This is a genomic window from Aphanizomenon sp. UHCC 0183 (assembly GCF_009712065.1).
Taxonomy (GTDB): domain Bacteria; phylum Cyanobacteriota; class Cyanobacteriia; order Cyanobacteriales; family Nostocaceae; genus Dolichospermum; species Dolichospermum heterosporum.
Map to the genome: position 1 here is coordinate 73,061 of NZ_VILC01000018.1, position 57,671 is coordinate 130,731.

At 38.2% G+C, this 57,671-nt stretch carries 54 protein-coding genes, 1 tRNA gene and 1 pseudogene (1 of these 56 cut by a window edge); 21 read left to right on the forward strand and 35 right to left on the reverse strand.

Annotated elements, in window-relative coordinates; genetic code table 11:
- Positions 1–38: 38 nt before the first annotated feature.
- The gene (locus tag FJR37_RS08670) at positions 39–779 is read left to right on the forward strand and encodes an amino acid ABC transporter ATP-binding protein (RefSeq protein ID WP_039202420.1); all 741 of its coding nucleotides are present in this window, start codon (positions 39–41) and stop codon (positions 777–779) included.
- Between the two features lie 275 nt (positions 780–1,054).
- On the opposite strand, the gene FJR37_RS08675 is transcribed toward FJR37_RS08670, so the two are convergent.
- From FJR37_RS08675 to FJR37_RS08720, 10 genes and pseudogenes are all read right to left on the reverse strand, one after another.
- Complete coding sequence (locus FJR37_RS08675; protein WP_039202436.1) at positions 1,055–1,351, reverse strand: type II toxin-antitoxin system HigA family antitoxin; 297 nt, start codon at positions 1,349–1,351, stop codon at positions 1,055–1,057.
- Between the two features lie 377 nt (positions 1,352–1,728).
- Positions 1,729–1,833, reverse strand: a complete 105-nt coding sequence (locus FJR37_RS08680; RefSeq protein ID WP_152540522.1) for a DUF4351 domain-containing protein — start codon at positions 1,831–1,833, stop codon at positions 1,729–1,731.
- A gap of 96 nt (positions 1,834–1,929) precedes the next feature.
- Entirely contained in the window at positions 1,930–2,271 is a 342-nt protein-coding gene (locus FJR37_RS08685; RefSeq protein WP_027404955.1) for a type II toxin-antitoxin system PemK/MazF family toxin, read from the reverse strand.
- Entirely contained in the window at positions 2,268–2,501 is a 234-nt protein-coding gene (locus FJR37_RS08690; RefSeq protein ID WP_027404956.1) for a hypothetical protein, read from the reverse strand. Before FJR37_RS08690 ends, FJR37_RS08685 begins: the two co-directional genes overlap by 4 nt.
- Positions 2,502–2,634: 133 nt before the next feature.
- Positions 2,635–2,721 (reverse strand): annotated as a pseudogene (locus tag FJR37_RS27670) (hypothetical protein); the annotation flags it as partial.
- Between the two features lie 23 nt (positions 2,722–2,744).
- On the reverse strand, positions 2,745–3,173 hold the full coding sequence (mutT, locus tag FJR37_RS08700; protein WP_039202419.1) for an 8-oxo-dGTP diphosphatase MutT: 429 nt from the start codon (positions 3,171–3,173) through the stop codon (positions 2,745–2,747).
- A 98-nt stretch (positions 3,174–3,271) separates the two neighbouring features.
- The gene (locus tag FJR37_RS08705; RefSeq protein WP_039202418.1) at positions 3,272–3,616 is read right to left on the reverse strand and encodes a DUF760 domain-containing protein; all 345 of its coding nucleotides are present in this window, start codon (positions 3,614–3,616) and stop codon (positions 3,272–3,274) included.
- Positions 3,617–3,866: 250 nt separating this feature from the next.
- Complete coding sequence (locus FJR37_RS08710) at positions 3,867–4,823, reverse strand: RNA polymerase sigma factor, RpoD/SigA family (RefSeq protein ID WP_039203234.1); 957 nt, start codon at positions 4,821–4,823, stop codon at positions 3,867–3,869.
- 688 nt (positions 4,824–5,511) lie between these two features.
- Positions 5,512–8,766, reverse strand: coding sequence for a carbamoyl-phosphate synthase large subunit (carB, locus tag FJR37_RS08715; RefSeq protein ID WP_168465799.1), 3,255 nt, complete (start codon positions 8,764–8,766; stop codon positions 5,512–5,514).
- 537 nt (positions 8,767–9,303) lie between these two features.
- Positions 9,304–9,858 (reverse strand): Dps family protein, encoded by a 555-nt coding sequence (locus tag FJR37_RS08720; protein WP_027404961.1) that lies wholly within the window; start codon positions 9,856–9,858, stop codon positions 9,304–9,306.
- Positions 9,859–10,219: 361 nt separating this feature from the next.
- Here FJR37_RS08720 and FJR37_RS08725 point away from each other — a divergent pair, with 361 nt between their 5' ends.
- Positions 10,220–10,477, forward strand: a complete 258-nt coding sequence (locus FJR37_RS08725) for an Asr1405/Asl0597 family protein (RefSeq protein WP_039202434.1) — start codon at positions 10,220–10,222, stop codon at positions 10,475–10,477.
- Positions 10,478–10,497: 20 nt separating this feature from the next.
- Positions 10,498–11,118 carry a (2Fe-2S) ferredoxin domain-containing protein gene (locus FJR37_RS08730; RefSeq protein WP_039202417.1) on the forward strand — a complete coding sequence of 207 codons (621 nt, stop codon included), beginning with the start codon at positions 10,498–10,500 and terminating at the stop codon, positions 11,116–11,118.
- Positions 11,119–11,208: 90 nt separating this feature from the next.
- On the opposite strand, the gene FJR37_RS08735 is transcribed toward FJR37_RS08730, so the two are convergent.
- The 5 genes from FJR37_RS08735 to FJR37_RS08755 form a co-directional block, all read right to left on the reverse strand.
- Complete coding sequence (locus FJR37_RS08735; RefSeq protein WP_039202416.1) at positions 11,209–11,916, reverse strand: precorrin-2 C(20)-methyltransferase; 708 nt, start codon at positions 11,914–11,916, stop codon at positions 11,209–11,211.
- Positions 11,916–12,542, reverse strand: coding sequence for a precorrin-8X methylmutase (locus FJR37_RS08740; RefSeq protein WP_039202415.1), 627 nt, complete (start codon positions 12,540–12,542; stop codon positions 11,916–11,918). The genes FJR37_RS08735 and FJR37_RS08740 overlap by 1 nt, the downstream gene beginning before the upstream one ends.
- A gap of 7 nt (positions 12,543–12,549) precedes the next feature.
- Positions 12,550–14,007 (reverse strand): precorrin-3B synthase, encoded by a 1,458-nt coding sequence (gene cobG / locus FJR37_RS08745; RefSeq protein ID WP_254434540.1) that lies wholly within the window; start codon positions 14,005–14,007, stop codon positions 12,550–12,552.
- 325 nt (positions 14,008–14,332) lie between these two features.
- Positions 14,333–15,688 carry a bifunctional UDP-N-acetylglucosamine diphosphorylase/glucosamine-1-phosphate N-acetyltransferase GlmU gene (gene glmU / locus FJR37_RS08750; protein WP_039202414.1) on the reverse strand — a complete coding sequence of 452 codons (1,356 nt, stop codon included), beginning with the start codon at positions 15,686–15,688 and terminating at the stop codon, positions 14,333–14,335.
- Between the two features lie 69 nt (positions 15,689–15,757).
- The gene (locus FJR37_RS08755) at positions 15,758–16,681 is read right to left on the reverse strand and encodes a tRNA (5-methylaminomethyl-2-thiouridine)(34)-methyltransferase MnmD (RefSeq protein WP_039202413.1); all 924 of its coding nucleotides are present in this window, start codon (positions 16,679–16,681) and stop codon (positions 15,758–15,760) included.
- 111 nt (positions 16,682–16,792) lie between these two features.
- Between FJR37_RS08755 and FJR37_RS08760 the strand changes: the two genes are divergently transcribed.
- Positions 16,793–17,608 carry a sulfurtransferase gene (locus FJR37_RS08760; RefSeq protein WP_039202411.1) on the forward strand — a complete coding sequence of 272 codons (816 nt, stop codon included), beginning with the start codon at positions 16,793–16,795 and terminating at the stop codon, positions 17,606–17,608.
- A gap of 173 nt (positions 17,609–17,781) precedes the next feature.
- Positions 17,782–19,161, forward strand: a complete 1,380-nt coding sequence (gene gor / locus FJR37_RS08765; RefSeq protein WP_039202410.1) for a glutathione-disulfide reductase — start codon at positions 17,782–17,784, stop codon at positions 19,159–19,161.
- An 82-nt stretch (positions 19,162–19,243) separates the two neighbouring features.
- On the opposite strand, the gene FJR37_RS08770 is transcribed toward gor, so the two are convergent.
- Both FJR37_RS08770 and FJR37_RS08775 read right to left on the reverse strand, forming a co-directional pair.
- Positions 19,244–19,468: a hypothetical protein gene (locus FJR37_RS08770; protein ID WP_217355219.1), complete on the reverse strand. Its 225-nt coding sequence runs from the start codon at positions 19,466–19,468 to the stop codon at positions 19,244–19,246.
- A complete protein-coding gene (locus tag FJR37_RS08775) occupies positions 19,453–19,626 on the reverse strand; it encodes a hypothetical protein (protein ID WP_168465800.1) in 174 nt (57 codons plus the stop codon). The genes FJR37_RS08770 and FJR37_RS08775 overlap by 16 nt, the downstream gene beginning before the upstream one ends.
- A gap of 107 nt (positions 19,627–19,733) precedes the next feature.
- Here FJR37_RS08775 and dcm point away from each other — a divergent pair, with 107 nt between their 5' ends.
- The gene (dcm, locus tag FJR37_RS08780) at positions 19,734–20,720 is read left to right on the forward strand and encodes a DNA (cytosine-5-)-methyltransferase (RefSeq protein WP_168465801.1); all 987 of its coding nucleotides are present in this window, start codon (positions 19,734–19,736) and stop codon (positions 20,718–20,720) included.
- Between the two features lie 173 nt (positions 20,721–20,893).
- Positions 20,894–22,027 (forward strand): histidinol-phosphate transaminase, encoded by a 1,134-nt coding sequence (locus FJR37_RS08785; RefSeq protein WP_039202409.1) that lies wholly within the window; start codon positions 20,894–20,896, stop codon positions 22,025–22,027.
- Positions 22,028–22,047: 20 nt separating this feature from the next.
- Here the strand turns inward: FJR37_RS08785 and FJR37_RS08790 are convergent, their stop codons facing one another.
- Positions 22,048–22,569, reverse strand: a complete 522-nt coding sequence (locus FJR37_RS08790; RefSeq protein ID WP_371416109.1) for a hypothetical protein — start codon at positions 22,567–22,569, stop codon at positions 22,048–22,050.
- A gap of 616 nt (positions 22,570–23,185) precedes the next feature.
- Positions 23,186–23,782, reverse strand: a complete 597-nt coding sequence (locus tag FJR37_RS08795; protein WP_039202406.1) for a GNAT family N-acetyltransferase — start codon at positions 23,780–23,782, stop codon at positions 23,186–23,188.
- Positions 23,783–24,636: 854 nt separating this feature from the next.
- On the opposite strand from FJR37_RS08795, the gene FJR37_RS08800 reads away from it, so the two are divergent.
- A complete protein-coding gene (locus FJR37_RS08800; RefSeq protein WP_168465802.1) occupies positions 24,637–25,758 on the forward strand; it encodes a hypothetical protein in 1,122 nt (373 codons plus the stop codon).
- A gap of 50 nt (positions 25,759–25,808) precedes the next feature.
- Positions 25,809–25,879, forward strand: a tRNA-Gly gene (locus FJR37_RS08805).
- Between the two features lie 489 nt (positions 25,880–26,368).
- On the opposite strand, the gene cobJ is transcribed toward FJR37_RS08805, so the two are convergent.
- From cobJ to FJR37_RS08860, 11 genes are all read right to left on the reverse strand, one after another.
- Positions 26,369–28,069 (reverse strand): precorrin-3B C(17)-methyltransferase, encoded by a 1,701-nt coding sequence (gene cobJ / locus FJR37_RS08810; protein ID WP_168465803.1) that lies wholly within the window; start codon positions 28,067–28,069, stop codon positions 26,369–26,371.
- Between the two features lie 615 nt (positions 28,070–28,684).
- A complete protein-coding gene (locus FJR37_RS08815) occupies positions 28,685–28,996 on the reverse strand; it encodes a hypothetical protein (RefSeq protein WP_168465804.1) in 312 nt (103 codons plus the stop codon).
- A 46-nt stretch (positions 28,997–29,042) separates the two neighbouring features.
- On the reverse strand, positions 29,043–29,459 hold the full coding sequence (locus tag FJR37_RS08820; RefSeq protein WP_168465805.1) for a PIN domain-containing protein: 417 nt from the start codon (positions 29,457–29,459) through the stop codon (positions 29,043–29,045).
- Positions 29,456–29,731: a hypothetical protein gene (locus FJR37_RS08825; protein ID WP_168465806.1), complete on the reverse strand. Its 276-nt coding sequence runs from the start codon at positions 29,729–29,731 to the stop codon at positions 29,456–29,458. Before FJR37_RS08825 ends, FJR37_RS08820 begins: the two co-directional genes overlap by 4 nt.
- 159 nt (positions 29,732–29,890) lie before the next feature.
- Positions 29,891–30,199, reverse strand: coding sequence for a HigA family addiction module antitoxin (locus FJR37_RS08830; RefSeq protein ID WP_168465807.1), 309 nt, complete (start codon positions 30,197–30,199; stop codon positions 29,891–29,893).
- 184 nt (positions 30,200–30,383) lie between these two features.
- Positions 30,384–30,935: a hypothetical protein gene (locus tag FJR37_RS08835; protein ID WP_168465808.1), complete on the reverse strand. Its 552-nt coding sequence runs from the start codon at positions 30,933–30,935 to the stop codon at positions 30,384–30,386.
- 374 nt (positions 30,936–31,309) lie between these two features.
- On the reverse strand, positions 31,310–31,480 hold the full coding sequence (locus tag FJR37_RS26925) for a hypothetical protein (RefSeq protein WP_228044029.1): 171 nt from the start codon (positions 31,478–31,480) through the stop codon (positions 31,310–31,312).
- A 114-nt stretch (positions 31,481–31,594) separates the two neighbouring features.
- Positions 31,595–32,311 (reverse strand): hypothetical protein, encoded by a 717-nt coding sequence (locus FJR37_RS08845; protein WP_039201126.1) that lies wholly within the window; start codon positions 32,309–32,311, stop codon positions 31,595–31,597.
- Between the two features lie 1,770 nt (positions 32,312–34,081).
- Complete coding sequence (locus FJR37_RS08850) at positions 34,082–36,349, reverse strand: transglycosylase domain-containing protein (RefSeq protein WP_168465809.1); 2,268 nt, start codon at positions 36,347–36,349, stop codon at positions 34,082–34,084.
- Between the two features lie 71 nt (positions 36,350–36,420).
- Positions 36,421–36,882: a signal peptidase II gene (gene lspA, locus FJR37_RS08855; RefSeq protein WP_027400649.1), complete on the reverse strand. Its 462-nt coding sequence runs from the start codon at positions 36,880–36,882 to the stop codon at positions 36,421–36,423.
- 182 nt (positions 36,883–37,064) lie between these two features.
- Positions 37,065–37,652 (reverse strand): biotin transporter BioY, encoded by a 588-nt coding sequence (locus tag FJR37_RS08860; RefSeq protein ID WP_168465810.1) that lies wholly within the window; start codon positions 37,650–37,652, stop codon positions 37,065–37,067.
- A 63-nt stretch (positions 37,653–37,715) separates the two neighbouring features.
- Here FJR37_RS08860 and FJR37_RS08865 point away from each other — a divergent pair, with 63 nt between their 5' ends.
- The 6 genes from FJR37_RS08865 to ndhD1 all read left to right on the forward strand — a co-directional run bounded on the left by FJR37_RS08865 (position 37,716) and on the right by ndhD1 (position 44,094).
- Positions 37,716–37,868, forward strand: coding sequence for a type II toxin-antitoxin system HicB family antitoxin (locus FJR37_RS08865; RefSeq protein WP_168465821.1), 153 nt, complete (start codon positions 37,716–37,718; stop codon positions 37,866–37,868).
- 492 nt (positions 37,869–38,360) lie between these two features.
- Positions 38,361–39,515 (forward strand): phosphate ABC transporter substrate-binding protein PstS, encoded by a 1,155-nt coding sequence (pstS, locus tag FJR37_RS08870; protein WP_168465811.1) that lies wholly within the window; start codon positions 38,361–38,363, stop codon positions 39,513–39,515.
- A gap of 52 nt (positions 39,516–39,567) precedes the next feature.
- Positions 39,568–40,518, forward strand: coding sequence for a phosphate ABC transporter permease subunit PstC (gene pstC, locus FJR37_RS08875; RefSeq protein ID WP_039201131.1), 951 nt, complete (start codon positions 39,568–39,570; stop codon positions 40,516–40,518).
- Positions 40,519–40,653: 135 nt separating this feature from the next.
- Entirely contained in the window at positions 40,654–41,535 is an 882-nt protein-coding gene (pstA, locus tag FJR37_RS08880; RefSeq protein ID WP_168465812.1) for a phosphate ABC transporter permease PstA, read from the forward strand.
- Between the two features lie 43 nt (positions 41,536–41,578).
- Positions 41,579–42,385, forward strand: coding sequence for a phosphate ABC transporter ATP-binding protein PstB (gene pstB / locus FJR37_RS08885; protein WP_039201133.1), 807 nt, complete (start codon positions 41,579–41,581; stop codon positions 42,383–42,385).
- A gap of 134 nt (positions 42,386–42,519) precedes the next feature.
- Positions 42,520–44,094 (forward strand): photosynthetic/respiratory NAD(P)H-quinone oxidoreductase subunit D1, encoded by a 1,575-nt coding sequence (gene ndhD1 / locus FJR37_RS08890; protein ID WP_027400655.1) that lies wholly within the window; start codon positions 42,520–42,522, stop codon positions 44,092–44,094.
- 351 nt (positions 44,095–44,445) lie between these two features.
- On the opposite strand, the gene FJR37_RS08895 is transcribed toward ndhD1, so the two are convergent.
- The 5 genes from FJR37_RS08895 to FJR37_RS08915 all read right to left on the reverse strand — a co-directional run bounded on the left by FJR37_RS08895 (position 44,446) and on the right by FJR37_RS08915 (position 49,113).
- Entirely contained in the window at positions 44,446–45,489 is a 1,044-nt protein-coding gene (locus FJR37_RS08895; protein ID WP_168465813.1) for a WD40 repeat domain-containing protein, read from the reverse strand.
- A gap of 166 nt (positions 45,490–45,655) precedes the next feature.
- On the reverse strand, positions 45,656–46,627 hold the full coding sequence (locus tag FJR37_RS08900) for a GTP-binding protein (protein ID WP_027400657.1): 972 nt from the start codon (positions 46,625–46,627) through the stop codon (positions 45,656–45,658).
- Between the two features lie 645 nt (positions 46,628–47,272).
- Positions 47,273–47,449: a hypothetical protein gene (locus tag FJR37_RS08905; RefSeq protein WP_197705515.1), complete on the reverse strand. Its 177-nt coding sequence runs from the start codon at positions 47,447–47,449 to the stop codon at positions 47,273–47,275.
- A complete protein-coding gene (locus FJR37_RS08910; RefSeq protein WP_039201138.1) occupies positions 47,433–47,822 on the reverse strand; it encodes an RloB domain-containing protein in 390 nt (129 codons plus the stop codon). The genes FJR37_RS08905 and FJR37_RS08910 overlap by 17 nt, the downstream gene beginning before the upstream one ends.
- Before the next feature lies 1 nt (position 47,823).
- Entirely contained in the window at positions 47,824–49,113 is a 1,290-nt protein-coding gene (locus FJR37_RS08915) for an ATP/GTP-binding protein (protein WP_160289954.1), read from the reverse strand.
- A 621-nt stretch (positions 49,114–49,734) separates the two neighbouring features.
- On the opposite strand from FJR37_RS08915, the gene FJR37_RS08920 reads away from it, so the two are divergent.
- The 6 genes from FJR37_RS08920 to FJR37_RS08945 all read left to right on the forward strand — a co-directional run.
- Positions 49,735–51,282, forward strand: a complete 1,548-nt coding sequence (locus FJR37_RS08920; RefSeq protein ID WP_168465814.1) for a ferredoxin--nitrite reductase — start codon at positions 49,735–49,737, stop codon at positions 51,280–51,282.
- A gap of 87 nt (positions 51,283–51,369) precedes the next feature.
- Positions 51,370–52,692: a CmpA/NrtA family ABC transporter substrate-binding protein gene (locus FJR37_RS08925; RefSeq protein WP_168465815.1), complete on the forward strand. Its 1,323-nt coding sequence runs from the start codon at positions 51,370–51,372 to the stop codon at positions 52,690–52,692.
- Between the two features lie 137 nt (positions 52,693–52,829).
- Positions 52,830–53,672: a nitrate ABC transporter permease gene (ntrB, locus tag FJR37_RS08930; protein WP_039201140.1), complete on the forward strand. Its 843-nt coding sequence runs from the start codon at positions 52,830–52,832 to the stop codon at positions 53,670–53,672.
- A gap of 52 nt (positions 53,673–53,724) precedes the next feature.
- Positions 53,725–55,698, forward strand: a complete 1,974-nt coding sequence (locus tag FJR37_RS08935) for a nitrate ABC transporter ATP-binding protein (RefSeq protein ID WP_168465816.1) — start codon at positions 53,725–53,727, stop codon at positions 55,696–55,698.
- Between the two features lie 182 nt (positions 55,699–55,880).
- Positions 55,881–56,720: a nitrate ABC transporter ATP-binding protein gene (locus FJR37_RS08940; RefSeq protein WP_168465817.1), complete on the forward strand. Its 840-nt coding sequence runs from the start codon at positions 55,881–55,883 to the stop codon at positions 56,718–56,720.
- 261 nt (positions 56,721–56,981) lie between these two features.
- Positions 56,982–57,671 carry the start of a molybdopterin oxidoreductase family protein gene (locus tag FJR37_RS08945; RefSeq protein ID WP_027400668.1) on the forward strand. The gene runs 1,491 nt beyond the window's last position, so the window shows 690 of its 2,181 coding nt (coding positions 1–690); it begins with the start codon at positions 56,982–56,984; its stop codon lies beyond the right edge, outside the window.

The window sequence follows — 57,671 nt, forward strand, 5'->3', positions numbered from 1 at the left end:
AATATTTAAATATAAATTGTATGACACAAAAGGAATATATGACAGAATCAAACCCGATAATTATTGCTGAAGATGTTCACAAATGGTATGGTAAATTTCATGCACTCCAAGGTGTAAATTTAACTGTAGAACGGGGAGAAGTCGTTGTTTTAATGGGACCATCTGGTTCAGGAAAATCAACCTTTATTAGAACATTTAACGCTTTAGAAGAATATCAACAAGGAATTATTACCATTGACGGAATTACCCTCAGTCATGATTTAAGAAATATTGAAACAATTCGTCGAGAAGTGGGAATGGTATTTCAGCAATTTAACTTATTTCCCCATTTAACAGTTTTACAAAATATCACCTTAGCACCAATATATGTTCGCAAAATATCCAAAGTTAAAGCGGAAACATTAGCAATGCAATTATTAGAAAGAGTGGGAATTTTAGCACAAGCACAAAAATATCCCGGACAATTATCCGGTGGACAACAACAACGAGTAGCCATAGCGCGTGCATTAGCAATGCAACCGAAAATTATGTTATTTGATGAACCAACATCAGCTTTAGATCCAGAAATGGTGAGAGAAGTTTTAGACGTAATGCGAAATCTGGCTAATGACGGAATGACAATGATAGTTGTTACCCATGAAGTCGGATTTGCGCGAGAAGTTGCTGATAGAGTTGTGTTAATGGATAGCGGTTTATTAGTTGAATCTTCTACCCCCGACACCTTTTTTACTAATCCCAAAGAAGAAAGAACCAGGAAATTTTTATCCCAAATTCTCTAGGGTGATTCAATTCAGGCTAAAGATCCCCGACTTCTTAATTTAATCTTTTGTAAATAATGATAATTTATCAAAGAAGTCGGGGATCTAAATGCAGGTTTAACGATGTCCAAATATTGGGAAGATTTGATAATGTTCTTTATCTATTTCTGTCCAGCAATTTTCTAGTAATAATTTGGCTGTTTCTTCAAGCCAGATATTGAAGTCTATTTGATAAGTTATAGTATAAATTTAATTTACCTCTGACTACAATTATTTGATGACATGATAATCAATAATCAGTGAGTCATTTCATTTAAAGCTATATTAATTATTTCTTCACTAACTCCATGATGTTTTAAATTTTCAATAAAAGTAGAAACTCCTTGATTACGACTTTCTAAATAATATAATATAGCTGCGATAGGAGATGGAGGATCAATAGGATAATTTTGTTGTTCATAGACTTCTACTAAAGTCGTTAAAATATCTAATTTCTCATATTCTGGTGTATTAGGTTCAGCATCAAAAATTTGTTCGATTTCTTTTAATGCCTGTTGATAATCTGATTCTGTTCTAATGGGTTTTAAGTTCATAATATCAAACCTATAGGAAAATAAGGGTTTTGGAAAATGATACCTAACATAAATTAACTTGTGGTTTCTACTTGCCAATCTTCTATAGAAAGTTCTAACAAAATTAAACATCAAATATATCCAGGGAATAAATTCCCTGCCTAAAAGCAAAAGTCGGTTAAAACCGACTCATAAAAAATATCGGTTCTACCGCTCCCCTTATGGAGAAGAATATTAATTTTTGTAGGTTGGGTTGAGGGACGAAACCCAACACCCCTTGCTATCCTACCGCTAATGTTGGATTTCACTTCGTTCTACCCAACCTACAATAAATGTTGTTTTACATAAAGGGAACGGTAGAGCCAAAATATCTTTTCCTCTTTGCGTGAGAAAATATTTTAACTTTGATTCACCATCCAAATTACCAAATTATCAGGTTGTGAAAAATCCAAAATAGCTTCCGAAATCTCATCTAAATTTTCACCTGATAACTCTTGAGTCATATATCTATGCTTGCATACAAAAGGGAGAAAACTCGGTTCAATTCCGAGGCAGTCCATTTACATTTTGCGTATTTGCTTGGGAAAAACCCTAAACTTTCATAAACTATCTAACTTGGCCAAAGATATTTTCACACAATTACAAACACCAAGCCAATCACGCTCTGACAAATGACCAATTAAACTAAAATTAGCTGAAGGTGGCAGTGTCACAATATAACTGCGAAAAATAGACGCAACTCGTAAACCAGCCTCATTCCAATCTTGAAGTATATAGTCAGTAATACCTAATGCAGTTGTTTGAGAAGTAATTAATCCAATGATAACATCAGGACGATTTGCGTGATAAATTACAGATGATAAAACTACAGCCGGACGGCGTTTAATACCTGTAGCGCCAGGAAAATCAACCGTTACCACATCCCCAGGATTAAATTTCACTGTGTTATTTCCTCACTTTCTGGAAATATCGAAGCAGCATATTGTAAAGAAAAAGAGGTGATATCAAGTTGGTCTTCTTCTGTCCAAGTATGACTTTCATCAATAACAGACAAATTTTTCTCAGCTAAATTATTTTCTAAAGCGTTGAGAATGAGTCTAGCAATTATATCTTGTTCGGTTTCAGGAAGTTGCTTTATTTGTTTAATGGCTTCTTCAAGTAATTGAGTCATAGTTTTTACCGCTAATCATTATCTATTATACTAGATATAAGACAGCCAGGGAATAAATTCCCTGTCTAAAAGCAAAAGTCGGTTAAAACCGACTCATAAAAAATATCTTTTCCTCTTTGCGTGAGAAAACATTTTAACTTTGATTGGCTATCCAAATTACCAAATTATCAGGTTGTGAAAAATCCAAAAGTGCTTCCGAAAGCTCATCTAAATTTTCACCTGATAATTCTTGAGTTTATGACTCTAACTTTGCAGATTTTGATTGTGATATTTCCTCAAAGCCGCAATAATTTCCCCATTCGCTTCTGGAAAAGTAAAATTATCTAATTCATCCAAACTCACCCAACGAATTTCATCGCATTCTATCGCTTGAGGAACACCCACTAAATGCTGAGAATGATGGACTGTTAAAGTTACTCGTAAATGAGTATAAGTATGATCAATAGTAATTAGATGTTCTCCAACGGCAATTTCTATGCCTAATTCTTCAGAAATTTCTCGTTTAATACATTCTTGAATAGTTTCACCAATTTCAATTTTTCCCCCTGGAAATTCCCATAAACCACCCATTGCACCTGTAGGTAAGCGTCTATCAATTAATATCTGTTTTTGGTCATTCCAAATAACAGCAACACCAATAATTTTATGAGGGATAGAAATACTTTCATTCATATAATTACCAATTATCAATAAATAACAAAAAAAACTCGGTAGATTAATTATATCTCTACTGAGTTGATATTTATTTTGATAATTTTCCTACAAAAATACTATTCAACTTCGCTACTATTAGCTTCTGTTGTTTGCATGACCACATCAAAACCCATTCTTTGTTCTGCATTGCGTAAAAAATAGCCACTAATCATAGCTGATGCTAATAAGCGACCCAAGTTTTCCCGACTAGTAGAAATAGTAATCCCGAATTGTTCAGAAGGTAAATTTCCTAAAAGTCCAATGATGTTCCGTTCCATTACCTGTAAAACTTCCGTAGAAGTGGGTTTAGATAATTGATTAACTGTTTCTGGACTTAACGATTTAACATATTGCCATAATAAATTACTTGTTTCCGACTCACTATTAAAAAATTCTGATACTCGATTAGATTTGTTACTCACCTTTGACCTCCTGTACTGCCACTAGTAACGACGGTATTTGTGACTAGAATAACTTGTAGTTATTGCTTATTCGATCTAGTTGACTATTATATATATAATTCATGTCAACCAATCTAACAGTTTATTCCTTTCGAGGGAGTCGGTTTAACCGTACTCAAATGGGAGTGTTTTTCACCTATTGAGTGATTATGGGTGGGGAAACTCCACCCACAAAGCAAAAAATAACTGACCATTAACTAATAACAACTGACTAACTTGCAAGATACTCATTCATAGTTGCTTTAGATTTGCGAAGTTTGTTTAGTGCTTCCCGTTCAATTTGGCGGACTCGTTCCCGGCTAATATTCAGGATTTCACCAATTTTAGCCAAAGTTAAAGATTGTCCATCTACTAAACCAAAGCGGAGACTAATCACTTCCTTTTGCTGGGGTGTGAGTTCTGACATCATCCGTTCTAAGTCATAAGACAGGGAAGTTTGCATGACAAAATCTTCCGGTGTTGCCCCTGTGTCTTCTAGCATTTCTCCCAGTTCAGTGTCATAGTTATCTCCTAGACGTAAATCTAGAGATAATGGTAGACGGGCTTTTTCTAGGTACTCTCGCACCTGTTTGGGTGTTAAATCTAGTTCTTGGGATAATTCCGCTACTGTGGGCGCACGTCCTAGTCCTTGGGATAGTTGACGCTGGGCTTTTTTAATTTTGTTGAGTTTTTCCGTAATATGAATGGGCAAGCGAATTGTTCGGGCTTTTTCGGCGATCGCCCGAGTAATGGCTTGACGTATCCACCAATAGGCATACGTAGAAAATCTGTATCCTTTGGTAGGATCAAATTTCTCTACACCCCGTTGCATACCAATACTGCCTTCTTGAATGAGATCAAGTAAGTCAACATTACGTTTAATGTACTTTTTGGCAACGGAAACGACTAAGCGGAGATTGGCTTCTACCATTTTCCGTTTGGCTATTTCACCAACTGCGATCGCTTGATTTAATTCTGATACTTCTATATCAGAGGCTGCTGCCCATTGTTCTACAGTTGGTTCATGACCTAACTGGGTAGCCAGACCTTCCCGGATCTCATGCAAGGCAGTAGATCGTTGCACCTGTTTACCATAAAAAATCTCTTCTTCGTGGGTGAGGAGTGGCACACGGCCAATCTCACGCAGGTAAGTCCGCACGAGGTCGGTGGCTGATTGAGCGGTCTTCATGGCGCTACTCTTGGGTAATGGTGGGTTTGCTGATAGGGTCGTTAACGAAATAATGTTTTGAGATTTGTCGCACCCGATAAACTCAGGTTGCCCATATTTGGGTAAATTAGGTACTTCACTGCCAAACGTTACATCTGTCTCCTTGTTTCCACAAGTATCCATAGTTAGATACACAGTAGCAAGTCAAACATTTTTTGTGTTTTCGGGAATATTAATAATTGTAACATTTATGAGAATAATTTGACTATAGGGAAACCCGCACTTCGGCAGTAATTTGAGATCACCTCAGACTCTGAAATTACTGAACGGCATACATTTCCTTAAATAACGGCTAATCCTCTAGCGGAGAAATAGCTTCCTCATATTTGTTAAAATATCTCAATGATAACGATAATGATTTTTTTGTAACAATTGCTTAATAATGTCGGACTATGATTTTTAGGATTATTTTGATGAAGATGAGGAAAACGTCTGAACTATGATTTTTCTGATTATTTTGATTAATATGAGGGATTTTCCCGATAAATCCGCAGGATTCATCATAAAAATCATCAAAGGTCTGAACTATGATTCTTGTGATTCTTTTAATTAAGATGATATATCTGTCGTAAAAATCATAGATTTCTGCGAAAAACTAGCCAAATAATCATAAAAATCATCAAAATCACAAAAATCATAGTTTAGACAATTAACTTCTTGGACAGTATTCTTGGATCACCTTGACATCTAAAGTTGTATTTTGCAGAGAACAGATGGCTGCGGCTGTGGCTCTAGCACCTGCAATAGTAGTAATGATGGGGATTTTGTAGCCTAATGCGGTGCGACGAATTAACTTAGAATCGGCATGAGCTTCTTCTCCAGAAGGTGTGTTGATGATCAGTTGAATGTTGCCGTTTTTAATCGCATCCAGGACATGAGGACGACCTTCATGGAGTTTGAGAACTGATTTTACCTCTAACCCTTGTTCTTGCAAGACTTGGCGTGTCCCTTGGGTAGCCATGATTGTAAAGCCTAACTTAATAAACTCCTTAATGACATCTGCTGCGAGAGGTTTGTCTCTGTCACTCATGGAAACAAATACAGTTCCTTGAAGCGGTAATTTTTCCCCTGCGCCTAATTCTGCTTTGGCAAAGGCGCGACCGAAATCGCTGTCAATACCCATTACTTCGCCAGTTGAGCGCATTTCTGGACCCAAAATGGTATCTGTACCAGGGAACTTACTAAATGGTAAAACCGCTTCTTTGACGGCAATATGAGAGGGAATGACTTCTTTTGTAAATTTCACTTCCTCTAAGGTTTTCCCCGACATAATTAAGGATGCGAGTTTGGCTAATTGTACCCCTGTGGCTTTAGATACAAAGGGAACTGTCCGTGATGCTCTGGGGTTAGCTTCTAAAATATACACTTGGGGAGAATAGCCATTTGCACCGACTACGGCAAATTGAATATTCATCAACCCAACTACAGATAGAGCTTGTGCTAGTTGAACTGTCCATAAACGGATTTGGTTGAGAACGGCGGGAGAGAGGGAAATGGAAGGTAAGGAACAAGCTGAGTCACCAGAGTGAATCCCCGCTTGTTCGATGTGTTCCATTATGCCACCAATGACGACATTACCAGTATGATCGGCGATCGCATCTACATCCACTTCAATGGCGTTTTCTAAGAATTTATCAATTAAAATCGGGTGATCTGGTTCTACTTGCACAGCAAAGGTCATGTAACGTTCTAATTCAGTATCGGAATAAACGATTTCCATCGCCCTTCCCCCCAATACATAACTAGGACGGACTACTACAGGATAACCAATGCGCTTGGCAACAATTAAAGCATCTTCATAGCTTCTCGCCATACCATTAGGTGGTTGGGCGATATTTAATTCTTGCAGAATCTTTTCAAACCGTTCCCTGTTTTCCGCCATATCTATAGAATCGGGAGATGTTCCCCAAATCTTGGTGATACTATTAGCTTTTTGTAAATACTCTTGCAGAGGAACGGCTAATTTTAATGGTGTTTGTCCACCAAATTGGACAATTATCCCCACAGGGTTTTCGGCTTCGATGATGTTGAGAACGTCTTCTTTAGTTAATGGTTCAAAATACAGGCGATCGCTGGTATCGTAATCTGTAGAAACTGTTTCTGGGTTAGAATTGACCATAATTGTTTCATACCCGGCATCATGTAGAGAATATGCAGCATGACAACAACAATAATCAAACTCAATTCCTTGACCAATGCGGTTTGGACCACCACCCAAAATCATCACCTTGGGTTTATCTGTTGGTAATACTTCCGTTTCTTCTTCGTAGGTAGAATAGTAGTATGGAGTCAGGGCTTCAAATTCAGCAGCACAGGTATCAACGGTTTTGTAAACGGGGATAACTTCTAGCTGTTTGCGATATGTGCGAACTTCGTCTTCTTTGGTTTTTGTAGCATAAGCTATTTGGCGATCGCTAAATCCATTTCTTTTTACATCATACATTTGCGCTTTTGTCAACTGTTTTAAGGGCGTGCGCTTGAGAAATTTTTCTATTTCTAAAATTTCTTGCAATTTATCTAAAAACCAAGGGTCAATTGCTGTCAGTTCGTAGATTTCTTCATTACTCATTCCCAGCTGCATAGCATGACGTACAGAAAAGATGCGTTCTGGGTTAGGAGTCCGCAATTGGGCGCGAATTTGTTCACCACTGGGCAATTTTTCGGCTTTATCACAACCCCAACCAGCGCGTCCGGTTTCTAGGGAACGTAAGGCTTTTTGAAAGGATTCATTGAATGTCCGGCCAATGGCCATTGCTTCTCCCACAGACTTCATTTGTGTTGTGAGGACGGAATCAGAACCGGGAAACTTTTCAAACGCAAACCGGGGAATTTTCGTAACCACATAGTCAATTGTCGGTTCAAAGGAAGCGGGGGTTTTTTTGGTGATATCGTTTTGTAGTTCATTCAAAGTGTAACCCACCGCTAACTTCGCCGCGATTTTGGCAATGGGGAAACCTGTAGCCTTGGAAGACAAAGCCGAACTGCGGGAGACGCGGGGGTTCATTTCAATTACCACCACATCACCATTGACGGGATTTACGGCAAACTGAATATTAGAACCGCCGGTTTCCACACCAATTTCCCGGATAATTTTAATTGCCATATCCCGTAACCGTTGATATTCTTTATCAGTTAGGGTTTGGGCGGGGGCGACGGTGATAGAATCTCCTGTATGAATCCCCATAGGGTCGAGATTTTCGATAGAACAGATAATCACGACGTTATCAGCTAAATCCCGCATTACTTCTAATTCATACTCTTTCCAACCCAATAAAGATTGGTCAATGAGAATTTGGGAAACGGGACTAGCATCAATTCCTACTTGTGCCATTTCTTCAAATTCTTCTTGATTGTAGGCGATACCGCCACCAGTCCCCCCCATTGTAAAGGCTGGACGGATAATTAAAGGATATGTGCCAATTTGCAGAGCGATCGCTTTTGATTCGTCTAAAGTGGAAGCTGTACCACTGGGACATACTGCAACCCCAATTTTAGCCATTGCTTCATTAAACAGTTTCCGGTCTTCGGCTTTTTCAATTGCGGGTAATTTTGCACCAATTAACTCGACGTTGTATTTCTCCAAAACGCCATTTTTGGCTAACGCTACAGCCAAGTTGAGGGCGGTTTGTCCTCCCATTGTTGGCAATAAAGCATCTGGACGTTCTTTGGCAATGACTTTTTCCACTATTTCCGGTGTCAACGGTTCAATATAGGTGCGGTCGGCGGTTTCCGGGTCGGTCATGATTGTCGCTGGGTTGGAGTTTACCAGCACGACTTCATAGCCTTCTTCTCGCAAGGCTTTACAGGCTTGAGTTCCAGAGTAGTCAAATTCACAGGCTTGACCAATCACAATTGGTCCTGAACCTAACAGGAGAATTTTTTTGAGGTCTTGACGACGGGGCATAGTTTTTACCTTAGATGACAAAAATACAAATCTTGACTATTTTAAGGGTCTTTACGCCTCATCATGCCATTCATTATTAACTTTTCCGGGTTTTGATGACGGTAAGGGGAAGGATTTATAGATATGGGGGATTTTTGGTACTGGTTTTTACGTTTTTTCTCGGCGTTGCATAATTTAAGTATGAATTAAGCTCACGCAAAGGCGCAAAGGCGCAAAGGTAAGAGTTTGAAAAATTAAAGCAAGAGAATTTTATGTCTAAATTCTGAGTTTATTTAATTGTTATGGATTATAACAATAAGACTTCACAGATAATTAATTTATCTTTCTTTATCTGCGTTCATCTCCGTTCATCTGCGTTTGATAATTTATTGTTAGATATATAAAATATGTAATAAAAATAATTGGTTTTAAGTCCTAATATAAAGAATGGCAGAAAGGATAGGTTACACCTCTCTGCCAAAATTATTAATTTTGTAAAATTCTCAATTACTAAAATTTATTTAGTCTTGATTTAGTTGAATCGAGATTATCAAAAGTTTAATTTTCAGCCCGTTGCACAAAACCTAATGTTAAACTATCTTTAGCTAAAAAGTGAGCTAGATGATAAGCTCTCTCTTCAGTTTTTAAGAGAATTTTCTCGTATAAATAGCGTGTACCTCTATCGCCTAAACTTTCAGCCTGTGCAGCTTGGCGGCGAATTACACCAATTAATGCTTGTTCGGCAACTAGGTCATTTTCTACCATCTTTCGGGCAGAAAATACGCCATCTACTTCTGTTTCAAAACAGCATAATTCAGCTAATTTAGTGAAACTTGCTGCGGGGATGCCACCCAAACCATTTAAGCGCTCGCCAATTTCGTGGATGTGATCTTGTACTTCTTTGTAGCTGGCGTTAAAGAATTCATGCAGTGAATTGAATTCTGCACCTTCAACCACAAAATGATGTTTTTGGTATTGTAAATATAATGCCTGAAAACTAGCTAATACGACATTAAATCCTTCGACAACTGGCGCAGTGACACTGTGATCTAGTAAGACGGGATTGTCATAAACCTGACCAAAGTTGTGTAATATAGTTTGCGTATCAGACATGGTTCTCCTCTTTTTTTTACAGTTATGATTTTTAACTGCTTACTCCTCACATATTAGCATTTTCAAAATAAAATCAAGGCTACTAAATCTAAAAAACTTTGGCATTATTAGCAATCGTAAGTATCAATTTTTTTTCATATATCTGTGCTTAAAGATATATATTTGGTATTTATCTTGACTTCAATCTCAAAGTGTGCATATCTCTCAACAAAGAAAAAATGAGATTTTTTCTCAAAATTAATGACAATATTTTGCAGTTAGTGTATTCTAAAGAAAGAAGCTAAACTCCGACTAACTCGCAAATTTAGGCTGTGGGTTTCTAGTTTTACTGCAACTTTATGGCATTTTGAGGGCTACTCGCTTGAAATCTTTCAGTTCAGACACAGATAGAAAGCACGTTATTGATATAAATTGGGCAGACCGTTGGCAGGTTTATCAACGCTTACAAGAATTAGATATAATTTGTGTTTGTGAGACTAATCAGCCTTTAACCGTAGAAATAAATAACCCTGCCGCAGCTATTCAGCTTTGGAGTGTAATTCAACAATTCACTGCTTCTCGTCAAGACTTGATTGGGAATCTTGAAAATTGTTGGCGTTGTCGTTACCAAAAATTTTAGTGAGAAAAATAGGTTAAAAAATGAATATATCTACTAATTCAGCAGTCACAGAATTTTGTTTTGAAGGCAGATTTCTAGATTTTGTGATTAAGGATGGATATAAGCTGAAAGGATTGTTATTAGGGACTTCTGAGTGTGAATATTATATAAAATTAGCCAAGCATTTACGGAGTGCTTTTGATTTACGGTTAGCTAAAGGGACTTGGCTGCAAGTTGTGGGGACAAAACAATATAATCCGAAAAAAGATCAGGTAACTCTCGTAGCAGAAAGAGTTATGGCTGCAAGTTCTGATATGGGAATAGTTGCAGCACAGAATCAAATTAAGACGAAACCTGCTAAAACACAAACAATTTTAGTTTGTCAAAAATCTGATTGTATGAAACGTGGTGGTAAAGCTTTATGTCAAGCTTTGGAGTCGGAGTTAATAAACAGCGGGTTAGAAAATTCAGTCACGATTAAAGGTACTGGCTGTATGAAAAACTGTAAATCTGGTCCTAATTTAGTTATGCCCGATAAAACTCGTTATAGTAAAATTCAAGCTGCCCAAGTTCCCGCTTTAATAGATAAGCATTTTTCTGATAAAAGTCAGGACAAAGCAAAAAATATGCCAGAAAATATACACACTCTTGTTAAAGTTTAGTTATCTTGAGGATGCAATACGATTGAGGGCGCAGTCCCTGCGCCCCTACAGGCTTTACAATTTGCGCCTGACTCGGTGACTCCTTGACAACTACAACTTATTTTTAGTAGGGATAATAATCATCGAGAAATAAGGTACATCAAGAGGGTCAACTTCGTCAAGAGGTAATATGCGCTGTTGTGTAGTTGTAGCGCGTTCAATGTATCTAGCCCGTGAAGCTAGTCCTAATTCATGGAGAATATCCCTGACTTTGAGAAAATGGCGACCAAGTTTCATAATAGCCGCCGCGTCAGTGGCTAGGAGTTGGCTAATTAAGGCTTCTCTGGGTAATGGTGCAGGTAAAACTGTGAGGACATCATTGTAATAGGTAAATGGTAAACCTAAAGCCACGGGACAAGCCATGAGAGAGGAAACTCCGGGGACGACTTCTGTTTTATACTTATCAGCCAATCTAGTAAAAAGATACATAAAAGAACCATAGAAAAACGGATCTCCTTCACAGATAACCACTACATCCCGACCTGCTGCTAAATGGTCAGCAATGGGTTGAGTTTCTTGGTCATAGATAGATTTAGCCTTTTCTGGTTCTAAGGCGCGAGGAAGATGAAAGGCTACCTCAATCTGACTATGATCCAAGTATGGAGAGACAATTTTTCTGGCGATACTTTCTTTATTTGTTGCTGATTGATAAGCAATAACTGGGGCAGAACGGAGGAGACGCAAGGCTTTTAAGGTGATGAGTTCAGGGTCTCCAGGTCCCACACCAATTCCATAAAGACGACCTCCAGCGTTATTCATTATTCTTCCTCACTAGCTAAGGCGTTAACAGCAGCAGCAGCGATCGCACTTCCGCCCCGTCTTCCATGTAAAGTTAAAAATGGTACGTTGCGGCTATCTGCGGCTAATGCGGCTTTTGATTCGGCTGCACCCACGAAACCAACAGGAAAGCCCAAGATTAACGCCGGTCGAGGAACTCCCTCGTCTAGCATTTCTAATAACCTAAATAGGGCTGTAGGTGCATTCCCAATCACCACAATTGCCCCTTCTATGTGGAAACGCCAGAATTCTAAAGCTGCTGCTGACCTTGTATTTCTTAATCTTTTGGCTAGTTGTGGTACTTCTGGATCATTGAGGGTGCAAAGAACTTTATTATTTTTGGGTAATCTTTTTTTGGTAACACCTTCGGCTACCATGTAAGAATCACACAAAATCGGTGCGCCGGCAATTAGGGCTTTTTTCCCGGATGCTACCGCTGTAGATGAATATTCTAAGTCTTTGACAATATCCGTCATTCCACAGGCATGAATCATGCGAACAGCAACTTTTGCTACATCTTCAGGGAATCTTTCGAGATTGGACTCTGACCGAATAATTTCAAAGGAATTACGATATATTTCGCTACCATCACGGATGTAATCAAACATGATATTTTCAGGTTGTAAAGGTTAAATTGGGCGTTGTTTGGCTAAATAGTTGATTTAATTGATGGCTATGACGATCAATAAATTGTCCAAAAGTTTCGTGTAAACTTAGACGTTGTTTTTGATACACTGCCAGCATTTCTTGAATCAAAATCGGAATTTTCGCTATAGTCACATATTCATAAAGTAAATGACCAAGAACATACACTTGATAAGCGGGAAAAGTTGCTTTTACGGTTTCTGTAATAATACCAAGTAAGGTAATATCAGCTTGAGTGTGTTGAGCGCAAGATTTACTGCAACCACTAAAGTGAATATTCACAGGTGAGTCTAGAATCATCAGATTTTCTAGGTATTTTGCCAAGTTTATGGCATCATCTTTAGTTTCTGTGGCCGCAGCAGCACAACCCTTTTTACCGGAACAAGCTACTAGGAAACTTTTGATGTTGGTTGGTGATGAGTTTAAACCTAAATTGGCAATTTGTTGATCAACTTCGCTAATTTGATTTTGGGGAATATCGGTTAATAGTAAGTTTTGCCAAGGTGTTAACCTGATATTATCATCGCCATACCTTTTGGCAATATTAGCTAAACCCCTAATTTGCGAAGTTTCTAATCTTCCCAGGGGTAAGACTATGCCGATATAATATAATCCGGTTTGGCGTTGGGGATAAATACCAATATGAGTTTTTTCTCGCAGAGGCGCGGAGGCGCAGAGAGGAGTTTTTGTAAAGTTCAATATATCTGAGTTGAGGTTTTCTTGGATTTGATGAAGATATTCTTTGACTGTGATCTTATTGATTATTTCTCGTAAGCGTAGTTTACGGCGGTTTCTAGTATCTATGTGTTTGAGGTAAGTTTGCGCTAAGGCTGCTAAAGCTGTTGTTGTCTCTTCTGGTTTGAATAAGATTCCTGTATCCTGTGCTGGTTGTCCTTTTTCTCCATAACTGAGATATAACCGCAAATATACATTACGGTTAATTATTTCTGCTGCCAATATAATATCATTGGGTTGATATTTTACAGCAACTTTGCCTCCACCATCAAAGCAAACGCTAAATTTTGCCGATAATTCGGAAAGTTGAGAATGTGCGGTAATATATTGTTCCCAGGCTTTCACTAAGGGACGAGTATCTAGTAATTCTTCACCATCAATACCCGCTGTGGGATTGGTCATGATGTTGCGGATATGATCTATTTTGGCATTGGTAGAGGCTAAACCTAATGCTTGTAATTTTTTCAGAACCTCAACATTTATGCTGTTTTTAATTTCTCTAATTTGAATATTGGCGCGGTTAGTAATATCAATATAACCACTGCCATAATTATCAGCAATATCTGCGATCGCCTGAAATTGGTTATAATTGATGATTCCCCCTGGTATTCTCAACCGATAAAGAAGACCATCCTGGGCGGCTGTGTTGTAAAATAATCCTGGACAAGCGGTAAATGGAATTTGCAAAATCATGACTCCTTCTCTGTGTGACGCAGAGACAGAACGGAAGTGAACACTTGAGAGTTAGCATTCTGACTTACTCAATTTGGGATTCTGGATTTTTAGTTAAACTCCAATCATCTCTAAATTGCTTTACAGTTGCGGCACAGTCCCGGAATTGAACCGAAGTTTCCTAACTCTAAGATTTAGTAGCTTACCATGAGATGGTATTTTTGGCTATTGTCCATAAATTTTGTTTCGCGCAAAGGTGCAAATGCAAGAGTTTAATTCCATACTTTACAAATTTAATCAAACCTCTTTGTGAAGAGGTGCGTTGGTAAACGCACCCTAGAAAATATTAACTGTCAGTTTTCATTTTCCAATCTGGTTTGACTACCTGACGACTTCTAGCAATTACCAAAGAATCATCTGGGACATCTTCTGTCACCGTTGAACCTGCGGCTATGTAGACATCATTACCGACAGTAATAGGTGCAACTAACACAGTATTAGAACCGATTTTGCTGCGATCGCCTATAGTTGTTCTATGTTTCTTCACACCGTCATAATTAGCAGTGATTGTCCCCGCACCGACATTGACCTGAGTTCCGGTTGTGGTATCGCCTAAATACGATAAGTGTGCTACATTAGTGCGATCGCCTAATTGGGCATTTTTCAACTCCACAAAATTACCAATTCTGCAACCTACACCCACCTCAGCGTGACCACGTAAATGTGCGTAAGGTCCAATTCGAGTTTGAGATTGAATCACACTATCTGTAATTACAGAATAGAGAACCGTGACATTTTCACCCAATTCACTATTCTCAATTAAACTTCCCGGACCAATGCGACTACCAGCTTGAATCACCGTCCTTCCTCGCAAATGAGTTTGCGGTTCAAGAATCACATCCGGCTGTAATTCTACCGTTTCATCAATAGTAATACTTGCCGGATCAATTAACGTCACACCTGCTAACAACCATTTTTCCTTAATCCGTTTTTGTAAAATATCATTAGCAGTTGCTAATTGCAATCTATCATTAATTCCCAAAATTTCTTGATTATCTTTCACATCTACAGCCATTACCTTACCAACTTGAGTAACAGCATCAGTTAGGTAATATTCTTTTTGAGAATTATTAGCTTGCAAATCTGGTAAAATCTTAGCCAAATCAGGCCAATGAAAACAGTAAATACCAGCATTTACCCGATCATTTTCTCTTTGATTAGGAGTACAATCTTTATCTTCAACTATTTTTTGGACAATACCCTCACTATTCCGAAAAACCCTACCATAACCTTGAGGATTTGCTAGTTGTGCAGTCAGAATAGTACAGGAATTTTGATTTTCTTGGTGAGTTTGTAAGAGGTTTTTTAAAGTTTCTGTCCGTAACAAAGGTACATCACCATTTAAAATCAATAAATCCCCAGTATAACCCTCTAAATGGGGAAGTAATTGTTGGATAGCATGACCTGTGCCTAATTGTACAGCCTGTTCTACAAATTCCACACCATAAATAGAATCCATAGCTGTTTTTACTTCTGTGGACTGATAACCAACAATCACTAACTTACGGGCAGGTGAAAGAGGTTCAGCACTTTCAATAACGCGTTCAACTAAAGATCTTCCACCCAAGGAATGTAAAACCTTGGGTAGATTAGATTTCATTCTTGTGCCTTTTCCAGCGGCGAGAATTGCTACAACAACCATAATTAAATATCAGTGAATTGGTGATAAATACTTTTTTGATTAACTCCCTTCCACGCCAGATCATATCAGTTAATCATGGCTAACTGTTGACTGTTCAGGCAAAATCTCCTGCGGTGTTGACGATCTTAACCACCTTTTGCGCCATTGTGAACTTGATTCCAATGTAGAGACTTGAATTTCTTCTTGTCGTCGCTTGAGTATCATTGCCGCGGTATCACTCAAATTAGGATCTCGATAAGGAATAGCAGCACGAGTTCGTAAATGTTCTGCTTCAGTTTGGGAAAGAGGCGGCAAATAGGATATAGTTGATTCCTCTTCATGTTGAGGATGTCCCGCAATAGTCCCCGGAGTCCGTCTTCCTATCGGTGGAGTAGAACTGACAACCAAACCCGCAGCTAACAGCGCAGTCCGTACCGCCGCAGCACAGGAATAAGTAGCTAGTAACCCATTCTCATGCAAGCATTCGGATACTTTTTGTATAAATTCCAGAGTCCATAATTGTGGACATTGCGGAGGTGAAAAGGGGTCAAGAAAAATTGCATCTGCTTGAAAGCCTGATTCATGTACTTGGAGGATTAAGTTTCTAGCATCACCAATTAGTAAAGTAGCTTGCAAATAATCTATGTGGATTTGATGTTCAAACGCTATTTGAGTTAAAATTTTTATATATTTGTCGTCCCAACCATTAAATAACTGATGGTTAATTGCCGCTTGGGGGACAATGGGATTTAGTTCTAACCCAATCAATTCCACATGGCAACGAGGATTTACTTGCCAAATTGTCTGTAAAGCTGCCGCTGTGTTGTATCCTAGACCATAACAAATATCTAACAGCCGCACAAATCCCGTTTCGGCTAATATTGGTAATCGAGTCGGAATCGCAAATTTCAGTAAACTTTCCTGTTTTGCTCCATAGTGACTATGAAAGGCTTCATTAAACTCTGTGGAAAAAAAGGTAAAAGAACCATCTTGCGTTTGTTGGGGTGTAAACATTTTAGGAGTCAGGAGTGCAGGATGTAGGGGCGCAGGGCCTGCGCCCAGTCAGGAGAAAGAAGAAAGAAGAAAGAAGAATAGTTTTCACCAATTACCAATTACCAATTACCCATGAATAATCAATTTATTGTTTCTCCAGAATGGCTGTTTGAAAATCTCAATAATTCTCAAGTTATGATTGTTGATTGTCGGTTTTCTTTAGCTGATAACCAATTAGGAAAACAACAGTATCAAACTAATCATATCCCAGGCTCTTATTATTTAGACTTAAATCAAGATTTATCTAGTCCTGTGCAAGAACATGGGGGCAGACATCCTTTACCAAATATCACAGAATTAGCTGAAAAGTTATCAGCAATTGGGGTAAATTCCCAAAAAACTTTAGTAGTAGCTTATGATGATTCTCGCTTGGCTTTTGCCTCTCGTTTATGGTGGTTATTGCGGTATTTAGGACATGAACAAGTAGCTGTTTTAGATGGCGGTTTTGACCGTTGGCAAAAAGCGGGTTATGCCGTTACAGATGTCATTCCTACTGCGGAAAGAGGAATATTTATTCCCCAATTACAAGCAGATAAAGTTGTAGATTTTACTTATATTAAAAATCACCAAGATAGTCAAAATGTGGTTTTAATAGACTCTAGGGAAGGAGAACGTTATCGTGGAGAAAAAGAACCAATTGATAAAATTGCTGGACATATTCCCGGTGCTGTTAATTATCCTTGGCAAGAAGTAACGGACGCTTATGGGTGCCTAATTCCCCAGTTAGAACAATCTCAACGGTGGCAAAATATAGATACAAATAAAGAAATTTTAGTTTATTGTGGTTCTGGTGTCACAGCTTGTGTAAATTTACTTTCTTTAGCCATAGCTGGAATTCCCACCGCTAAACTTTACGCTGGTAGTTGGAGTGATTGGATTAGTTATTAGTCAATTCTCAGATCCCCGACTTCTTCTTTGATAATGTCAATAAATGATGAATCAATCCTAGAAGTCGGGGATCTGGTTTTATATTTTTAGTTGTCAGCTACGCTAGATTAAATCTAGGCAATCTGACTATATATAGTTCAACAGCCTATTTTTAGTTAAAAAAGTAGAAATTTATGACTTTTGATTACGACTTGTTTGTGATTGGTGCTGGTTCTGGGGGTTTGGCTGCTTCTAAACGGGCGGCTAGTTATGGTGCAAAAGTGGCGATCGCCGAATATGATTTAGTTGGTGGTACTTGCGTAATTCGTGGTTGTGTCCCCAAAAAACTCATGGTTTATGGTTCTCACTTCCCCGCCCAATTCCAAGAAGCCGCCGGTTATGGTTGGACAGTAGGAGATGTAAAATTTGACTGGGAACATTTCATCACATCCATAGATAAAGAAGTTAACAGACTATCAGCACTTCACATCAGCTTTTTAGAAAAAGCCGGAGTAGAATTAATTTCCGGTCGCGCTACCTTCATAGACCCCCACACAGTTGAAGTCAATGGAAAACAATATACAGCCGCGAAAATTTTAATTGCTGTCGGTGGTCGTCCCATTAAACCAGACATACCAGGTATAGAACATGGTATTACTTCCAATGAAATCTTCCACCTGAAAACTCAACCCAAACATATCGCTATTATTGGTTCTGGTTATATCGGTAGTGAATTTGCCTGTATCATGCGCGGTTTGGGTTCAGAAGTCACCCAGATTATCCGCAAAGAGCAAATTTTGAATGGTTTTGATCAGGATATTTGCACCAGTATCCAAGAGGGAATGAGTAATCATGGCATTCGCATTGTTGCAAATACTGAGGTGACAGCCATAGAAAAAGTGGACGCAGGACTGAAATTAACTTTATCTGGAGACAATCAAGAACCAATCATTGCTGATGTATTGTTAGTAGCAACCGGTCGCAGTCCTAATATTGAAGGATTAGGCTTAGAAAATGCCCAACTTGATTGTGTTCCCAGTTCTGAAGAAGAACCAGGATACAGCACCTCAAATGCAATTCCCGTCAATGAATATAGTCAAACTTGCCAACCCCATATTTATGCTGTTGGTGATGTCACAGACCGCCTAAATTTAACCCCCGTCGCCATTGGTGAAGGACGTGCCTTTGCTGATACTGAATTTGGCAACAACCGCCGCGAATTTAGTCACGAAACCGTTGCTACGGCCGTATTCACCACCCCAGAAGCGGCAACAGTCGGGTTAACAGAAGCCCAAGCTAGAGACAAATTCGGTGATGATAACATCAAAATTTATCGTACCAGCTTCCGCCCCATGTACTACACTTTGGCAGGTAAGCAAGAAAAAACCATGATGAAGCTAATAGTAGATACTAGCACTGATAAAATTCTAGGCGCTCACATGGTGGGAGATAGTGCCGCAGAAATTATTCAAGGTGTCGCTATTGCAGTAAAAATGGGTGCAACCAAAGCTGATTTTGATGCCACTGTAGGTATTCATCCCTCCGCAGCAGAGGAATTTGTCACTATGAGATAATTGTATTTGGTAGGGGTTTAGCAGTGCTAAACCCTGACAATTGTGATAGATTTAGTTTGCGTATATTTCATCAAAGTGAAAACTATTGGTATTTAGTTTCAGCCAATTTTTCTTTAATTAAGTTCTCCACTTGCTGCAACTCATGATTTGATTTTGGTATATCAAAAATCTCGCTGGGAGTTTCTGAAGCAAAACGATCAATAAATGCATGAAATGCTGCTTTATCATTGGGGTGAGCAATTATATAAGCTCTTAATTCAGTTTTAGTCATGCTAATAAAGTTAGGTATAATCACAAAAACCTCCATAAACCATTAGGATATATTTCTATTTCTATGTTATCTCCTGCCAAGATAAACAGATTACCTGTGCGCTCATCTAAACGGACGATGAAAATAGGTGTAAATGTATTTGTCAAGGTTTGACAGAGAATAACACATCTAATACTTTGTTCGGAAGTTGGCAAGATATATTTATCTCCTAATTATATAACTTAAATAATTATATTGCATCAAGGTTGATAACCGCTATAAAGGCGTGATATTATTTTCTTTGAATAAATGATGATAACAAATGATCAAATTTATAGACTTATTTAGTGGTACAGGTGGATTTAGATTAGCAATTGAAAAGATTTGTCATATTTATAAAATTGATTCTCAATGTGTTTTTTCCAGTGATATTGATATAAATGCCCAGAAAATCTATTCAGAAAACTTTGAAGAAACACCCATAGGAGATATTACAAAAATTGACGAAAATGATATTCCTGACCATGACATATTATTAGGTGGTTTTCCTTGTCAACCCTTTAGCATTTGTGGAGAACTAAAAGGATTTGAAGATACCAGAGGAACATTATTTTTTGATATTGCCAGAATTATTAAAAATAAACAACCGTCAGCCTTTATATTAGAAAATGTCAAACAATTACAAGGACATCAACAGGGGCAAACATTAAAAATAATTATTAATACCTTAAAAGAATTAGGCTATTATACAGATTATAAAATTCTCAATGCTCTTAATTTCGGTTTACCACAAAAACGAGAAAGAATTTTAATCGTCGGCTTAAAAAATAAAAATCATTATCATAACTTCAACTGGCCATTAATTAAAATGCCCATGCAGCCCTTATCAGAAATATTAGAAAAATCTGTTTCTGAATTTTATTATGCTTCCGAAAAAATTCGCCAAAATCGGTTACAAAAAGTCAAACCTGAACAAAAATATGATCAACCAACAATATGGCATGAAAATAAATCTGGTAATATTAGTATATATCCTTATTCTTGTGCATTGAGAGCAGGAGCATCTTATAATTATTTATTAGTCAATGGAGAAAGAAGATTAACCGAAAGAGAAATGTTGAGGTTGCAAGGTTTTCCAGAATCTTATAAAATAGTGGGCAGTTACCAAACTATGCGAAAATTAACTGGTAATGCGATCGCTATTCCTTGTGTTGCTACTGTGATTGATTCTGTAATTAATGCAATATTAGTAAATCTGAATGTTAAAAAAATTTCTCATTCCCATACTCTGTATGGGAATGAAGTCTAGAAAGCTCTGCCTTAATTTTCTCGTTTTTCTCGTTCCCATACTCTGTATGGGAATGAATTATAGAAGGCTCTGCCTTCATTCTCCATAACAGTAGAGGCAGAGCCTCTGTGATAGTATTCCCAGTCAGAGACTGGGAACAAGATATATAATCACCAATTATCAATCAATGACAAATGCTTAAATTTATTCGTTCCGATTTATCCCAACTTAACGCTTATAAAGCTCATCCTGGTAGTGATAGTGCTGAACCAGTCGCTATCCAATTTGACAGACTAGATACTAATGAAAGTCCCTTAGATTTACCATCGGAAATCAAAGAAAAATTAGCTTGGACTTATCAACAACTTATTGAAACTAATCGTTATCCCGATGGTGGACACGAATCTCTCAAAAATGCCATTTCCCAGTATGTAAATGAATCAGCGAATCTAGCAAATTCAGCTTTCACCGCTGCGAATATTTCCGTCGGTAATGGTTCAGATGAATTAATTAGATCCCTATTAATTGCTACTTGTTTAGGGGGAGAAGGCTCTATATTAGTCGCCAATCCTACCTTTTCCATGTATGGAATTTTAGCTCAGACTTTAGGCATTCCTGTAGTTACAGTAGGCAGAAATCACAGCAACTTTGAAACTGATTTAACAGCCGCAAAATCGGCAATTTCCCAAACACAAAATCCGCCCATTCGCGTCGTTTTTGTTGTTCACCCCAATTCCCCTACCGCTAATTCTTTAACAGCAGCGGAACTAGAATGGTTAAAAAGTTTACCAGAAGAAATTTTAGTAGTCGTTGATGAAGCTTACTTTGAATTTAGTCAAAGGACTTTAGCCGGTGAATTATTACAACATCCTAACTGGATTATATTACGCACCTTTTCTAAAGCCTTTCGTCTTGCCGCCATGCGTGTAGGTTATTGTATCGCTCATCCAGAGGCGATCGCAATTTTAGAAAAAGTTCGTCTTCCCTACAATCTTCCCAGTTTTTCCATCGCCGCCGCCCTCATGGCATTAGAAAATCGGCAACTTTTGCTAGAGTCAATCCCCCAAACCCTCAGCGAAAGAACGAAAATGATCACAGCCTTATCTGCACACCCAACCCTGGAAATTACACCCAGCAGCACCAACTTTATTTACTTGCGGATTAAAACCGATGACTCTCAATTATCAACCACCGTTTTAACAAATCTCAACCAAAAACTGAGAAATCAAGGGACTCTGATTAGACTTTTACCCAATGGCTTAAGAATCACTATCGGTACACCCGCAGAAAACACCCGCACCCTGGAGCGAATACAAGCATTATTGTAAAAGTAGCAACTAATTACCACTCATTTATATCCGGTATCAATGCCTACACGACGAACAATCGTTACAGTTTGTGTTAACACACCTACTAACATTGCAAAAGCCTCATCTGGGATACAAGCCACTATTTCAGACGGGAAAAATACCTCAAACTGATCAAGAATCTTTTGTACTCGTTCTTTAGCAATCGGACTCTCCGTAATTTGTTTAATTAAACGTATCCATTGTCGCCTAAGCAAATAAGCTTTCTGACGATCTTCATGGGATTCAGGAGTCAACAAAGAAAGATTGCCTATGGGTAAAATCCCTTGGCAATCACTATCATGATCTCCACCAATCGCTGCTCCAGGTCCGGCAAACTCCGCATGATATTCTTTAAAAAGTATTAACCCATTCCTTCTCCGACTATTAACCATAAAAACCTTGCCACCATGAATTAGTGTGAGGAGATTAGAGCCATTAAATTGCCCATTTCCATCTGGCATGATAATTTGGTTAATAACACTGTTTTGAATGTGATAGTTTGATATACTGTTCTCTGATATTACTTGAACAGTATCATTTATTTCAGAAATAAACACGCACTTTTAGTTATTTTAATTATCCTATTCTATGGGATTAATGCTGGATTTCAATCAATCCAGAGTCAATACTCCTCGGTTAAGCCTAAAAAGTCATTATCCGGTAGGTTGGGTTGTGGAACGTATCCCTGACGGGAGGCGTATCCCTGCGAACTGCTTGCAGCAGCGCTTCGCTATCGCCGGAGGCATCAGCCATAGCCCAACATTATCAAGGATTTGGTTGGGTCTTGCTGTCGCTCAACCCAACCTACATTTCCTTAACTTTACTTTCCGTTACTTAGAGGGTGTTTGAAAAAGTTGTCTGTGAGGGCTAGAAGTATGGCTAACGCCACGCTACGCTATCAGGAGGATTTAGAAGAAGTTATAAGTAATATCAAGTCTGGAAAATTGAGCGATTTTTGATGCTATGAGATATTTTTCTTGCACCTCATTTACCTTTTATACAGATGAAACTCTTCATGTGTCTGGGTTGTAGGTTTATATGGCTAACGCCACGCTACGCTATCAGCAAACCCTACTTAGGCACTTTCATGAAATCCAAAATGTGACTTTCTTCTGCCTTCCTTCTCTCCGACTTCTCCTATATACGTTTATGCAGTAATATCTCCCGTGAGCGATTAAGGAAAAGCGCATCCCAGGGAGATTCAACCTTATGTACGCGATATGCCAACTTAAAATAAAGCTGACGGGCATGATGATTATGTTCCAAAACGTGGAGATATAAATCTTGAAATCCCCATTCCTGGGAAATTTGCTCACAGCGAATCAATAAACTAGAGCCTACACCCAGTCTACGGCAACCCGGATCAACAGCTAAATTAGATATATAAGGGAAACCCGGATTTACACCAATCCAAGGATAATTACCCCTAACACTCATTTCTATAGTTCCCATAATTTTCTGATTTTCAGTGGCAGTATCAACAGCAACTAAACAAATATGATGGGGTGTGGGAGAATTGAGCCGATGCCTTAGATCCTCATAAATACCTATACGAAACAAAGGGAAAGCCCAACTCCACAAACCTTCTTGGGAGTGAAAGCTTTCAGCCACAATTTGGGCAATACTTATTAGATCATCAGGTGTAGCTACGCGAATTTGGAGTTTTCCAATAGTTAGAGTCGCAGTTTCTCGGTTTACTGGGGGTTGGGTAGGGTTAAAAAACCAGGATTTCAAAGCTAGTTAGGGATTAATTTGATTGATTGCAGGAATAAGGTTGAAAGCCTTTTGGTGGCTGTTAATCCACAATATACTAGTACAACACGGCATAAATAAACCAACCATTCTAAATCGTTAAAAAGCCTATACTGTCTTCGTTTTGACTTTTGACTTTTGACTTCCGCCCTGCGGTACTAGCCACTCAGCGGCTTGGCTCCCTGAGAGAGTGAAGGTTCATTACATATTTCAGTTTTTTCTGTTCACCTACCTAGTTAGGATAACTTATTAATAACGTAGTAAAATCTATCTAAACTAGATATTTTAGCGGATGAGAGCTAAAAATTTTCCTAATTGAGAACTGGAGAGGCTGATAAGATAAATACTGAGTAGTGGATATGGGAATAATAACCTATAATGATCGCCATGTTCACCAGCCTGAAAGTAAGAAACTTCCGATTAAAAAAATATCCGGCTCTTGCGTCTCTTTTATGGTGATTGAGGATTGATTGTTACAAAACCCTTATGGGACAAAGGTTATAAACAATTATCCCCATATTTTTAATGAAATGCTCACACAATGCGGCTGCCAATGATTTTGAACCAGGTTTGTAGTTATTCACTCCCCCCCTCTAAAATTATCGAAATCCTTGATCTCTCTTTAAAGATAGGGGGGAGTGTGAACAGTTACCCAGATTTTCTATAAAAAGAACCGAAGAACTAGTAGTCTGTCAACCCGAAAATGACGGGTGAAGGCAAGCAGAGGGAGAAGAGAGGCACCGGGGGCAGGGGAGGGAAGAACAGAAGTTTTTTCCGCTCATTACCCGTCAAAATAAATTTGACGAACTACTAGAATATTCAAGTTTTGAATTAACATGATGCCAACGTTGATCAATAATCATTTAAGCGATAGTTCGATTACATCTCAACCATTGAGACGACATAGTGATCCACCTTGGTTATGGACTGTTGTATGTATTGGTTCTGTCTCTATTCATTTGTTAGTATTTTGGTTAATGCGTTCATCTAATGAATTTCAAGCTTGGTTTCCTCGCTCTAACCAAAGTTCGATTCCCATTGATATTATTGAAATTGCTTCCGAACCAAAATCCACAATTAAACATCAATCAACAACTCCAAAGATTAAACCGCAATCTTCTTTTTCATCTTCACCAAAATCACCACCCACTACACCCAACAATCAAAATGATGGTGAGATAATTTCTAAAATTCATTTAACAGAACAAGATAAAACTCAAAAGCCTGAAGTTAAAAAGCCTGAAGTTAGAAAAATTGAAGTTAAAAAGCCTGAAGTTAGAAAAATTGAAGTTGAAAAACCTGAACCTGAAAAAACCGAAGTTGAAAAACCACGAGTTAGACAACAATTCTATCCCACAAACCCAATACCAGAAGCAACACCAGAAGCAACACCAATAATTCCAGATAGTGAACTTCCCTGGAATCGTCGTCAAGAAGTGAAACTAGGAAAGGGAACTCTCCTCCGTCAAGATATTCCTACTGATTCCCCAACTCCCACAGCAGAACCTTCCGTAAATCCTAACCGAGAACCAGAAGCGTCCCCAACCACCAATGGAGGGGGTGCTATAGCTACCGTCAGTCCTCTACTCAAAGAAGAAGTTAGTGAATTAATACAACAAAAACAACTCATAACCGATGCTTTACCAGATGTTCTAGCTGAATACAAAGGAAGTACAGAAAAAGATTTAGAGGCTAGTATACTTCCCAGCGATGAGGATCTCAAACCAGCAAATATACTGGCTAGTTTAGTAATTGATAAAAATGGAAAATTTCAACAAGCGATAATCATCACGATTGAACCCGCCGCACTCCGCAGCCAAGCAAATATTTATGAACAAGCACTTAACCAGATATTTGCACAAGAAAGTTTTCTTGCTGCTTATAATCAAGACGGATCAAAACCAGATTTAAGCAATTTATATATTCGTCTCAAAATTAAATCCATAAATTCTCCATAACTACTTGCAATTTTATAAAAGCCATGTTATCTTAATTAAGTCAGAAGCACGCGGGTGTAGTTTAGTGGTAAAACTCCAGCCTTCCAAGCTGATCATGCGGGTTCGATTCCCGCCACCCGCTTCTTGAGAAAAAAATAGTTCGACTGCTCACCTTATGGAGAAATAGGAGGGAATTCTTAGCTGGGAACAGATAAGAAACACTCATTTGCTGAGTTTAGAGCTTCAGTCAAGAAAAAGATGTTTTTAAAAGATGCGTAGCACGAAAAAAAACAGTGTCATTATTTCAATCTCATGTTTTTAAACATGAGTTTTTTCCTGTTCCCTGTTGCCCGTTCCCTGTTCCCTCTGAATGAATTTTCAATATATAATTGTCATTTTTTCAATAATTTATAATAAGTAAAATGTCCGCAAGGGCGGACATTATCAGGGCTTCTGTCACTTTTATTGGCTACAATCATGTCTGAAACATGATGTTTTTATTGTTGATGATGAGAATAAAAAAATCAAGTCTTTCTCAGATATAAACTAGACATAATTAAGAGAGTTATATCTTAAAGGAGTCAGGAGAAAGGAAGAAAGAAGAAGGATATTATGTTTAATAGAAAAAACATCATTCCTGAGAATTATATCGGCGGGAAGTATAAACCCAAATATTATGATCTTGCTGGATTTGTCGAGTGTGGGAAGAACCAATAATAATGACAGTTCGCATATCCGCTAATGCTGGTTCTAATTCCTTTAGAGTCGTAACCTGGACTTCTTCTCCCTTTCTTCCTAAATTTCGTCCCAACACAACTGGGGTATCAGGTTTGCGGTGTTCCATTAAAATCTTTTTCGCGGCGGCTAGTTGCCAAGTGCGTTCTTTTGATACAGGATTATAGAAAGCAATGACAAAATCACTTTTAGCCGCAGCGGTAATTCGTTGAGCGATAATTTCCCAAGGTTTCAAAATGTCAGAGAGAGAAATCACACAAAAATCATGCCCCAAAGGCGCACCAATAGTGGCTGCTGCGGCTTGCATAGCCGAAATACCAGGGGCGACTTGAATATCAATGGTTTGCCATTCTGGTTTATGATATTGCTCTAGAACCTCAAACACTGCCGCCGCCATTGCGTAAATACCGGGGTCGCCAGAAGATACAACTGCTACATATTTTCCCGATGCAGCTAAATCTAGCGCCTGATATGCCCTTTCTGCTTCCACGCGGTTATCTGATTCATGAATTCGCTTACCATCTGCGAGATGTCCAATTAAATTAATATAAGTTTTATAACCGACTAAATCCGTCGCTGATGCCAAAATTTCCTTTACCTGGGGTGACATCCATTGAGATGCACCAGGACCCGTACCAATAATCGCTAATTTGCCCTGGGGTTGTCCAATGGTGTCGGGGTTGATAATTTGCGTGGAAATGGCAACAGCTATCTGGGAAAATGGGGATGATACAATTCGACTATCTGCACCTGTAGCCGCCAAAACCAATTCCGTTAATTCATTGGTGGGTAGGAAGCGGGTAGGAACTCCCAAAGTTGTCGCTATAGAGTGAAGTTGGGAATTGTTCGCCAGTTGTAGCGGTGCAAATATTCCTGACACTGCGGCAGGTGCTAAATTAGATTCTGCGAGGATTTGGTGAATTTGAGTGATTGTATCTGGTTCTGGCTTGGTGAGAGCGATCGCAATTTTCCCAGGATGATAAACTAAACAATTAGGATCAGAATTACCCAAATTTTCAGTAATTTGAATAATTAACTCACCATTTTCATCAATAGGTAAATTACTCTCACTCAACCAAGGTGCTATTCCTTGTAATTTAACTTTTCCCCCAGCTAATAAATCAGCAATAAATTTTTTCCCATGTTCTGGGTTAGCTAAATGATATCCAGCAGGAGGAGATAACAAAGCAGTGTGAAAGCGGATATCTCCCGTTGTGGTAATTGCTGGTTTGATATTCAGTCCTAACCCCACCTGACGCGCTAAATCATTTACACCACTTAAACCACCCAAAAGCGGAACAACAGCACTACCATCTTCAGCTACAGCTAAAACTGGCGGTTCTTGTCCCTTATCAGTTAACAACGGTGCAATTGTTCTAATTAGAATCCCAGCCGCACAAATACCAATTATCGGTGTACCAGCAGCGAATAATTCTCGTAAAGTTTCGCCAAAATTGGTAAAGCTAATATCAACATCATGAGTGCGATTAACCAAACCGTATAATTTCGCACCAGCTAAGACATTAGTAATTTTTCGCCCCACTGTAACGCTATTTTGACTCAAGACCACAACCGCAGGGCATACCCTAATATTCATAAAAATTTTTAATCTTGTAAATCCTTAAATTTTGGGCGTTGCTGAATATACTCTAAACGGCTTAATCGTTTGATTCTATAGGTAGGGGTTTAGCACTGCTGATATGTGTCAACTTAACGTAAAACAGGCGGTTAGAAACTGCGTCTACACAGGCAAAACCCACCTGCGTGGGTTTCAATCCTTGATTTTTCCTTAGTCCGCGCAGGCGGACTTTGTTTGTGTAGCCGTGAATTCCATTCGCCAGGGCTTAAGTTGACACCATTAAGCTTTTGCTTTACCCCTACACATCTAGCTTTTTTGTTATTTTGTAAAAATTCAAATCTCCGCCGTTTTTAGTATAACTTTAGATAACATCCTGGTTCAGTCAACGACAAAAACTTAGGAATGTGAATTAAGGGACTTCCAATTAAAAGAATACCCAAAAATTTCTTGTGGTGCGGGACGAAAAGCCCGCTAATCATCAAGGACGGGCAGGATGCCCATACCACAAAATTGGGTAATTTATTTTTTGGTATTCCCTAAATTAAATAAATTGCAAAAGTAGGGTGTGTTAGCGACAGCGTAACGCACCATTCCCAGTTTAAATCAGAATTGCAGATTATTAAATTTGCATTCCTAACTATCCATCAGCTTGATCAAAATTGCTTCTAGTCTTTCTAAAGCAGCATTGGTTGATTTTTGATTCTCTGCAAAATTGCTTTGGAGAGTAGCAAGGTTAGTATCTAATCTTCCTACCGTTTCATTTAGTCCTACTATCACATCGTTAAGGATGGCATTTCTCCCCAAAACACTGGTAGCAGTTCCCATAAAGTCATCAACCTTATATATCAGTTCCGTCAGGTTAACTGCTGTAGTTTCCTGTTGAACTGCCACGCGCTCTAATATCGCTTCTATCCGGTCTAATCTATCTACTGGTGGTGTATTCATATTGTTATTGTTGGGTTTCCTTGCGTCAACCCAACCTACTACTAATTTACTCAGAAAGCATTTTCAAGAACTCTTCTGGCAACATTGCCGGCACTAAGGAAGCTACAAAATCAGCTTTATTGCGGGTGACAATTATTTCTAAACCTGCGGACATTGCTGCTGCACTTGTTACCGCATCTTCAAAATCTTTAATTGGACTTTGCAATGCTTGGTGAATTACTTGATTTGTAACGCTGGCAATTTGAATATGTTGCAATAAGTTTTCTATTAATTTACGTGCTGATTCACTACCAATTTGACGGCGTAAAATATAGAAAATATTGGTAACAGCGTGTCCAGAAATAAAGCCTTGCACCTGTTTTTTCATAACTGTATTTAATGCTTGTGCTGAGGCAATAACAAACGGTTGACGCTGTGCTAAAATATCCAGCAAAACATCGCTGTCAAATAATACCTGTTTCAACTATATTTCTCCTCTAGGTAATTAATATAACTTTCCTCTGGATTTTCTGAATCTAAGCGAATTACACCTATGAGGCTTTGTGTCCAGGGGTCAAGTTCAGATAAAGTTTCTAGGGTAGGTTGAGGAGGAATAGAAGATAGTGTTTCTTGTTGAATTGATGCTAGTAAGGTTTGTACAAGAGTCCAGCGTTCTTTGATTGGTAATTCCAATACCTGTTCTTGCAATTCTTGTAATTTAATCATTACTTTGCGGTTAACTTGATTATTCGCCATTATATACTCAAAACGGCTAGAAGCCGGGCTTTTTTATCATACAAAGAACAAGTTCAAAGCCTCTCCCCGTTGCGGGGAGAGGTTTGGAGAGGGGTTTCATATTTGGTTAAACTATTAACCGTTTTCAGTATAACAGGTCAGAAGATACAGCACTTTGTGTTAATCTGTTCCTAGTAAAGAATAAGGAATAATTTGATTTAAAGTTTCTCCTAAATTTCTTTTTGCTGCCATTATTTCATAAGCATTTTGCAATCTTAAGAAATAACCATCTGAAAGTCTAAAATAGCGACAAAGGCGTAAATCTATATCTGCTGTCATTTTAAGTTTACCTGTAATAATTCCTTGAATAGTAGGATAAGTTAAACCTAAATTAACAGCTAAAGTATTTTCGCTGATGTCTAATTCTTCTAAAAATTCATATTTTAAAATTTCACCAGCATGGGGATTATGTAGTAAGTTGTTTTCCATGACATTTTCTCCTAATGGTAATCCATAATCCACTATTTCTACATTATAAGCATTTCCATTTTCCCAAAAGATCCCCGACTTCTTTTCAAGATTTTTCTATTCAACAAATAATTAATCTTAGAAGTCGGGGATCTGAAAAATGATGTTGGGTTTCCTTGCGTCAACCCAACCTACAAATATATAGTTAGTTAATTGCCACAAAAGACGGAATAAGTGATGATAAAAATTCTATTATTTCTTGTATTAATGAATGTTGTTGTAATATCTTAATTTCTTCATCATTGATATTGCTAAATATTTTCTCACTAATTGTTTGTTCTTTACCTAAAACTGTCTCTAAAAATTCTTTAGGTTTACTTTGCGCTAGTTGCCATTCTAAATCATTAAATTCACGTTGGGCGATTTTTTCAATTAATAGTTTATTTTGGAGAAATATAATTTCTATTTCGGGAATAGCTAAAGATACTTGACAAGGGGTTTTAGCCGCAGCACGACGTAATAAATAATTAACTAAATCCCTTTTTTCAAATACTTGAGATTCGTTATCTGTATTAGCATCTAAAATTAATATTACAGGAATATGTCTAGTAGCAATCAGGGAACTTGCTAATGATCTTACTTCATACTGACTGTCACCTACTACTATTTTCACATCTTGAATTAAGTTTTTAGGCAGTAATTTTTCTAGGATTTCTTGGTTTTTATTACCTTCTAATACTATATAAGATAAAGTCATGATAGAACCTCAGTTTTAATGTTGTAATTAGCTAGTCCTTGTTCAACACAAATACGATATTTTTTGATTAATGCTCTACGTATACACTCATTTTCTAAAGAATATTTAATTTCTTCTCCTCCCCACAATAGAATAGTTTGAGGTGCAACAAATCCGGCTAAGGTTTCCGATGCTTCTGTAAATCCACTACGACTAAATATACTCCCAATAGTTGCTGCTGGTCTGCGTAATAGTTGATTTCTTAACTTGGCTATAGGTTCAATTTAAACAGATTTTGCTGTGTCTTTACATTCTATTATACAAGATAAGCCATCTGCATAAACTACTCCGTCAATTTGTTCTATTTCTTCTCCATCTAAATACACGCTATAAGGCTAGGTTACTTCGGCGTTGTTGAGTTGAAATGCTCGTAAAACGAGATATTCTAACGCTTTACCGGCATCCCAACTTGGTGTATTACCTGATTCAATTTCCGACCATAATTTGATTAAATCATCCCAGTTATAGCTGGTAATTCTTGCTTTATATTCTGCATTTGTGGTCATAATTCTATCTGAAATTTCGTATGTTGTAACCTATTATCATTAATTCTAGGTTACGCTGTTATTGGTTATTATTGCGTTTTCTTGTGTCAACCCAACCTACCAAATTACAAAAACCTAATTACCAAGTAATTCTCTTCTCCGTTGCTCCTGTTCTTGCTGCTCAGTCGTTGCGCGTATTTTTCTATATTCTTCTACTGCTTTTGTAGATTCATTAACTAGTGAGTACCTCAATTTAATAGCTTCATCTTCATCCCCTAAAATAGAAATTACTTCTCTCCTTTGTGGTTTATCAAGTTTAAGAAACCATTCGATAAAAGCTTTTAAAATTGCCTCTTGTGAACCTGATACTTCGTCATGAGCTACAACACAAGAAGGGCAAACATAAGGTAAGTAGGATGATATTAAACCATTAGACCTATATTTTGTGCCTCCAGATATCCTCCTGCTATTGGAGCATACATCACTAGAGGTATCGTTAGCAATAATACATTCTAACAACTGCATCCCGGTGTAACCAGGAGAAGTAAAGATGCTTGCTAGTTGTCCAACAGCTACATAACCAGGATATCCAGGTAATATGTCTCCTGTTGAAGCGAGTTCAGGAAATTTATCCAAAATTAAGGAGCTATAATATCGGCAGTAGATACATTTTTCTAAATCATTTTTATCCCACTGATCAACATCCAATAGCATTTGTTCATAGTATTCTTTAGAAAACACATCTTGCTGACAACTTTTAGTCACCTCAGCCAGTCTCTTCATATTAACTTGAGCATCACTCCTGATTGGTCTTAAAAACAAAGCAATTAAACGTTTAACTGCGAATTTCATTATTGATTACCCTCTCTGATTACCTATTCTAATTCATCGGAATCATTAGGAATAGGATGTGTATTTTCGCAATGTTTAGTGTAGTCAACAATATTATCACAGCAATTCTCATTTTGAAAAAAATAAGATAAAATTCTCTTCTCTTAATTTAGGTAGAAATCCTGTATCAAATTATCATTTTTTGATAGATAATTATCATCCGACCATGGAGATAGACAGGGTTGTAAAAATCTTTAAAAATCTAGACATGAAAAATTGATTTCAACTCATCAATCTAGCTGAAATTCTACGCAAATTTGTATTTTTTTAATAAATAGCTTTCTCTTCCTCTTTGAATAAATTGATATTTTTTAACTAGAATTTGCCTTTTTGAATGGGACATATTCTCTGAAAATAAATGAGAAAAAATCCGACCAATGTTTAAACCAAATAAATTTGGCTCTACCGCTCCCTTTATGATATTTTCGGTAAAATATCCCTGAAACCCCTACCCTGATTGGATTTTAGGTTTTAATATTTTCAAAAATAGGCGATCGCTATTAATTTAGATAAAACCTATATACATCAATGGTTTTGGACATCTAAAAGGCATATTTAATCACAAGGGGAGCGGTAGAACCATAAATTTTAATAGGGTACGCTTTGTTTCTCTATCCGTGCTGCTTGTTATCTCAGTTGTGCTAATATGGCTGGCTGCTTCAACTTCCCTCTTTCGTCTCTCAGTTTCTAGCTTTTCCTATACTTCTTTGGCAACTGGTTATACTATTTACTCCTAATTATATCTAAGCTAGATTTTATTTAACGTGAGTTCGATGAACCTCACCCCAACCCCTCCGCGACACGAAAGGGGTATTTTAACCTCTTATTAGAATTTTAAAATCAGGTTTTTAAGCCTCTCCAATATTAAATGTTATTCCTCTCCTCTTAAGTAGGTGAACACAATAAAACCAAACTGTGTAAAGAAACGTAAAATTGCCCAAACCCTCTTCACTCTTGCCTCTTGCCTCTTGCCTCTTGCCTTTTGCCTTGCCATAACGACAATTTTCAACGCCAACCTACTTAGAAGGTGTTTGAAAAGTCATGATTGCTGTATCGAATATTTTACCCCTCCCTAACCCTCCACTTATAAAGGCTATCGTGTACACACAAGTTAAATTACCCCCCTTATAAAGGGGGGATTAAGGAAAAATTAGTTCCCTCCCCAAAGCATCGGGGAGGGTTAGGGTGGGGTAAGTAATTGGACAAAAATATTTACAGTCATTGCGAGCGAAGGGAAGCAATCACAACCCTGGCGATTGCTTCATTTCACTTCGTTCCATATGGCTAACGCCACGCAACGCTTACGCAATGACATTGTGTAATTAATTCTGTCTCACTACTTAATTTGAGGAATAATGGTGATTCGATAACTTGTGTGTACACCGTAGCCTTGTAAAGGGGAAAGGGGGTAACAATGTGATGAAAATTACGGGATACCACTTTTCAAACATCCTCTTAGGGACTTCCAAATAAAAAAATACTCAACCACCTAACGCAAAAATCTCTCAAACCCTTATTCCTCTGTGTCCTCTGCGCCTCTGTGGTTCGTTAATCAGGATAATTTATTTCTTGGAAGTCCCTTAGAAGAGGGTTAGGGAGAGGTTCACCAGAGGGGTTAAAAATTATTGGTCGAACCCACGTTTATTTAATTAAAAGCATAAGTGCTTATGCACAAAAGATAATTCTTCACCCCGACTTCTAACCCTAACGCAAAGACTTTTTTAACAAACTCTATTTAGTAATTTTACCCATATAACTACCCCAAAGTTGTGCCGCTTGGGCGCTGCTGCCGGAGGTAGGTGAATTATTATCATTTCCTAGCCAAATGCCGGTGACAAGTTGACGACTAGGAATAAAACCAATAAACCAGAGGTCAACATTATTATTTGTAGTTCCGGTTTTACCTGCTTCGCCTAAACCAATAGCTGCGCTACGACCTGTACCACTAGTAATTACTCCTCGCATCATAGTAGTCATTTGATTGGCAACTGCTGTTTTTAGCACTTGTTTAGAACCATTTGGATCTGTATCGAAGGAGTAAATCACCCGACAGGTTTCAAAATCTTTAAGATCCTTGCAATCACTACTGTCACGAATTTTACTAATAGCATGGGGGGGATTCCAGACTCCACGATTACCAATCGCCCCAAATGCGCCAGTCATTTCTAACACATTAACCACACTTTGACCTAATACCAAACCGGGTACTTCCTCAAGATTGGATTTAACACCCAACCGCTGCGCCATATCTACCACTTTATTCAAACCAATTTCCTTGGCTACCCGCAAAGCAATGGGGTTTTCCGACATTGCCAAACCAGTGGCTATGTCTAAACTACCACCAGCACCAGCCCGACAGGGTTTATAGGTAAAACCTTGCCAAGTTAAAGGACTGCAAGAATAACTTTTGTAGGTCGAAAACCCTTTTTCTATAGCCGCAGCGTAGGCAAAAATTTTAAAGGTAGAACCCGGTTGTCGTTGGGCTTGAACAGTGCGATTAAACTGGCTTTTTTTGTAATCAGTCCCGCCTACCATAGCTATAATACTCCCGGTTTTTGAGTCGAGAGTCACCATTCCCCCTTGAGAAAAGCCAAAATTCGAGCCGGCTTTGGTGACGGAATTTTTTAACTCTGCTTCGGCTTTGGCTTGGATAGTTGGATCAAGTTGGGTTTCGATGATATAGTTACCCTCTCTAGCTGCTGCTGGACCTAGCCTTGATGTGAGTTCTTGAAAGACGTAATCATAGAAATAGGGGGCAATGGTTTTGGCTTGCCTTTCGCAAACTTTGGGGCTAACTTGAACGGTAGAACGGCGAGCGCGGTTGGCTTCTTCTTGGGTAATTTTGCCCATTTCTAGCAGTCGTTTAATGACTCGATTGCGGTAGTCGGCTGCACCGAGTTTCCGCCGACCACTGCCACAAAAATCGAAGGCATTGGGGGCGGGTAAAATCCCTACTAAGGTGGCTGCTTCTGCTAGGGTTAATTCTTTGGCGGATTTGTTAAAATAATATTTGGCTGCATCTTCAAAGCCGGAGGTGTCTGCACCTAAAAATACGCGATTTAAGTAGGTTAGTAAAATATCGTCTTTGCTGTAAAAGGTTTCTAGTTTGAGGGAGACGACGGCTTCTTTAACTTTCCGTCCTAAAGAGTCTTGACTGCCTACATATTCCCGGAATAAACTTCGAGCTACTTGTTGGGTAACTGTACTTGCTCCCTGTTGAACGTCACCGCTACGACTGTTGATAAGTAAGGCTCGTAATACACCCAATGGGTCTACCCCAAAGTGCCAATAGTAACGACTATCTTCGGAGGCTACGACCGCAGCAGCTAAATATGGTCCAAAGTCTGATAATTGTTTCAGGTCTACGTGGGCGATATTGCGGGGTTCACGGAGTGGGGTTGAGCCATCACGGGCATAGACAACGACAGGGGCGCGAGTGGCTGTAGGTAGGGGTCTAACGGAAAATTTCAGCCATTCTGCACCTATGGCTAGGGCAATTAAAGCTGTGACACCACCGACTCCATAAGCTGTCCAGGTGGCAGCTTTGACATACCAAGCTGGTGGGTCTATGTATTGAATACTCACAGCATCAGCTAGATCCTGTGGGCCTAAGTTAATAACATCACCATGACGCAGTTCTAGGGTATTTATCCGCCTTTTGCCAAGATAAATACCGTTGGTGGAGTTTTCATCTTTGATTGTGAAAACGGGGGTGTTTTGGGTGGAGTCCCGCGATAATGAGAGGTGAACTGTGCTGACAAGTGGGTTACGGACGACGATATCAGAGGATTTTGAACTCCGTCCTAGTATATAGCGATCGCCTAATAAATCATATTCTTCTTCTTGGTTCCCGCCGGCATCATGGACCAATAGTTTTGGTACTTTCGCATTGGGTTTGAGCTTCATGGAAAAGTTGACTCTAGCATGAATGGTGCTGACCGCTTGAGTTACTTGACCAATTATAGTTTTTGGCTTTTGAGGAGGTTGGGGAAAACTCATAAACAATTGCAAGTTAAAAGTTAAAAATTAACGGGAAAGTAGGGGAATTTCCAAAAGAAGAATTAAATTTTTTAATTACTTGGTGTTTTTTTCCATGAGGCAATTAACAAGCAGACTATACCAATACTAATAAAAGAATCAGCCATATTAAACACGGCAAAATTAATTAACCGAAAATCAAGAAAGTCAATGACATACCCTAGTATAAATCTATCAATACCATTGCCCATTGCTCCCCCTAAAATCAAACCATAACCCATTTGCTCCCAAAAACTTAACAATGGTCCAGTTAATGCAATGGTTATCAATACTAAACTAACACCCAAAGATAGCCAGCGTAACCATTCTACTTTGCCACTTAATAAACTAAAGGCTGCACCTGTATTAGTCACATAGGTAAAATGAAATATCCCGCTTAACAGTGGTAGTGTTTGTCCTGGGTTAAAGGTCTTCACTACCCAGTATTTTGTCAGTTGGTCTAATAGAAATGCTATCAGAGCGGCAATCCAGAAGAAGCGATTTTTTATACGCATGATAAATTTGTCGGGTGTCAGTTGTTTTTTCGGCGTTGCTGAGTAAAAGTATGATTTTATTTCACGCAGAGACGCTCCAGGCGCAGAGAGTAAGAGTTTGAGAGATGGAATTTTCGACTTTCATACCCCAATTCACCAACGCCGTTTTTTCTTGCTACTGACCAATGACCAATGACCAATGACTAATAAAACATTATGTGTCGTAGCACATAAGCTACTATGGTAACGGCACAAACAACCACTAGTTGTCCTGGCAGTGCAAAGCAGGAGTATTTAAGAATAGCTTGAATCAGTGATAGATTGTCTGTTCCTCTCCAGGGTAAGATATAACTGATGATTAAATAAGCAATACCGCAGATGTGAACGGTGAATAAGCCACAAAGACAACTAAAAGCTAGAGTTTCTAGCCGAGGTCGAGCTTTAAAGGCTAAATATCCACAAATCCAAGCTCCGGGAATAAATCCCAGTAAATAGCCAAACTGAGATAGTTTAACATAACCGATACCGCCTCCTTCGGCAAATACAGGCAATAAGGTTAATCCCATGACTAAATAGGCAATTTGCGAGAGCGCACCAGCATTTCGACCTCCTAAACAGCCTACCAGTAGGACTGCACCAATTTGATAGCTGACACCTAGTGAAAGGGTTTGAATTCCGTGCTGACTCCAGTTCCAAGGTGAGGTAACACCATAAGCTTCCAGGAAAGTACCACCCATTGTGAGGAGCAAGCCTATCATAGACCATAGCAGTTGATTCGAGGCAGCAAACATTGATTAGGCGCAAGGGTTAATTAACAGTAGGTACAAGGTCAAGAAGTTTACGATTACACCGTCATTCTCGCAAAGGAGAAAAATGGAAATGATCATGCTTTTTGTCCTTTTTTTCAGGGCTGTCTTTCTCAAGGAGATACTTTTGAAGAAGCGATCGCTAATATAACAGAAATTGTAAAATTATACATTGAAATTCTCCTAAGTAGGGTTTGCTGAATAAGTTGCCTGTGAAGGCAGGGAAAAGGGAACAGGGAACAGGGAACAGGGAACAGGGAACAGGGAACAGGGAACAGAAAAATCAATTGTGTAATTAATTCTGTCCCATTACTTAGCAAGGCAAGAGGTAATAGGCAATAGGTAATAGGCAATAGGCAATAGGCAAGAGTAAAGACGTTTTCAGCGATTTTACGTTTCTTTACACAGTTTGGTTTTATTGTGTTCACCTACTTAGGGACTTCCAATTAAAAAAATACCCAAAAATTTCTTGTGGTGCGGGACGAAAAGCCCGCTAATCATCAAGGACGGGCAGGATGCCCATCCCACGAAATTGGGTAATTTATTTTTTGGTGTTCCCTTAATGGATAATCAACCTATCTTTAAGAGGATGTTTGACAAGTTTTTAGTGAATATAATGAAATCCCAGATGCACTGACCCGAACTGGAGGCTTGATCAACTCAAATAGGATTGCTCTACTTAAAATCAGTTTCATGAAAAATCATCGCCTGATAGTTGCAATATCTGTATTAACAGTAGTAATTAGTCTATCAGCTTGTGGAGAAACTAACTCAAAGAATCCAACTATAAGTGAGTCTCCTGGTAAAACGACAAATACAACTACTGCCAATTCTAGGAAACTAGATTTAGGAGGTAATATGGAATTAATAGGTGCGGGTGCTTCTTTTCCTGCCCCACTTTATCAAACTTGGTTTACAGAGTTAAACAAAAAATATCCCAATTTAAAAGTTAATTATCAGTCTGTGGGTAGTGGTGCGGGTGTTGAGCAGTTTACCCAAGGAACATTAGACTTTGGCGCTAGTGATGTAGCAATGAAGGATGATGAGATTAACAAAGTTCCGGCGGAAAAAGGTGTGCTACTATTACCTCTAACTGCTGGTAGTATTGTCCTAGCTTATAATTTGCCAGAAGTTCCTCAACTCCAGTTATCACGAGCAGTTTACACTGATATTTTGTTAGGTAAAATTAAATTTTGGGATGATCCGGCGATCGCTAAAATCAATTCTAATGTAAAATTACCAAAAGAGGAAATCAAAGTTATTTATCGCGCTGATGGTAGTGGAACTACGGGCGTTTTCACCAAACATCTTAGTACCATTAGTCCAGAATGGAAAACTCAGGTAGGTGAAGGTAAAAGTGTAAAATGGCCGATAGGAGTTGGTGCTAAAGGTAATGAAGGTGTCACCGCCCAAATTCAACAAACTCAAGGTTCTATTGGTTATGTAGAATATGGCTATGCTAAGGAAAGTAAGCTCAAATTTGCATCTTTAGAAAATAAATCCAACCAGTTTGTTTTAGCTTCTGAAGAATCAGCATCTAAAACTCTAGCATCAGTAACTTTACCAGAAAATCTTCGTGCTTTTATTGCCGATCCTGAAGGTGCAGAATCCTACCCAATAGTAACTTACACTTGGATTCTCGCCTATAAAAAATATGCTGATACCCGCAAAGCTAAAGCAATGGAAGCAACTATTGAGTATGCTTTAACTGATGGACAAAAGATAGCTAGTGAATTAGGATATGTACCTTTACCAGCCAATGTAATTGCTAAAGTCGCAGCAGCGGCTGATAAAATTAGTCCTGATTATCATATTTCTGTTGGTGCTAATTCTCAAAGTAGGAGGTAGGGGCGCAGGGCCTGCGCCCTCTGTCAGGAGTCAAGAGTCAGGAGTCAGGAAAATGACTACAAGTTTTCAAGAAGATCCATTAACCACGAAAAACCGTTCAGAAATAGATAGAAATCTAGATCGGAGTTTTATTTGCATCACTCGAATTTTTGCCCTAGCGATCGCTGGTATTCTATTATGGATTGCCTTGCAAATTACTACTAGTGCTTTACCAGCTATCCAAAAATTCGGGATTAATTTCTTTTTTACCAGCAGTTGGAACCCTGTTAATAATGAATATGGGGTACTGCCAGCAATTTACGGAACTCTCATCAGTTCTTTAATTGGACTGATTTTAGCCCTCCCTATTGGTGTAGGAACAGCAATTTTATTGAGTGAGAATTTCCTCCCCCCCCAGGTAAATTTAGTTCTGGTATTTTTAGTAGAACTCCTAGCGGCTATTCCCAGTGTTGTTTATGGAGTCTGGGGAATTTTTGTGTTAATCCCTGTGTTAAAAAATCTAGGCACATGGCTACATACTTATCTAGGCTGGTTGCCAATTTTTAGTTCTGCACCCACTGGACCAGGGATGTTACCAGCAGGAGTAATATTAGCAATTATGATTTTGCCAATTATCACGGCTATCTCTCGTGATGCCTTGATTTCTGTACCTTCAAGTTTGCGTCAAGCCGCTCTAGGAATAGGTGCAACCCGTTGGGAAACCATTTTTCAAGTTATTATCCCTGCTGCCTTTTCTGGCATCGTCAGCGCGGTAATGTTGGCGCTTGGGAGGGCAATGGGGGAAACAATGGCTGTGACAATGTTAATAGGTAATGCTAATAATATTAATATCTCTTTCTTAGCACCATCAAATACGATTTCTTCTTTATTGGCAAATCAATTTGCTGAAGCTAATGGGTTGCAAGTTGCTGCTTTAATGTATGCAGCTTTAGTTTTATTTATCTTAACAATGATCGTCAATATTCTGGCGGATTTTATTGTGGCAAGAGTACAGCGAATTTAGAATGCATAAGATCCCCGACTTCTAACATCAATTTATAGTTTCTGGACACAATAAATAAAAGAAGTCGGGGATCTGAGGATAAACGCAGATAATTTTGTGTTTTATGAAATTAGTAAAAGTTATATTGGTTAAATTATGAATTCTTTGTTTCCGCAAGGAGGCCTAACTCGTTCTCTTTCGTCTCCTCGAACATTGGTTAATATGGTCATGACTGGATTAGCTTTTGTCTGTGGAGTTTTGGCACTGATTCCTTTATTGGCAGTGCTTTATTATGTAGTAATCAGAGGGTTTAGTAGTTTAGATATCAATGTTTTTACACAGTTGCCCCCTCCTCCCTTTGGTAAAAATGGCGGTTTTGGAAATGCCATTTTGGGAACATTATTAATGGTAGGAATAGCTGCTATAATTAGTGTTCCTGTTGGTGTGTTGGCGGCAATTTATTTAAGTGAGTTTAGTTCTCGAAGAATTGCCAGATGGATACGTTTCGCTACTAATGTTCTCAGTGGAGTTCCCTCGATCATTGCTGGGGTATTTGCCTATGGAATTGTGGTTTTAACCTTGGTAAAGCTGAATTTAGGTTCTTACTCAGCCCTGGGTGGTGGAGTCGCCCTAGCAATTTTGATGTTACCGATTATTGTGCGAACTACAGACGAGGCGTTGCAATTAGTGTCTCAAGATTTACGGCAAGCATCTATTGGACTAGGAAGTACTAATTTGCAAACTGTGATCTTGGTGGTATTACCAACTGCATTACCTGCAATTGTCACTGGTTCTATTTTAGCGATCGCTCGTGCGGCTGGAGAAACTGCACCATTAATATTTACGGCTCTTTTTTCTTCTTTTTGGCCAGATAGTATCCTCAAACCAACTGCTTCTCTAGCAGTTTTAGTATACAACTTTGCCACTTCTCCCTATCAAACTTGGCAATCTTTAGCTTGGGCTGCGTCTTTAATTCTCGTATTCATGGTTTTAATTACTAGTATTATTGCTCGCTGGGTTACTAGAAAAAAAAATTAATTTAGCTATCACCAAAAAAAACTTTTTCATCAAGCCCGATTTTATGAATACTATCATTAGCACAATTAATGGAACTGAATCGGTTTTACGCACAGAAAACTTAAATATCTATTATGGCAATTTTTTGGCTTTACAAAATGTTTGGTTAGATATTCCTAAAAATCGAGTCACCGCTTTTATCGGTCCTTCCGGTTGTGGTAAAACTACCTTATTGCGATGTTATAATCGGCTAAATGATTTAATTGACTCATTTAGAGCCGAAGGTAAAGTTTATTTCTACGACAAAAATATCTATGCAGCGAATATTGATCCTGTAGAAGTGCGAAGACGCATTGGTATGGTATTTCAAAAACCCAACCCCTTCCCCAAGTCAATTTATGAAAATATTGCCTTTGGTGCGAGAATCAATGGCTACAGAGGTGATATGAATGAATTGGTGGAACGGAGTTTGCGACAAGCAGCTTTGTGGGATGAAGTCAAGGATAAATTGCGACAAAATGGTTTATCCTTATCCGGTGGACAACAACAGCGTTTATGTATTGCGCGGGCGATCGCTGTGCAACCAGAAGTTATCCTGATGGATGAACCATGTTCTGCCCTTGATCCTATCTCTACTGCACGGATAGAAGAACTAATTCACGAACTCAAAGAACAATATACCATCGTCATTGTCACCCACAATATGCACCAAGCATCACGAGTATCTGATAAAACCGCGTTTTTTAACGTTAAAGCTTCCGAAACAGGTGGACGTAGTGGCTACTTAGTAGAGTACAACTCAACTGAGATGATTTTCAGTGATCCTCAACAGGAAGACACCAAAGCTTACATTAACGGTAAATTTGGTTAATTCTTTTATCAAAAATTAACTTAAATTGAGCATCTATGTTAACCTTGTGGCTGTAATCCTTGATTTAAGGTGATTTAGAACTTATTAGATACTAACTTGCTGCCAAACATGATTTTAATAGCAGATTAATTGTGATGAATATAGCTAATTTCCCGTGGCTGACGACGATTATTTTATTTCCCATAGCCGCATCACTACTCCTTCCCATTATCCCAGATAAAGATGGAAAAACCGTGCGCTGGTATTCTCTCATTGTCGGGTTGATAGATTTTGTCCTCATTGTCTGCGCTTTTTATACTGGATACGATTTCTCTAATCCCGATTTGCAACTGGTGGAAAGTTATCCCTGGGTTCCGCAATTGGGCTTAAATTGGTCTTTAGGGGTTGATGGCTTGTCCATGCCCCTGGTTCTCTTAACAGGATTCATTACCACCCTGGCAATCTTAGCAGCTTGGCCTGTAACACTAAAGCCGAAATTGTTTTATTTCCTAATTTTGGCAATGTATGGCGGTCAAATTGCCGTTTTTGCCGTCCAGGATATGCTGTTATTTTTCCTGGTGTGGGAACTGGAACTTGTCCCCATATACTTCCTCCTGTCAATTTGGGGAGGGAAAAAGCGCCAGTATGCAGCGACTAAATTTATTTTGTACACCGCTGGTGGTTCGCTGTTTATTTTGCTGTCTTCCTTGACAATGGGGTTTTATGGCGATACTGTAACCTTCGATATGCGATCGCTCGCCTTAAAAGATTTTGGACTCAATTTACAACTTTTACTCTACGCTGGCTTCCTGATTGCCTACGCTGTCAAGCTGCCCATTATCCCCCTCCATACCTGGCTACCAGATGCTCACGGTGAGGCTACAGCCCCCGTGCATATGTTACTAGCAGGTATTTTGTTAAAAATGGGTGGTTATGCCTTAATTCGCATGAATGCCCAAATGCTACCCGATGCCCACGCTTACGTTGCACCAGTGTTAGTGGTTTTGGGGGTAGTAAATATCATCTACGCTGCCCTAACTTCCTTTGCCCAAAGGAATTTAAAACGGAAAATTGCCTACTCTTCAATTTCCCACATGGGCTTTGTTCTCATTGGGATTGCCTCTTTCACCGACTTGGGTTTAAGTGGCGCAGTTTTACAAATGGTTTCTCACGGCTTAATTGGGGCAAGTTTGTTCTTTTTAGTCGGTGCAACTTACGATCGCACACACACCCTCATGTTAGATGAAATGGGTGGTGTCGGTAAGAAAATGCAAAAGATTTTCGCCATGTTTACAACTTGTTCAATGGCTTCTTTAGCATTACCAGGAATGAGCGGTTTTGTCGCCGAATTAATGGTATTTGTCGGCTTTGCCACCAGTGATGCTTATAACTCGACATTTAAAGTCATTGTCATTTTCTTGATGGCTGTTGGTGTGATTTTAACGCCAATTTATCTCCTTTCAATGTTGCGCGAAATTTTCTACGGACAAGAAAATGAAGAGTTAGTTTCTCATCAGAATTTGATAGATGCTGAACCCCGTGAAGTCTTTATCATTGCTTGTTTGTTGATACCTATTATTGGTATTGGTTTTTATCCCAAATTGCTAACCCAAATGTACGACGCTACAACTGTACAATTAACAGCAAGATTGCGTGATTCTGTACCAACCTTAGCCGCAGCCAAAGCAGTACAAAATGTCTCTTTGAGTGCGCCGATAATTGGTAATTAATTTGTAATTACAACTGGGGTGGGTTTGATACCTAAACCCCCTGTGGTTGCCCCAAATACCGGGGTAGGCACGGGGGCGCTACCCCTACATCTAAATCTAAGTAGGTTAGCATTGAAAATCGTCGTTATGGCAAGGCAAAAGGCAAGAGTGAAGAGGGTTGAGGCGATTTTACTTTTGTTTACACAGATTTGTTTTATTGTGTTCACCTACTTAGGGACTTCCAATTAAAAAAATACCCAAAAATTTCTTGTGGTGCGGGCATCTTGCCCGCTAATCATCAAGGACGGGCAGGATGCCCATCCCACAAAATTGGGTAATTTATTTTTTGGTGTTCCCTTAAACCAATTAATTTTAATTCTCGCCAGAAATTGACCAAATTATTAATTCACCTTGTTCACCACCAGCGGCTAATAATTGTCCTTGGGGATGCCAAGATAGAGTAGAAACTCCGGCTTCAGTGTCAGTAAAAATCTGTGAAACTTCTTTGTTTTCATTCCACAAACATAGCCAACCGTCAGCACCAGCAGAAGCGAGAATAAAACTTTGAGGTGCAAAAGCGATCGCATTAATGATATCCAGATGATTAGTTAATACTTGCGCCTCCCAGCCTACAGATTCATCTACCGACCTCTCCCATGCTACTATGCCATCAACGCTAGAAACAGCCAAAATGGGCGCATCTGTGGGAGTTTTTATGTCTGACCAAGCTAGATGACGAATTTTCCCTGGAAAACCCCGCATCACCCAAGGATCAGGATGTTCCCATTGTAAAACAGTGAGAGTCCGGTCCATATTTCCAGATGCCAAATACTTACCATCATCAGACCAAGCCATTGCTGTACTGACGGTAGACAGAGGAAGAATAAATGGTTCATCATCCCAATCTTGAGTAGACCAGATTTTTATGCCTTTATATCCATTAATAGCCAAATATTTGCCATCTTTACGCCAATCAATTCCCAAAATAGAGGAATCATTAAAGTTAAGAGTTGTAACAACTTCTAATGTGTCTGCATCCCAAATTTGCACATAACGACCTAAACTAAAAGCTAATTGGTTATCGGTGTGACTCCATGCTAATTGGTCAACCCAAATCGGGGCATTTTCTAAAGTGCTAATTAATTTATTTCCGCACCAAATTTTCACTTTTCCATCTTGTCCACCAATAGCTAAATATTTACCGTCGTGGGAAAAAGCCAAACAATTTACCGCTTTATCTGTCGCTGTTTGTAAATTAGTTAATTCGCCATTTTCCCATAAAACAACTTCTCCAGCAGCCGAACTAGCTGCAAGTATTTCACCGTCAGCAGACCAAGCCAAAGCAGTCACATAATCTGCAAGTTTTGTAGAATAATGTTTTGTAAATTCTGGAGATTTATTAATTGTTAAGTTCATAGTTGTGATATTTTATTTTTACAGCAATTCGCCAAACCTGTAGGGGCGAGGAAACCCCGCCTCCATTAGACATCTGGTGAAAATTAAATATGCGTGACATGAAACCCCTGTAGAGACGTTCCATGGAACGTCTCTACAATCTTTACCGGAGATGTCTATTGTATTACTAACTCATACAAGCAAAAAAGTCTGCTTTTAATTTGGCTTCATCTAAATTTCTACCAATAAATACAAGTTCATTTTTGCGAGTTTCATTGACTTTCCAAGGTCTATCCGCTTTACCATCAAATATCATGTGTACACCTTGGAAAACAAAGCGATTATCTTCATTTTCAATATTTAAAATTCCTTTCATTCTGAAAATATCTAGACCTTGATTTCTGAGTAATTCTGTCATCCAGGCATTTAATTTTTCACCGTTAATTGTCCCTTCTGATACTATCGCTACAGAATAGACGCTTTCATCATGAACGTGAGCATCTTCTCCTAAGAAATTAGGATCAATTTCTAACGCATGATCTAAATCAAATGCTTGCACTCCTAATAAAGCTGACATGGCTAATTCAGAATTATGGGTGCGGTAGATTTTTGCCATTGCATTCATTGAGCGAATGCGAGTTTCTAATTCATCTAAGACTTCCGGTGTTACTAAATCAGTTTTATTCAACAAAATTACATCTGCAAAAGCAATTTGCTCTTGAGCCTCGTCCGCTTCCCAATGTTGCCAAATATGTTTAGAATCAACAACTGTGACTACTGCATCTAATGACAACTGACTTTGTAAATCTTCATCAACAAAAAACGTTTGAATTACAGGTGCAGGATCTGCTAAACCGGTGGTTTCAATGACTAAATGATCAAATTTATCTCGGCGTTTCATTAAATTGCCAATAATGCGAATTAAATCACCGCGAACTGTACAACAAATACAGCCATTATTCATTTCAAAGATTTCTTCATCTGCATCAATTACCAATTGATTATCAATACCTACCTCGCCAAATTCGTTAACAATAACGGCAACTTTTTTACCGTGTTCGTAGGTAAGAATATGATTTAATAATGTAGTTTTACCCGCGCCTAAATAGCCAGTCAAAACGGTTACTGGTACTGAATTGAATGTTTCTGAAATCATCATAGTCTATCCGTTTACTTATTTTAGGAACAGAGTATTAACGCAAGACGGAATGCAAAAGGCGTACAGGGTAAGTTTTACAGTTATCCGCCGTCTTGTAGTGTCCAAATAATAGCTTAGAAGTCACCAAGATTGAATGTCAAGAGAAAAATGTTTGGCTTTCGGTACTTATTATAAGTAATGAGACAGAATTAATTACACAATGTTATTGTGTAAGCGTTGCGTGGCGTTAGCCATATGGAACGAAGTGAAATGAAGCAATCGCCAGGGTTGTGATTGCTTCCCTTCGCTCGCAATGACTGTAAATATTTTTGTCCAATTACTTACTCAACATGGTTGGGACATGGACTTTTAAGAATTACGAAAAACCTAGATTTGTAGGGGTAAAGCATGAGCTTATTGGTGTCAACTTAACGTAAAACCCATAGCCCGCCTGGGAATGATAGCGTAGCGTGGCGTTAGCCATATTCCCAGTCTCATAGCAGAAGTCATCTGAAGATGACTAAAAATCCCCATAAATCTTTGACTATTAGCCCTGATAGCGTAGCGTAAGCCATAATTCATTTCTGGGCGGGTGTGGAAGCAATGTCAACTTAACGTAAAACCCATAGCCCGCCTGGGAATGAATTCCCAGTCTCATAGCAGAAGTCATCTGAAGATGACTAAAAATCCCGATAAATCTTTGACTATTAGCCCTTTTTCTAAAATCGCTAAATCATCTAATAAAATAATTTGATAATCTTGTCCAATCTTATTAGAAATTTCTGTTTGTTTAGGGGAATTAATAGCTAGTAAACCTCTCTTGATTTCAAAATAGGTATACAACTTCAGATAAGTTATTAAATTGTTCTTTGGTTAAGTTTTGCTGAACGATATGATATAAATGTTCAACCATTTCTCTTGGATTAAGTTCTTCTTTAAACAAGGGACGTTCTTCATAGAATTTAAGTAAAGTTTCATATACATATTTAGGATCTGAGTTACCAGCTTGTTCTTTTTCTCTATCTATAAACTCTACATGAATATAACTTAAACGAAAATCTTGTTCATATTGAGTGATTAAGGCATTGAAATAATTCGGTTCAGTTTTATCACCTTCCGTAGCTATTATGTATAGTTTCCATCTTCTATCTTTACCGCATTTACTAGCAATATAAATCGCGCTACGTTGATAGTCTGTATTTCTTTGTCTACCCATTTTATTTTTCCTCTCTCCATCCCAATGATTTTAAATTTTTAATAAAAGGTATTGCTCCAAATCTTCCATTAAGATATCCAGCAGCTAAATCTAGATTTTCAACGTCTGTATTAGCTAAAGAATAAAGTACAGATTGTCCATGTTTATCTTTTTCTACAAACCAAATTTCATCTTTTCTAAAAATATCCTTTATGTCTAGTAAAAAAACTTCATGGGTAGTAGCAATTAACTGACTATTGGAATTTGTATTTTCAGTTTTATTCAGAAAATAATCAAATAGTTTTTTGATCAGTAAAGAGTGCAGGCTTCTTTCAATCTCATCTACGACATAAACAACATTACCCCGTTTTAAATGCATTAGCATAGGGAATAAATCTATTAATCTTTGCGTCCCATCTGACTCTTCTAATATTTTAAATGGCACTTCATTATTTTCTTTATCTAATCTTACTGGCAACAAATTGAGGACCATTAATTTATCAGTTTCATCTTTTGCTTTAGAAATAAAACATTTTAATGCGGGTATATACACTGTATTTGCTTCACTTTCCTCATAAGGAAAATCTTCCCGGATCTTATCTTTTCTTTTAGAGGGTATTTCTTTATAATCATCTAAATCAATTGTATTAGTAGTAACTTTTTTAATTCCCAAATCTAATGATTCTAAAAACTTACCCAAAGAATTTTGAACTGATTGACTAAAAAAAGGTAGAAGAGGCTTGGAATCGGGAAAAATAATTGTTAAAACATCATTAAACCATTCATATATAGATTCTAGTTGTTTAACTTTCCGTTCTTGTGAGTTAGTTAAAAAAAGTAAATTTTCTCTTGTACTCGCTGCTTCATAACGGATTCTATTTTTTTCATCTTCAGAACTATTTAAAAAAACCTCATGATTAAAATTATGAAAATTAATATCTTCTCCTATTCTTTCATAAATAGGTATTTCCGTATTTACACCAATTTCAAACAACCATTCTTCATGAATTTTATGTTTATCAACTAGAAAACCATAAGCATACTGTTTATCCTGATTTCTAAACTCAAATTCAAACCTGGATGGTTTTGTATAACAGGTTTTATCTAATTTAAAATTATTAATATTTATATTTGTATTTTTTTCCACACCATCAACAATGAAATCTCTGGCAAATTTCATGGCTTTAATTAAATTAGATTTGCCAGAAGCATTAGCACCATAAATTATAGATGTTCTCAGTAATCTTATTGAATCATCAGAATCACCTTTAACTACATGATGACTATGGTTAGTATCATCGGCAGCAATCATATTAAAGTCTATTCTTTGGTTAAAGGATAAAAAATTTTCTACTGTGAATCTAATTAACATAATTATTGAAGTATCTAGTCAATTGCTTCTATCATACTTATAAAAGATTTGTAAAGTAAGATAATCTCATGAATTTTAATCCTTTATATACTTAGTATATCAACTAATTGGACTGCTAAATTCATCAAATTTATGAAATAATCAGTGTTTGAGACTCCATCTCTCATAGAAACCTATCATCTCTATTTTCTGTGAGTAATTGGCAGATTCAGTGTTGAAAGCTATTACAGGCATCACTACTTCCATATCACTATCTAAAATAAATAGACTACCTATGCGAAAAACCATACTACCATTATTGCTTGTATCTATATAAATTCGTATATTAAGATAATTTATGCAATAACCGCAATATTTATATCCGATTTTTGCATAATTACCAAAATTTAGTAACCTACTATACGAACTGTCATCAAAAATTACACTAACTTAACAACATCGCAACTGTTACACCACCAACCAGGAAACTACTATCAGTTATTTCCCCAAAGTGGCAAGTACAAAACCGATAAGAACACGGATACACAGTTAATTCAGTCCTGTTTCCCCAAAAAAAGCATAATGATAGAAACAGCAACTACCACAGACAAACTCAATAAATTCGAGAAATTCAAAGCCGAAAAAGACGGACTCGCAGTTAAAAACGAAATAGAAAATTTTGCCCAAATCGGTTGGGAAGCAATGGACGAAAACGACCTCAACCATCGCCTAAAATGGTTAGGTGTATTTTTCCGTCCAGTCACTCCCGGCAAATTCATGATGCGAATGCGTCTACCTAACGGCATTCTCAACAGCAATCAAATGTCTGCTTTCGCAGAAGTGGTACAGCGTTACGGTGAAAATGGCAGCGCCGATATTACCACCAGACAGAATATACAACTACGCGGGATCAATTTGGAAGATATTCCCGATATCTTTAATAAATTTCACAAAGTCGGATTGACTACTATCCAATCGGGGATGGATAACGTCCGTAATATTACAGGTGATCCTGTCGCGGGTTTGGATGCAGATGAGTTTTATGATACCAGAGAATTAGTCCAGCAAATCCAAGATATGCTGACTAATAATGGTGAAGGTAATCCAGAATTTAGCAATCTTCCCCGGAAATTTAATATTGCAATTACTGGAGGAAGAGATAATTCAGTTCACGCAGAAATTAATGATTTAGCCTTTATTCCCGCTTTTTGGGGAAATGAAGATCAAGTCCCAATCTTTGGTTTTAACGTCATTGTCGGTGGTTTATTTTCCGCGAAACGTTGTGAAGCAGCGATTCCTCTGAATGTTTGGGTATTGCCCGCCCAAGTTGTATTATTATCCAAAGTCATTGTCGAGATATTCCGAGATCATGGCTTACGCGCAAATAGACTAAAAGCCCGGCTAATGTGGCTACTTGATGAATGGGGGATAGAAAAATTCCGCGCCGAAGTAGAAAAACGTTTTGGTCAATCATTATTACCCGCAGTAGATAAAGATCAAATTGACTGGGAAAAACGGGATCATGTGGGCATATATAAACAAAAACAATCTGGATTTAACTACGCAGGTTTAAATATTCCCGTGGGAAGATTGTCTGCTGATGATATGTTTGAAATTGCCCGATTGTCTGAAGTTTATGGAAGTGGAGAAATCCGGTTTACCGTTGAACAAAATATCATTATCCCGAATATTCCTGATTCCGGTTTAACAGCATTTTTCACAGAATCAGTATTAGAGAAATTTTCAGTTAATCCTGGCTTATTAATGCGATCGCTAGTATCATGTACAGGCGCACAATTTTGTAACTTTGCCTTGATAGAAACCAAAAATCGTGCCTTAGCAATGATAAAATCATTGGAATCTGAACTAACTTTATCACGTCCTGTGCGAATTCATTGGACAGGATGCCCTAACTCCTGTGGACAGCCCCAAGTAGCAGATATTGGCTTAATGGGAACTAAAGTGCGTAAAAATGGACAAATGTTAGAAGGTGTGGATATTTATATGGGTGGAACAGTCGGGAAAGATGCACATTTAGGAACTTGTGTTAAAAAAAGTATTCCCTGCGAAGACTTACAACCCATATTAAGAGATTTACTTATTCATAAATTTGGTGCAAAACTTAAGTAACAGGCTTTGATTCCTCGTTAAATTAATTTAATCGCCAAAATCCAGAGATAACTGCAAACCCAAATTAAAATTAATCAAGAGTTTCCCATGAGCAATATTTCTCGCAGAAAATTTATTATTACCTCAAGTGTAGCAACCGTAACTTCTATCTTGGCGCACGGCTGTTCATCTAGTAACTCTGATTCAGTAAAAACAGATAGTGCTTCTTCCAATAGCAAACTAGCTAATAATTCCAAAGTTAGTAATGCCCCAAAAGTTGAAACAACCACAGCCAAATTAGGATTTATTGCTTTAACAGATTCCGCACCTTTAATTATTGCTAAAGAAAAAGGTTTTTTTACTAAATATGGTATGACTGATGTAGAAGTCAGCAAACAAAAATCCTGGCCAGTCACCCGCGATAACTTAAAAATTGGCTCATCTGGTGGTGGTATTGATGGCGCACATATTCTTACCCCTATGCCCTATCTGTTGACCATGAATGATAAAGTGCCAATGTATCTTTTGGCGCGGTTAAATATCAATGGTCAAGCGATTTCAGTTGCTGAAAAATTCAAAGATTTGAAAGTTGGTTTACAAAGTAAATTACTGAAAGAGTCTGTAAATAAAGCCAAAGCCGATAAAAAATCTATAAAAGTTGCTATGACTTTTCCCGGTGGTACTCATGATTTATGGATGCGCTATTGGTTAGCAGCAGGGGGTATTAATCCTGATCAAGATGTAATTTTGCAAGCAGTACCACCACCACAAATGGTAGCAAATATGAAAGTTGGAACTGTTGATGCTTTTTGTGTAGGAGAACCTTGGAATGCTCAATTGGTAAGTCAAAAATTAGGTTATACAGCTTTATCTACAGGTGAACTATGGAATAACCATCCAGAAAAAGCCTTTGCTATGCGTCAAGATTGGGTTGATAAAAATCCCAATGCTACACAAGCATTATTAATGGCAATTATGGAAGCACAACAATGGTGTGATCAGGCAGAAAACAAAGAAGAAATGTGTAAAATCTGCGCTGATAGGAAATACTTTAATGTCGCCGTAGCTGATATTTTAGAACGGGCTAAAGGTAATATTGATTATGGTGATGGACGCAAAGAGCAAAACTTTGCATATCGCATGAAATATTGGGAAGATAATGCTTCTTATCCCTATAAAAGTCATGATATTTGGTTCTTAACTGAAGAAATTCGTTGGGGTTATTTACCTAAAGATACAAAAGTGAAGGAAATTGTTGATCAGGTCAATAGAGAAGATATATGGAAACAAGCTGCTAAGGCTTTAGGTGTGGCTGCTGCGGAAATTCCAGCAAGTTCTTCTCGCGGTGTGGAAACATTTTTTGATGGGGTTAAATTTGACCCTGAAAAACCAGAGGAATATTTAAAGAGTTTGCAAATTAAGAAGGTGTAATTGTCGGTTGGGTTCAGCGAAAGTGTAACCCAACGAAATTTACTAGATTAATTAGATTTTTGAGGCTCACGCAGAGGCGCAAAGCCGCAGAGAAGAGAAGGAAAAGAGATTTTTAATATTTTACTTAGGAGAAATAAATGGCTGCTATTGTTGGAAGTCGTAGGGTTAGTAGTAAACAGCAGAAGGTAATTAATAAGTTTTTGATTAACAAGGTTATACCGCCGCTGTTTGGATTATTTATTTTTCTGATGTTGTGGGAACTACTTTGTTTAATTCCTAGTTTTCAATTACCTGGACCGATAGAAACAATTCGGGAAACTTGGGACCCTTTTGTTATCCATCCTTTTTTCGATAATGGTGACAGTGATAAGGGTTTAGGCTGGCAAATATTGACAAGTTTAGGACGGGTTGCTTTAGGTTTTTCTCTAGCAGCAGTTGTCGGGGTTATTTTAGGAATATTAATTGGTTCTAATACTTTTCTTTATAATGCTGTAGATCCGATTTTTCAGGTATTAAGAACTATCCCTCCCTTAGCTTGGTTACCAATTTCTTTAGCGGCTTTCCAACAAGCTAATCCTTCGGCAATTTTCGTGATTTTTATTACTTCGATTTGGCCGATTGTGATTAATACAACTGTGGGCGTGCAGAATATTCCTCAAGATTATGTAAATGTCGCTCGTGTTTTGCGTTTGCAGAAGAGCAGTTATTTCTTGAAGATTGTGTTTCCGGCAACTGTTCCTTATATTTTTACCGGGTTAAGAATTGGCATAGGTTTATCTTGGTTGGCAATTGTCGCGGCGGAAATGTTAGTTGGTGGTGTGGGTATTGGTTCGTTTATTTGGGATGCCTATAACACAACTACCGAAACTAATATGAGCGAGATTATTATCGCCTTGGTATATGTCGGTTTAGTGGGATTAGTTTTAGATAGAATGGTGGCTTTTGTTGCTAATAAAGTTGTCACAACAGAACAAAAATAATTCTTAGTTCGTCGTAATTTCTGAGATTGCCAATTATCCATTACCATTCATCATGAATACTTTTTTAGAAATTGACCATGTAGACCGAATATTTGACCTCCCCAATGGTGGCAAATATATTGCTTTAAAAAATATTGAATTAAAAATTTCTGAAGGTGAATTTGTTTCTTTAATTGGACATTCTGGTTGTGGTAAATCCACCTTACTAAATATTATTGCTGGCTTAGATCAAGCTAGTATTGGTGGTGTAACTTTGGCAGGTCGGGAAGTGAGAGAACCAGGTCCTGATAGAATGGTGGTTTTTCAAAATTACTCCTTACTTCCTTGGCTAACTGTAAGGGAAAACATCGCCTTGGCTGTAGATGAAGTCCATCAAAATCTACCTAAAGGAGAACGTCGGGGAATAATAGAAGAACATATTGATATGGTGGGTTTACGACGGGCAACTAATAAGCGTCCTAGTGAATTATCCGGGGGAATGAAACAGCGAGTTGCGATCGCTCGTGCTTTAGCTACCCGTCCCAAGTTATTATTGTTAGATGAACCTTTTGGTGCTTTGGATGCATTGACAAGGGGCAATTTACAAGAGCAATTAATGACAATATGTAATCAACACAGAATTACCTGTGTGATGGTGACCCATGATGTTGATGAGGCATTATTATTAAGCGATCGCATTGTGATGTTGACCAATGGACCAGAAGCACACATTGGCCAAATTATCGAAGTACCTATTCTCCGTCCCCGTCACCGTTTAGAAGTAGTTAACAATCCTTTTTACTATAACTTACGGAACGAAATAATTTACTTTCTCAATCAACAAAAAAAAGCAAAAAAACGCCAGAAACAACCTACTGCACCTGCTATTATTTCTAACAACAACTTAGAAAAAGTTCATTTGGAAATTGGCTATATTCCCCTGACTCAAGCTGCACCCTTAATAATTGCAAAAGAAAAAGGTTTCTTTGCCAAATATGGTTTAGAAGTCAACCTAAACAGCGAAACTAGCTGGAAAGACATAGGGAAAGGTGTAGTAACTGGTAGACTTGATGCCGCCCAGATGGTTGCAGGTATGCCCCTAGCCCTGACATTAGGTGCAGGAGGTAAAAATCCGGTGTCAATGGTAACAGCCATGACCCTTTCTCGCAACGGTAGCGCCATTACTTTCAGCCAAGAATTATTCAACAGTGGAGTAAAAAACTTAACAGACTTTCAAGCCATTATTAAGGCTGACTTAGACAAAACCCATACTTTGGGAATTGTCCATCCCGCATCCATGCAAAACCTATTATTGCGCTATTGGTTAGCAGCAAGTGGAATTAAACCTGATGTAGATGTTAGTTTGATGGTAATTCCACCACAAGAGATGGTAACTGCCCTCCAAGAAGCAAAAATTGATGGTTACTGTGTCGGTGAACCTTGGAACTCTCACGCAGTTGATCAGAATTTGGGTTTTATTATTGCTATCACCTCAGAACTTTGGCATGGACATCCAGACAAAGTATTAGGAGTAAGAGAAAATTGGGCGCTGGAAAATCCCCAAACACATCTAGCATTAGTCAAAGCCCTATTAGCAGCTTGTGAATATTGCGACGATATTCGCAACCGGGAAGAAGTTCTCAAATTAATTTCTCAACCTGACTATCTTGGTAGTAATTCCCTTCATCTTCCTCCAGGTTTAATAGACAATTACAAGCATGGTAATCACAACCAACCCCAAACTTCCCATCAGTTTTATTTCAACAAAGCCAACTATCCGGATCGTCATGAAATGCTATGGATTTTAACTCAATTAGCCCGTTGGGGTGTAGTAGCTTTCCCCAAAAACTGGGTAGAAGTCATTGACAGAGTTTGCCGTCCAGATATATTTGGTGCAGCCGCACGAGAAAGAGGCATTTTAGATATTGGTAGGGAAGAAACAATTCAATTATTTGATGGCAAAGTCTTTAATCCTTCTGAACCAATAGAATATCTAAAAAGTTTGGAAATTAAACGCCAGCTTCGAGTAGAAGAAGTATTTATCTAGTCATACCAATTCTGTATAAAGATGCGCCAAATTTAAAAAGGAACGAACCGCAGAGGCGCAGAGGACACAGAGAAGAAAAAGATAAGGTTACAAAATTAAGCGTAGCCTCATAAAGAAATGGTATCAGTTGTCAATTCTCAATTGTTATTACCAATTATCCATTCCCTATTACCAAAAATATCATGACAACAGTAAACTATAATAACAAAACTCAACAATTACAAACCCAGAAAAAAGAAGACTTCTTAGTAATTGATGGTGTCAACAAAATTTACCCCACTGATAAAGGATCATACACCGTCCTAGATGACATTAATCTCAAAGTTAGTGAAGGTGAATTTATTTGTTTAATTGGCCATTCCGGCTGTGGAAAATCAACACTGCTCAACATGGTTTCTGGATTTAATAAACCTACCAACGGGGTCGTGTGGTTACAAGGTCAACCCATAACCGAACCCGGTCCAGACCGAATGATGGTATTTCAAAATTATTGTTTACTACCTTGGTTAAATGTTTTTGATAATGTTTATTTAGGTGTTGATTCCGTATTTCCTCACAAAAGCAAATCGGAAAAACGGGCAATAGTCAGAGAACATTTAGCAATGGTAGGACTAATAGAAGCAGCCCAAAAGAAACCCAGTCAAATATCTGGAGGAATGAAACAAAGAGTAGCTATAGCCCGTGCCTTAGCCATCCGTCCCCAACTCCTGATTTTAGATGAACCATTCGGTGCTTTAGATGCCATCACCAAAGAAGAATTACAGGAAGAACTCCTGCAAATTTGGTCAGAACATCAAATCACAGTTTTGATGATCACCCATGATATTGATGAAGCACTTTTCCTCGCAGATAAATTAGTGATGATGACAAATGGACCAGCAGCAAATATTGGCGAAATATTAGAAATACCCTTTTCTCGTCCTCGTAACCGTCGCCGAATTATGGAAAATCCAGAATATTACAACCTACGAAACTATGCCTTAGACTTCCTCTATCGTCGCTGCGCTCATGTTGATGAGTAATTGGCATAATACGTAATTGGGAAAAGTCCCCAAAGAACCATTTGTATCTGATAAAGAAAATGAAGCCGAAATAATTAATCCTCAACCGATTTTAATAGCAGAAAAATAAATATCTCACGCAAAGGCGCAGAGACGCAAAGGCAAGAATACAAAAAACCAGAAATTAAAAATATTTCTCCTCTTATGAAATTATCTCTGAGTCCTCTGCGGTTCGTTTCTCATAAAAAATTTTGCACAATAGTGTGAAATCCCATAAATATCATGAATGAATTTACCAAAACACTTTGTCCTTATTGCGGGGTTGGTTGCGGTTTAGAAGTTTCTGCACCAGCCCAATATGGAAAAGCCACAAATCGAGATAGTGAAGGAATTCCTATTTGGCGAGTTAGGGGTGATAAATCTCATCCTTCTAGTCAAGGAATGGTATGTGTTAAAGGTGCAACTATTGCTGAATCTTTGGATAAAAGTAGATTGCATCATCCAATGGTACGCGATTCGTTAGATGCAGAATTTCGGCGTGTGAGTTGGAATGAAGCCTTTGATATTATTACCCAACGGATTCAAACATTGCGCTTGAATCAAGCCACAGATTCTATCTGTATGTATGGTTCTGGACAATTTCAAACTGAAGATTATTATATTGCTCAAAAGTTACTCAAAGGTTGTTTAGGAACTAATAATTTCGATGCTAATTCCCGGTTGTGTATGTCTAGTGCGGTATCTGGGTACATTCAAAGTTTTGGTGCTGATGGGCCTCCTTGCTGTTACGATGATTTAGAATTAACTGATTGTGCTTTTTTAATTGGTACAAATACGGCGGAATGTCATCCCATTATTTTTAATCGGTTAGCAAAATATCATAAAAAAAATCGCCATGTTAAAATGGTTGTGGTTGACCCTCGGCGTACCCCAACAGCCGAAGCAGCAGATTTACATTTAGCTATTCGTCCA

Coding starts and splice junctions, on each gene's coding strand:
- FJR37_RS08670 (WP_039202420.1), top strand. CDS start 39: ATGACAGAATCAAACCCGATAATTATTGCTGAAGATGTTCACAAATGG.
- FJR37_RS08675 (WP_039202436.1), bottom strand. CDS start 1,351: ATGAACTTAAAACCCATTAGAACAGAATCAGATTATCAACAGGCATTA.
- FJR37_RS08680 (WP_152540522.1), bottom strand. CDS start 1,833: ATGACTCAAGAGTTATCAGGTGAAAATTTAGATGAGATTTCGGAAGCT.
- FJR37_RS08690 (WP_027404956.1), bottom strand. CDS start 2,501: ATGACTCAATTACTTGAAGAAGCCATTAAACAAATAAAGCAACTTCCT.
- mutT (WP_039202419.1), bottom strand. CDS start 3,173: ATGAATGAAAGTATTTCTATCCCTCATAAAATTATTGGTGTTGCTGTT.
- FJR37_RS08710 (WP_039203234.1), bottom strand. CDS start 4,823: ATGAAGACCGCTCAATCAGCCACCGACCTCGTGCGGACTTACCTGCGT.
- carB (WP_168465799.1), bottom strand. CDS start 8,766: ATGCCCCGTCGTCAAGACCTCAAAAAAATTCTCCTGTTAGGTTCAGGA.
- FJR37_RS08720 (WP_027404961.1), bottom strand. CDS start 9,858: ATGTCTGATACGCAAACTATATTACACAACTTTGGTCAGGTTTATGAC.
- FJR37_RS08730 (WP_039202417.1), top strand. CDS start 10,498: ATGAATATATCTACTAATTCAGCAGTCACAGAATTTTGTTTTGAAGGC.
- FJR37_RS08735 (WP_039202416.1), bottom strand. CDS start 11,916: ATGAATAACGCTGGAGGTCGTCTTTATGGAATTGGTGTGGGACCTGGA.
- FJR37_RS08740 (WP_039202415.1), bottom strand. CDS start 12,542: ATGTTTGATTACATCCGTGATGGTAGCGAAATATATCGTAATTCCTTT.
- cobG (WP_254434540.1), bottom strand. CDS start 14,007: ATGATTTTGCAAATTCCATTTACCGCTTGTCCAGGATTATTTTACAAC.
- glmU (WP_039202414.1), bottom strand. CDS start 15,688: ATGGTTGTTGTAGCAATTCTCGCCGCTGGAAAAGGCACAAGAATGAAA.
- FJR37_RS08755 (WP_039202413.1), bottom strand. CDS start 16,681: ATGTTTACACCCCAACAAACGCAAGATGGTTCTTTTACCTTTTTTTCC.
- FJR37_RS08760 (WP_039202411.1), top strand. CDS start 16,793: ATGAATAATCAATTTATTGTTTCTCCAGAATGGCTGTTTGAAAATCTC.
- gor (WP_039202410.1), top strand. CDS start 17,782: ATGACTTTTGATTACGACTTGTTTGTGATTGGTGCTGGTTCTGGGGGT.
- FJR37_RS08770 (WP_217355219.1), bottom strand. CDS start 19,468: ATGGAGGTTTTTGTGATTATACCTAACTTTATTAGCATGACTAAAACT.
- dcm (WP_168465801.1), top strand. CDS start 19,734: ATGATCAAATTTATAGACTTATTTAGTGGTACAGGTGGATTTAGATTA.
- FJR37_RS08785 (WP_039202409.1), top strand. CDS start 20,894: ATGCTTAAATTTATTCGTTCCGATTTATCCCAACTTAACGCTTATAAA.
- FJR37_RS08800 (WP_168465802.1), top strand. CDS start 24,637: ATGATGCCAACGTTGATCAATAATCATTTAAGCGATAGTTCGATTACA.
- cobJ (WP_168465803.1), bottom strand. CDS start 28,069: ATGAATATTAGGGTATGCCCTGCGGTTGTGGTCTTGAGTCAAAATAGC.
- FJR37_RS08815 (WP_168465804.1), bottom strand. CDS start 28,996: ATGAATACACCACCAGTAGATAGATTAGACCGGATAGAAGCGATATTA.
- FJR37_RS08825 (WP_168465806.1), bottom strand. CDS start 29,731: ATGGCGAATAATCAAGTTAACCGCAAAGTAATGATTAAATTACAAGAA.
- FJR37_RS08830 (WP_168465807.1), bottom strand. CDS start 30,199: ATGGAAAACAACTTACTACATAATCCCCATGCTGGTGAAATTTTAAAA.
- FJR37_RS08835 (WP_168465808.1), bottom strand. CDS start 30,935: ATGACTTTATCTTATATAGTATTAGAAGGTAATAAAAACCAAGAAATC.
- FJR37_RS26925 (WP_228044029.1), bottom strand. CDS start 31,480: ATGACCACAAATGCAGAATATAAAGCAAGAATTACCAGCTATAACTGG.
- FJR37_RS08845 (WP_039201126.1), bottom strand. CDS start 32,311: ATGAAATTCGCAGTTAAACGTTTAATTGCTTTGTTTTTAAGACCAATC.
- FJR37_RS08850 (WP_168465809.1), bottom strand. CDS start 36,349: ATGAGTTTTCCCCAACCTCCTCAAAAGCCAAAAACTATAATTGGTCAA.
- lspA (WP_027400649.1), bottom strand. CDS start 36,882: ATGCGTATAAAAAATCGCTTCTTCTGGATTGCCGCTCTGATAGCATTT.
- FJR37_RS08860 (WP_168465810.1), bottom strand. CDS start 37,652: ATGTTTGCTGCCTCGAATCAACTGCTATGGTCTATGATAGGCTTGCTC.
- pstS (WP_168465811.1), top strand. CDS start 38,361: ATGAAAAATCATCGCCTGATAGTTGCAATATCTGTATTAACAGTAGTA.
- pstC (WP_039201131.1), top strand. CDS start 39,568: ATGACTACAAGTTTTCAAGAAGATCCATTAACCACGAAAAACCGTTCA.
- pstA (WP_168465812.1), top strand. CDS start 40,654: ATGAATTCTTTGTTTCCGCAAGGAGGCCTAACTCGTTCTCTTTCGTCT.
- pstB (WP_039201133.1), top strand. CDS start 41,579: ATGAATACTATCATTAGCACAATTAATGGAACTGAATCGGTTTTACGC.
- ndhD1 (WP_027400655.1), top strand. CDS start 42,520: ATGAATATAGCTAATTTCCCGTGGCTGACGACGATTATTTTATTTCCC.
- FJR37_RS08895 (WP_168465813.1), bottom strand. CDS start 45,489: ATGAACTTAACAATTAATAAATCTCCAGAATTTACAAAACATTATTCT.
- FJR37_RS08900 (WP_027400657.1), bottom strand. CDS start 46,627: ATGATGATTTCAGAAACATTCAATTCAGTACCAGTAACCGTTTTGACT.
- FJR37_RS08910 (WP_039201138.1), bottom strand. CDS start 47,822: ATGGGTAGACAAAGAAATACAGACTATCAACGTAGCGCGATTTATATT.
- FJR37_RS08915 (WP_160289954.1), bottom strand. CDS start 49,113: ATGATTGCTGCCGATGATACTAACCATAGTCATCATGTAGTTAAAGGT.
- FJR37_RS08920 (WP_168465814.1), top strand. CDS start 49,735: ATGATAGAAACAGCAACTACCACAGACAAACTCAATAAATTCGAGAAA.
- FJR37_RS08925 (WP_168465815.1), top strand. CDS start 51,370: ATGAGCAATATTTCTCGCAGAAAATTTATTATTACCTCAAGTGTAGCA.
- ntrB (WP_039201140.1), top strand. CDS start 52,830: ATGGCTGCTATTGTTGGAAGTCGTAGGGTTAGTAGTAAACAGCAGAAG.
- FJR37_RS08935 (WP_168465816.1), top strand. CDS start 53,725: ATGAATACTTTTTTAGAAATTGACCATGTAGACCGAATATTTGACCTC.
- FJR37_RS08940 (WP_168465817.1), top strand. CDS start 55,881: ATGACAACAGTAAACTATAATAACAAAACTCAACAATTACAAACCCAG.